This is a genomic window from Methanolapillus africanus, from assembly GCF_032714475.1.
Lineage (GTDB): Archaea > Halobacteriota > Methanosarcinia > Methanosarcinales > Methanosarcinaceae > Methanolapillus > Methanolapillus africanus.
Genome location: NZ_JAWDKD010000020.1, coordinates 1 through 57671 on the forward strand (window position 1 = coordinate 1; position 57671 = coordinate 57671).

The following is a 57671-nucleotide window of genomic DNA, read 5'->3' on the forward strand; positions in this document are numbered from 1 at the left end:
AAGGCAAAAAGCTTCACAATTTGCCGAAATTTGGATTCAGAAATTTTAGAACGGTAAATGTATTTGTTTTTCATCTGCATGATCATGATTTGAACACCATTTTATTTGGTTGTTCTTATCGTGACCCAAAAAAAAAATAAATTGAAAAAAAATAAGTTAAAATAAATTAAAAAAAAGAGATAAAAGAAAGAAAAATAATCTTAATGATTGATTTTCATTTCTTGCTTTTCTTCTCAGCCGGTTTTTGATTGGGGTCTTTCTCTTTGATTTCTTCCGCTTTTTTCTTCTCTTTCGCTTCCGCTTTCTTTTTTGCTTTCATTTCAGCGACCCATTTATCCTTCTCGTCCGCGCGCGTGTCTTCGCCGCGCATCTTGCGCTCCAAATCGCGAATTGTATCGCGCAGTTGAATCGCACGCTCAAAGTCGAGCATTTCGGCGGCCAAATTCATTTCCGCTTCGTATTCGATGATCAAATTCGGAATTTCGGCTTTGGGGATGTGTTTGACGTCGCTGATGTCGGCAACCTTCTCTCGGATTGGTTTTCGAATCGTTTGCGGAATGATGCCGTGTTCTTGGTTAAACGCCATCTGAATATTTCTGCGGCGCTCGGTCTCTTCCATGGCTTTTTTGATGGAACCGGTTTTGTTGTCGGCGTAAAGAACGACTTTGGAATTGGAATTACGGGCGGCGCGGCCGATAATTTGAATCAGGCTGCGGGCGTCGCGCAAAAATCCTTCTTTGTCGGCGTCGAGGATTCCGATAAAACCGACTTCGGGGATGTCGAGACCTTCCCGGAGAAGGTTAATGCCGACGAGAACGTCAAAGTTGCCGAGCCGCAGGTTTCGGATAATTTCTGTCCGCTCAATCGTTTTAATGTCGGAGTGCAAATACCGGGTTTTGATGCCGGCTTGCGCCAAATATTCCGTGAGCTCTTCCGCGAGCCTTTTGGTCAGCGTCGTCACCAGCGCGCGGTCGCCGTTGGCGATGACTTTTTGAATTTCTTGGATGATGTCGTCCACTTGTCCTTTGATCGGACGGACTTCCACCACCGGATCCACGAGGCCGGTCGGGCGGATCACTTGTTCGACCACTTGCGCCGATTGTTCGATTTCATAATCGCCGGGCGTCGCGGACACGAAAATGGTTTGTTTCATGTATTTTTCAAATTCCTCAAACCGAAGCGGGCGGTTGTCGTAGGCGCTCGGGAGGCGGAATCCGTAATCAATGAGGGATTTCTTTCGGGCGTGGTCGCCGTTGTACATGCCGTGAACTTGCGGCAGCGTCTGGTGACTTTCATCAATAATCATCAGGAAGTCGTCCGGGAAGTAATCGATCAAACAATACGGCTGTTCTCCCGGTTTTCGATTGTCAAAGTGCATGGAATAGTTTTCAATGCCCTTACAGCTGCCGGTTTCCCGGATCATTTCCATATCAAACAACGTTTTTTGTTTGAGGCGGTGCGCTTCGAGCATATCGAGTTCGGGAAGGCGGTCTTCTAATTCTTCCATAATCGCGTCAATGGCACGCGCTTGTTCGGATTCCGGAATCACATAGTGCCGGGCCGGATAAATGGTGAAAGCGTCCATGTCGAACTTTTTGGTGTTGTTCAGCATGTCGATTTCTGAGATTCGTTCGATTTCGTTGCCGAACAATTCGATTCGGATCACATCTTTGTAGTAACCGGGAATCACGTCGATCGTGTCGCCTTTGACGCGGAATCGTCCGGGGGCAAGATCAAGATCGTTGCGCTCAAATTGAATGTCGACGAGTTTTGAAATGATTTCATTGCGTTTTATTTTGTCGCCGACGGCCACTTCCAGTCCCATGTTTTCGAAGTTTTCCGGATTGCCGAGACCGTAAATACAGGAAACGGACGCAACGACGATGACGTCGCGGCGGGAAACGAGCGACGCGGTGGTTTCCAGGCGCATCTGTTCGATTTGCGGGTTGATTTGCGCGTCTTTTTCGATGTATTGGTCTTTGGCCGGGATGTACGATTCCGGCTGATAGTAGTCATAATAGGAAACGAAGTACTCGACGCGGTTGTTCGGGAAAAATTCTTTAAATTCGTTGTACAGCTGCGCTGCCAGTGTTTTGTTGTGCGCGATGACAAGCGCCGGCCGGTTGACGTTTTTGATGACGTTGGCGACCGTAAACGTCTTTCCGGATCCGGTCACACCCAAGAGTGTTTGGAACCGGTCGCCGTCGTTGATACCTTGAACCAATTTGGCGATGGCTTCCGGCTGCGAACCTTTGGGCGTCATGTCGCCGGCCAGGTCAAACGCCGGCGAATCGCGGCGGCGGGTTTTAATTTTGAGATCTCTTTTTGAGTCAATGGAATCCATAAATGTCTCTCGTTTCGTTTTTATTTTATTAAAAGATTTTTTATTTTATTGATTTCGGAACGTTTCATTACTTTGAACTTCTATTTGAACTTGCTTATCTCTTATCCGGTTGTGATTTTATAGGTGCGCCGGTTGTTCGGGCGGCGGCGGCGCGCGCGTTATGGCGGCCGTTTTTAAAGGCATTTGGAGAAAAACAGATTTTGATTTTTATTCTCTTCATTTATCCATAAAATCATTTTTATTTTTTGTCTGTGATGATTCAAATAAGCATAAATAGAGGAACGGCTCTTTTTGTAAACCATTTATGATTTGGAGGTAAATCATGGCAGAATATTCTCAAAAAAATCAAAATATTTCAGGTTTTTCCGTTGATTTCGGAAACAAATTCTTATCCAAAGTTTATATGTGGATGATTTTGGCGCTCATTTTAACGTCTCTTGCATCTTATGCCATCCTCAGCACGCCGTCCCTTCAGCTTTTCTTCTTGGGAAACGTGTGGCTGGTTTGGATCTTGATGATTGTTGAATTGTTTGTCGTTGTTGTTTTGAGCAGCAAAATCGAATCCATGTCCACATCGACCGCAGCGGCTGTTTTCCTTCTCTACTCCGTGCTCAGCGGAATTACGATTACGCCGATGTTGTTTTACTACTCGCACGCCACGATCTTTATGGCATTCGGCGTTTCCGCCGGCATGTTTGCCGCCATGAGCGCCGTCGGCTACTTTATTAAGAAAGACCTCAGCACCTTGGGCAGATTTTTGTTCATGGCGCTTATGGGTCTTGTGATTGCGATGCTTGTCAACATTCTCATTTCCATCTGGTGGCCGGCAACCGCCTGGGGATTCAGTTTCGCGTTGAGCTGTCTGGCAGTTCTGATTTTTGCAGGACTCACAGCTTACGACACGCAAAAGATCAAAAAGATCGGACAAGCGATTGCGCATGAACCGTCCCGCGGTTCCAACATTGCGATCATTTGCGCGCTCACGCTGTATTTGGATTTCATCAACTTGTTCGTGAACATGCTCAGAATCATGGGCCGGAACAACTAAAATTAAACATTTTGTCCGCTTCGGCGGATTTCTTTTTTTATTTTTTCTTTTTGGCGAGCGGCGTGCGCGCGCGTTATGGCGGCACTTTTTCGTTTTGTGTTTTTGAAAAGCAGATGTCGCTATTTGAAAATGTTAGAAGAATTCATTCCAACACTTAATTTTGATGTCGTGCAAACTCTCCCGATAAAACAGACGCGTTTCGCGTCTGTTTTATCGGAATTCGATGAATCGGATTGGGTACAGTGACAACGTGCGTAAGACTGAGGGAAGTGTTATGTGTATTGTTGGAACCTGCTGCTGAAAATCGGAACAGAAAAAAGTGTATTGTTAGCAACAGTAGATGCAAATTGCAACAATAAAACAGTCAACCGTAGGTGCAACTGAAATTTAAAAAATAGCCAGCTGCAGATGCAACTCAGTATTTCAAAATTGGAATGTATCTGTGATAGAATTCCGCAAAATACAGACGCAAAGCGTCTGATTTTGCGGGCTGGTTTGCTTGGGGAACAGAAACAAACAAAACAAAACTTTTAGCGACCGAAGGGAGCCGTTCGCGTAGCGAACTTACGGAAACAGCCTCCAACCACCCTTGAAAAATTCCTAGCGAAGCGACGGAATTTTTGCGTCAGAATTTGCGGGCTGGTTTGCTTGTCTCAAAATTAAAAAAGAGAACTGTTAGAAATTTCTTGAGAAATTATTATTTCGACCGATTCTGTATATATACCAAACCAATCAGCAGAACAAATCCCAATAATGAAACAGTTATTCCAAATCCGGGAATGTTTTCATTTTGGTCTTCGGAATCGGTTCCATTCGTATCAGATTCATTCGTTACGGGTCCCGATCCAATGATTGTGTTGTTTCCGTAAATGGCAATCGGAACGTTTCGAACACCTTTTTTTTCACCGGTTTTTATGACCATGTTTGTGATGTCATTTAATTCCTGATCGGTTATATCCCCATAATCATCGTAAATGAAAATTAAGACCGTATCATAATCAACGAAAAAAGCGCCGATCGGACCATTCGGATATCTGTATTTTTCAAAACTTTTATTCATTCCAACTTCATTCACAACGCCGGACAGTTTTTGGTTCCACTTGTAAGCCTCTTTTCCTCTCTCTTTTTCGGGAACAAGGCCGGACGTTTTAAGTACGCCTTCTCGGCCGGATAAATTTTCAAAATAAGACGGCTTTGTCGGCGGATAATATTTTTCCGGAATACCGATATCCGTTGTTCCGTATGGCGTCACGCCGATCACAATCGGAACATTGTTGATTCCATGTTGTTCAGCCGTTTTTGAAACTTCTCGAACGATGTCATTCAGATCTTCATCAATAATATGGGACCGTGAATCTAATCCGACAAATATGTATCCTTCCGGATGTGCTTCAATGTTATTGACCGGTCCGCAAGGATGTTTGTAAATAATGTTAGAATCATTTTTCCAAAACTCTTTGGCAATGACATTCAGTTCGGCGAACCATTCTTCAGCGTCTTCTCCGGTTTTATACGGAATTTCACCGGCAACTCTGTAGGTATCGTTTTGATTTTCAAATTCTTCCAAAATAGAAGGATCTGTGATGAAAATTGTTGTTTGATCGCCTGTACCGGAACACGGAACCAAAATCAAACAAAAAAACATGGAGATAAAAATTATTTTTAAAAATGTTTTATTCATAGAGTAACATCCCTTGAATTTTAAATGAAAATGGTAAATAATTCAAATATATTCCTAGTTTTTAGATTATATATAATCAACTCAAAAAAATGATGCATGCACTCGATTTTATAAAAATTCAGAAATATTAGGTAGGTTTTTAATACAATTGGTTTGTTTTGGTCATTACAAAATTGAAACAAAAAATAATCACAACCAAAAGAAGGAACTAAATATGACTCAAGACAAAACCAATTTAAACACCGCTTCCGATGATGACGACGCTATGTTTTCCTGTCCGAACGAAAACAAGGAAATGACATCACGGGATTGGAACCGGATCGGAAAAGATCTTTTAATGGCCGGCGCTTTTGAAGACGCCTTGGTCGCTTTGGAAGACGGCCTGGCGCTTGAACCTGAAAACTACGATTTATTGAAAAACAAAGCCGACGCGCTCAGCAATATCGGACAAAAGGCCGAATCCTTGGCGGTTTACGAATACGCTTCCACGCTTTATCCGGAAGACGCCAAAATGCTCAGCTTCACAGGCTTTGCAGCGCTTGAAAACGGTCAATTTGAAAAAGGCGCGTCTTATTTTGACCGGAGCATTCTCGAAAACTCAGAATTTGAAATGCCGTGGCTCGGAAAAGCTTTGGTGTACAGCAGCGTTTTGGACTTCGAAGAAGCGCTGAAATGTTATGACGCCGCGCTTGAAATTTCGCCGGACTTTAAAGAAGCGCTCTTCGGCAAAGCTGTGGCGGTTTCCGCTCTGGGCGACTACGACCAAGCGATTGCGATCTACAACAGCGTTTTGGAAATGGATCCGGAAGACCCGGACGTTTGGTATTATCTGGCGCTCGCCTACGACGCGCTCGGCGACGGCGCCAACGCGATTATCGGCTACGAAAAAGTTCTGGAAATGCATCCGGATTTCGATGACGCATGGAACAACAAAGGCATTTTGCACAACGCGATGGGACAATTCGAGGAAGCGCTTTACGCTTTTGACAAAGCGATTGAAATCGATGACAGTCAAGCTGACGTTTGGTTCAACAAAGGCTACACGCACACCATGCTCGGCGACTTTGACAGCGCCGGCGAGGCTTTCGCGCGCGCCATCGACATTGCGCCGGACTTTGAAAACGCCTACCTTGAGGCGGCTTTTGCGTATGTGCAATCGGGCGCCGTTTTTAAAGCGCTGGACCTTTACAACAAAGTTTTGGAGCTCAATCCAACCGCTGAAGCCTGGTTCGGTGTGGGCGTCTGCCATATGGCGGCCGGCGACCAAGAAAAAGCGGACGAGGCTTTCGAACAGGCGATTGCGATGGATCCGCGGTACAAGGAATTGATTGACGCACAAAAAAATAAACCCGCGGAAGCTTAAATTAAAATTTCAACAAAAACAAATCTTCTCTTTTTCTTTTTTTGGGCGGCGGCGCGCGCCAAAGCCCAAATTCTATTTTTCGTTTAGATTTTTCAAAATCAACGGGTAGTTTCTTGAAAATGCCAAGCGAACCGCCCCGAAAATTCGAACGCGTACCGCGTTCGAATTTCTCGGAGTCCGATAGTGGGATTGGAAATAATTGCAGATACAAACGGGACTGTAAAACACAACTGTCAACTGCAAACTAAAAACAAAAAATTAAAAACGTAAAATTAAAAAAGAAAAACCAGGTTCAGGCAAAAATGCCTGAACTTGAACTTATGAAACTCATTCTGACGAAAAGCATGCGTCCCCATTCGCCGACCCAGGCCAAAAATTCCACATAAACCGGGTAATGGTCTGAAACCGCTGCTGTTTGCGATTGATTGAGACCGTAGGCGGCGCTGTAGTTGTAAACGCCGGTGTTGCCGGTGACGTACGGTTCCAAGGATTTCGTAATCACGATTCTGTCGTACGTGTTGTTGGTTTTGGTGGTTGTGACCATTTCGTTGGTGATAAGCCACACATATTTGTCGGATTTCAGATCCGAAGCGCCGCTTTCATTGAAATAGGAGCCGTCGGCGTTAAAGTCACCCATGATGACGTAATTTTCCTGACCGACGTAAATGGTTTTGGCGTATTCGACAACGCTGTCAAGCTCGTTGATTTCGCTTTTGGCGTCGTCGGGTTTGGTGTGAATCAAAATGAAAAGCGCGTCGAAGTTGCCGATGTTGGACCGGAACGTCACCATATACGGTTCGCGTTCAAACGGGTCGGTGCCGTCGGGTTCCGGGTAAGTGATCGGTTCACTGGCGACGTATACCTTTTCTTTGTTGTAAATGTAAGCGTATTGCTCTTTGCTGGTCGAGCGGCCGAGACGGTCGCTGACGACGTAACCGTAATTGTAAGGCGTGCCGTTTTCATCCGTTCCTTCGTTGATCAAATCGACCAATTTCGGGAGCGAGTCGCCGGAAGCGTCGCGGATTTCCTGGACGCCGACGATGTCGTAGTTGCGAATCGTTTTCGCGAGAACGTCCATCACTTCGGGATTGGACGCTTTGGACGCGCCGAAAATCTGAATGTTAAAAGCGGCGACGTTGACACGTGTTGTCGGCCGTAAGTCTTCGCCGCAAATGCCGCAGATCTTTGTTTCATTTTCAAGACCTGCGGACGCATTGGATGAATTGTCGTCAACAGGTGTGTTTGTGTCGTTTGTGACGTTGGACGAATTGTTAACGTCGGTACCATTATTTGTTATGTCGATGCATCCCGAAAACATCGTCGTCAGGAGAAGAAAAATAAAAAGAAGCGGAAGCAATTTTTGAAGCTGCATGATATTGAATAGTTACATGAATATATTTAATATTATTCTATAAATGAGAGATATAGAACTGATTTTTATATAATTGGACAGCGGAAACCGCGGGGCGGAAAAATGAGTAAAAGGGGCGGCGCCGGCGAGAATTGGAGTCGGCTTTCATAAGAGCGATAAATTCGGGTACAATTTTCATTTTCGAGCAATTTTTCATCTGAAACTTTTCATATCCAAGCAAACCATCCCGATCAATCAGACGCGTTTCGCGTCTGATTGATTGGATTTCCGCACAGATTGGAAATTATTATTGCTACAGAAACTGAAAAGTGAAAATGGAAATATTGGAAACGTTCAACTGACAGACTGAGCAAAAAACCCTTCCGAAATTTCATATACGGTCACAATAATAATCGGCAGGTTTTCAACACCATATTCTTGACCGACGGCCATATAAACTGCAGCAATTTGATCTTTTTCTTCATCAGGAACGCTTTGTCCTTCGTTATAAACCGTCACATAAACGAAACCACCAATAGTGTTCATGGATGAATCATAATGAGGAAATGGAGCCATTAGATTATTTTTAGTCACGTTTTTGATGATCTCTTGAATCAATAAATTCCATTCATAAGCTTCTTTTCCTTCTAATTGAGGGACTTCGCCATACCACTTACTATTACAATCAAATTGAATATCACCAAAAGATTGGGTTTTCGGAAATGAATTAATTTTTTGTTGCTCCAATAATTGATTATCTTTTTCTTCAATTCTAATCTGCTTTTCGTGTTCATATTTTTCGTGGAAATTAGGAAAAGAGATGAGCAAAAGGAATAGAAAAATCATGAGAAGAAACACTGTTATTTGAATTAATTTTCTTTTTTCCATATTACTCACTCTTTGTTTTGCCAATTTATTTGGTTGTTCTTATCGTGACCCTAAAATAATTTCAAAATGTTTTTAATTTAATAGTATATATATTTTTTTAAAATTGAATATATAATTATATTGTAAAAAATAAATGATAGATGTCTTGTACAAAAGTAAAAAGTAATAAAAAAAGAACATGAAACCAGAGAAGTAGGAAGTTAAAAATATATTAAATTTAAATTTATTGAAAAATCAGTCGTTTTCTTCCCGCAGCTGTTTTTCAAACAATTCCATAAATTCTAACCGTTCTTTTGCAATCCGTTTTGCAGTTTCCGTATTCAGCCTATTCGGAATTTCCTGCGGTTTGTAGCTCATATACGCGTAAAACCCTTCGACCGGATCTTTTGTGTAAACCGTCTTTTTAGAACTGCCTTTATCAATTCCGGTCAAACATTTCAGCATTCGAAGCGACCCCATCGAATAAACGGATCGAAAAACACCGACGGCGCCGAGTGCATCTAACCGGTCTGCGTCTTGTAAAATTTGAGCTTCAATCGCCTCCGGTTTTTGTCCGGAACTGAATCGGTGGGACAGAATTATGCTGCTGACAGCTGAAATATCGGCATCTGAAATTGTTTCCGGATATTTTTGCTGCTCACTCTTTAGAAAATCAAAAGCCATTTCCGACCCGTAAACGGCGTGGTCGCCGCCAATCTCGTTTTCTTTGGGCGTTCCGACGTCGTGCAAAAGCGTGGCGAGCCGGATTAAAAAAAGGTTGCCGCCTTCGGTCTGTTGAAGAAAAACGGCGTTTTTTTCCACGCGAAAAACATGACCGATGTCGTGAGACGTCGTTTCATTGTCTAAAATTTGAATCATATATTGGCGGGCGTTTTCAATGATTTGAAGCTGCGCCGCCGATAGATTTGTCATGTTTTCACCGGATTTTGAAATTTGAAATTTAAAATTTGAAATATTCAGATGGTGGCTCAACTCAATTTTGTAAAGTCTGTTCTGAAAAATCGAGGTGGATGGAAATTATTCCATCATCAAGTCGGCGCCGCGCATCAACACTCTTTTGCGTATTTCAGCCCGCTTTTCCATTTCTTCGACTTCTTCCGGCGTCGGTCCTTTGGGCGTCGGGTCGATGCCTAATAGCTCGTTCTGCTTTTCGGTCAAATGCTCTTTCATTTCTTCAAGCGCGTCCGCCAAAACCATTTTGTTGTCATACTGCTCGATAACTTCCCAAAGTTCATTTTTGCTCAACAGCACCAGTTCCGGAATCATTTGAATCATGTTCGAAATCGCGCGCGTCAAATTGTCGACGATGCTCACGTGCGCCGTTTGTGCGGTTCGCGAGAGCGGATTTAAATCAACTGTAATCACAAGTTTCTCCATTTCCGTCAAAGCTTTGCAGCGGTCGCCGTCTTCCAAAGGAACAAAAACAACGTCTGCCGCAAAAATACCGTCGCGTTCCACTTTGGCGCGTTCGTGGTCCAAATTCAGCAGCGGTTCAGCGTTTTCGCCCAAAACGCAGCTTGCGTCGTATTTTTTGAGTTCGTCGACGATTTTTTTGACGCGTTCGGGCGTCCGGTGGAAAAGATTGACTTCCAATTTTGAACCGGTGAGTTCCGCCAGTTCGACCAGTTCTTTCGGAACAAGAGCGGCGGCGTTTCCGTTCACGGAAATCACCGGATTTTCTGCCAAAAGAAGAAGACAGGCGGCAGCCGTTTCCGCGTGTTCCGCACTGGCAATTGTTTTTTCGCCGATGAGATAATCGAAAGCTTCGCCGCGGCCTTGAGCGGTCAAACCTTGCTGGCTTGTCAAACCACGATTGACGCCGGAGACGATTTTTTCGCGGGCAATCAAGGATTCGTAACGAGGATGATTTTTGGGGATTTCTGTCATAAATTTACCTTTTTATTATTCTGTTATTCTGATGGGAGAAAATAGGTGTTCGCATTAATTACTGTTTTGTTTGTTTGGTTTTGTTTTTTCTGAATGTCGAGCAAACCAACCCGCAAACATTCCTATTAAAATCAAGCAAACCATCCCGCAAAATCAGACGCTTTGCGTCTGTATTTTGCGGATTCCGATCAGCAAGATGCAATTATTTGGAAATACAGATTGCACCCTCAGTTGACTATTTTATAATTTCAGTTTGCACCTACGGGTGACTGTTTTTTAGTTTCAGTTTGCACCTACGGGTGACTATTTTTTAGTTTCAGTTTGCATCTACTGTTTCCAACAATACACCTTTTTCTTGTTCCGATTTTCAGCAGCAGGTTCCAACAATACACATGACACTTTTCTCAGTTTTACGCACGTTACCACTGTATCCAATCCCACTCATCGGATTCCGATTAAACAGACGCGAAACGCGTCTGTTTAATCGGGTTGGTTTGTATGACATCAAAAATAAAATGAGTTGCCCCGTTTTAAAAAACTCAAAATGAAAACGTGTCGCCATAACGCGCGCGCCCGCTGCCCGCCAAAAAAACGGAAACCGAAAACCAAACCCCAAAACTTGCCGTCAGTTTCAGAAACGATTAAATAAGAAAGAGAAGGAGAATTATAAAAATAGAAATCAAAAATAAAAAATAAAATCAAAATCGGAGAAATAAAAATGATTGACCTTCACACACACACACTTTTCAGCGACGGCGTTCTGATTCCAAGCGAGCACGTTCGCCGCGCTATTGTTCACGGCTATTCCGCCATCGCCATGACGGATCACGCCGATTTTACCAATTTCGATTGGATCATCTCGTCCCTTGAAAAAGCCAAATATTTGGAAAAGGAATGGGACATCACCGTTTTGTCCGGTATTGAAATTACACACGTTCCGCCCGCCAAAATCGACGCGCTCGCCAAAAAGGCGAAAGACGCCGGCGCCGACATCGTTGTTGTTCACGGCGAAACGATTGTCGAACCGGTTGCGACCGGTACAAATCTTGCCTCTGTGAAATCGAAATATGTGGATATTCTGGCGCATCCTGGATTTCTGACAATCGAAGAAGCGGAACTCGCCCGCGACAATGATGTTTGCATCGAAATTACGGCCCGCAGCGGACACAACCGGACAAACGGCCACGTCTCCAAAATCGCAACGGAAGCGAAAGCAAAAATCGTTTGCAACACCGACGCCCACAATCCGGGAGACATGATCACGAAAGAAACAGCCATGAATATTCTGAAAGGCGCCGGACTTTCCGAAAAACAAGCTGAAACTGCATTTTTGAATTCGGCGGAACTGGTCAAAACGCTGAAGAAATATTGAAATTTTAAATATTTTAAAATTTCAATATTTGAATTTTCATCTTTTTAATTTCAATATTTTTAATTTTCATTTTTTTAAATTTATATTATTTTAAAAATAGTTTAGCAAGTCACAAATTATATATTCTGGTTTAATCTTTTTTTCTTTATGGAAACGAATACAGATGATTTTGTGAAAACCTATCTGACTTATGAAGGCAGATTGAACCGGCAGCCGTATATTATTCTTATTTTGGCTTATATCGCATTCATTTTTTTCATGTCGATATTGATCAACATTATTTCCATATTTTCAGGCATCCTCGCCGGATTACTCTCACTCATATTCTTAATCAGCATTCTTGTTTTCGGGATTGTTTGTCTTCTTGCCGCCATTCGCCGCCTTCATGATATGAATTTGTCCGGCTGGTGGTACATTGGTGTTGTGATCGTTTCTCTTATCCCGATCATTGGCATAATTGCCCCAATCTGCTTGATGGCCATTGATGGAACAGTTGGTCCGAACAAATTCGGAGAAGATCCGAAAGGCCGAAATCCGATAACGTATGAAAATAACAATGTCAACAGCACAACCGGCGCAGCCAACGCAACCAACAATGCAGCAGATGTAAATGCTGAAAAAGCCGCCCTTGGAAACGGCAACAGCGTTAACAATAACGATAACAACAGTATAAACAATGAAAACCGCAACGTCAGCGACAGCAACGCCGGTGACAACAGCAATACCAACAGCAGCACAAATGATAACAATAACCGTTCCAACGACAACGATGACGACACCATCGGTCAATTTTAAGAAAAGGTTAATAATGTTATGACTCTATTAAACCCGTGATTGATATGGGCGTTATGGATAAAATTCTCGGGAAAAAAAAGAAAAAGCCTCAACGGCTTGATTGGTCTTTAGAAGACGAAAGCCGCCGGCAAAAAGATTACATTGCCAGTTCCGAATACGTGATTCCGTCCGACAAAATCATGACCAGCATGATTCAAGAGATGGAATCCGGTCATTTCTTTTTTTCAACCAATGTTTTCTTCCGGGTGGATTATGTCGGCAAGGAAAACGAGTGGTACAAAAAGCGCGACTATACGTTCAGCACGCTGACCCTTCGGAAAAAACCGGAAGACGCGCACAAAAAAAGAACGCTTCTGCACCACGACGAACCCGCTGAAAATCCCGCGCCGCACATTTATATTTTGGAAGGCGACGGTATTTTCCTCAAGGAAAACAATTCCGGCTTGATCTGCGACACCGAAGAAACCGACTGCCACGTCTATGCGGAAATCACATACGAAGACCGCCTGATTCAAATCAAAGACTGCAAAGGATTCGAGCAAACCGATGACTGGTATGCGTTTATGCTGCTTTTCAAATTGATTGAATACTATTACAAACCATCGGGCGACAGCGTGACCGTCAAAAAAGAAAACGAAACGACGGAAAGCGGCAAGAAAGAGTCAAATAAAAAAGAAGCAAAAGAATGAATGTGATTCATTCTTTTTTATTTTTAATCATTCAATAATTATTCTATAAATTTAGCAATTTAATAGAATATAATTCGTTTATATTATATTAAAACAGAAAGAGAATTGGAATATTTTACTAAATGGGAAGATTCTGCTTGCTATTTTAATCCGATCTGAGAATTTACTTGCGGTGAAGTTATTGCTATTGGTGAATTATTCTGAGTAAACGACTGCAGACAGTTTAACTGGTAAAATGGATGAAGAAGTTTTCGGATTTCCGTATCCAGAGATTGATAATATTATCAGACATGGTTCTAAAAAAGATACTGGTTGTTGCAGATTTGTTGATAAGAAATTCTGTGAAACATCTCATAAAAGAGAAGATATTCCGTTTTTCAAACCAAATGTAAAACAACTATATTATAAATGAGGTATAAAATGACACAAAAACAAGTAATTTGTATAATTATTGCGTTTCTTTTATTTGTTGGAATATGTGGTAGTTGTATGTGGTACATTAATAATTATGAATACCCAGAACCAGATCATTATCCAGATCATATTAAAGAAATTACATTAGATCAACAGATTAAATATGATTATAAAACAAAAGAAAGATATGTTTTAAACGAACCTATAACATTTTTATGGGATTCTGAAAAAGATAGAATAATTGATTATATATTATGGAATAGTGAAGACGGTAGATGGCGTATCGGATATATTAACTATAAAGACACTGGATATTTGCATTATGACGATGACGGAAACGTTAAAGATGTTAATTATTATGTGACATTAGAAGACTTTACTTCTGGAGAATATGACGAACGTAAAGTTAAACATGAAATATCTGTCAACAAAATTATGAGAGAAGCAGAAGAACGAGATAAAAAAGAGATGGAAAGACAAAGATATCTTGATTCTCTTGAAAGAACAGTAAAGGTAACGACTACAGATGAAAAAGGTAATACTGTTGTAACTTATGTAACAGTACGACCAGAATAACATTTTTTAATCTTCAATTTTTTATTTTAAATTCTTCTGTTTTTGCTCTTTCATTTTTGAACCAGTTCGCTGGACCGGACCAACGGAATCAATTCAACGCCGATTTCTTTTAAGGATTCGGTCGCTCCGGATTCACGGTCAACGATGGTGATCACGCGTTGGACGTTGGCGCCGTCTTCTTTGAGCGCTTCAATCGCTTTTTTAACGGAACCGCCGCTGGTTGTGACGTCTTCCATTAAAATGATTTCTTTGGACAAGTCCAAATCGCCGACATAACGGCTTTTGGTGCCGTAACCTTTCACTTCTTTGCGGATAATCAGAAGCGGATATTCCGTTTCCAAAGAAACTGCTGTTGCGATCGGAACGCCGCCTAGCTCTACGCCGCCAATGATGATTTGATCATTTTGCGTGGTCGCGGAAATGGCGTCAACCATTTCTCCGATGCAGGCTGCAATCACTTTCAATGTTTTCGGGTCGGTGCTGGCTTTTTTAATGTCAATGTAAAAGTTGCTTTTTTGTCCGGACGACAGCGTAAATTCGCCGAATTTGACGGCGTCGCACGCAATGAGCGCGTCCACAACAATTTGGTTATCCATGATGATCAACGGGTATCACTCTCAAAAAAGGAACTGATAAAATGAAGTCTAATGAAACGGAACTTGAAAAAAACCAAATTAAGATCAAATTAAAATTAAATCAGAGAATTAAATCGTAAAACGAAGCTATTAAAGTAACCATTTAAATTAAAAAAATTAATTTTAAAAAATAAATAACAATAAAATGAGTTTTCTCATTTTATTGAAATTTATGACATCATTGAGATGACGATTTTGTGTTGTTGTTAATGATTTCTTTCAACGCGTTCACTTCGGAAACGAAGGAGACGCCGTTTGTGCTTTCGATGTAGAACTTGAATGTGTCGCCATCTTCAGAAATCTTGTACGTCACGCCGTTTGAGCTGCCGTTGACGGAACGGTCTGTAATGCTTTGTTTAACGCCAGCGGACGCGTTAATGAAAACGCTTTCCAGTTGGTAAGTTTCGTTGGAAAGAATGCTGGTGCGCTGGTAATATTGACTGTAGTTGCTGCCGTCGTTGGCGCGGAAAACAATCATGTCTTCAAAATTGGAGACGTCGTCTGTTTTGGACAAAATGTAATCAAAGTTGGTGGACACGTTGGTTCCGCCGTCGTTGACGTCCAAAGCGCGTTTGGTCAAATCAGTTGTCGGGTAGGACAACAACACCGGATTTCCGTCGACAAGATACTGCGGCGTCGGGTTGACGATCAGCATGCTGTAATTGTTGTATTTGTCATATTGCGGTCCGATGGATTTGTTGCCGTAGACAGTCACGTTTCCGTTGTTGTCGCTGACGGTGTAGTATTCCAGAATTCCGGTCGGATAAGAACCGATCAAAACTTTGGAAATCGTGGTTCCCGGGAACACCTGAGTTGAAATGTTGTCGGTCGGATAGATGTTCACGATTTGCGCGCTGACAGTTCCGGACGGCAAGTGCTTCACGCCGTCTTTCAAGTTGGTGTAAGTGAAATTGATGTCTTTTCCGGGCATTTCCGACATGGGGACCGTATAAAGAGAATTGTTGGTTTCATTGGTTGCATTCGGATTGTCGGGATTATTGTTCACCAACAGAGCAACGGACGCTACGAAAAGGGAGCCGATCATTAAAACGATAAATAAAACCGCTCCAAACTTCATTATTTTGCTTTTACCTTCATCAGCCATGTTTACACCTGAATTGACCGAAATATTTCAATCGGATTCAATTTGAATTAATGGAACAGAAAAGCACTTTCCTCCTATAAATAAATTCACAAAAACGAAAAATAATGACAAACAAAATCATCCGCAAAATGATAACAAAAAAGCAAATAAAACAACCCAAAAGCGATAAGGAAACAACAGAAAAGCGATAATGAAACGACAAATGAAATAATAACAAGAAAGGAATGAAAAAAGGAAAGAAAAAATAAAAAAAAGAAAGGAAAAGAGAAGGAAAATGAAAAACGATTATTTTCCTTCCAAAATTTTCAGCGCTTCGTCAATGCCGGCGCCTTCGACGGTGATCGCATAAACCGCATTGCACATTCGGATGGCTTCGTCCAAAGATTTTTGGTGGATGTTGCGTCCGGTCGCGTTGCCGCAAACGCCGCCCGTATGGATTTGTTTGTAAAGCTCTTTGATAAAGGCGTCCGAGGCCGCGCTGGAACCGCCGGCGCAAACGACTTTCGTCCGTCCGGCCGCTTTCACAGCTTCTTGTAAAAGAACCGCAGCGTCTGTTCCGTCTTTGGATTTCGGAGAATTCACTTTGACGAAGTCGGAATTCAGGCAAGCGCCGACGCCGGTCGCGCCGGCGATGAGGTGGCTGTCTTTTTCATCGGCGACGGCTTTGCCGCGCGGGTAAATCCAAAGAACCGTGATGAGTCCGTACTGGTGGGCTTCATAGATGAGCTGCGCCGCTTCGGTGAGCATATCGGCTTCATATTCGCTGCCCAAATAGATGGTGTAGCCGATGCCGAGAATGTCGAGCCCGCTGTTTTCTTTGAACTCGGCGATTTGTTCCATGTCGTAGAGCTGGCCGCTGTACGGGTCGTCCTGCTCGGTTTTAACCAAATGGGTTTTGGAATTCATTTTCACCAAATAGGGCAATTTCGGATAGTCCATGCCGTAGCGGGCGATGAGTCCGAGCTGGGTCGCGAAAACGCCGATCCGGGATCCGGCGGCGATTTTAAACAAGTGTTCCGGGTCGTTGTCGTCGGCCGGAATGCCTTTGCCGCAAAAATCGTCGTTTAAGTGCTCGATTTTTTGGTCGCCCGCAAAAAGCATCAAATTGCCGCTGTTTTGCGTGATTTTCAGATAATTTTGAATATAGTCGTCACGAGCGTCGCGGGGGACGTCTAAAGGAACAAGAACATCTTTTTCAGTGATCTTCATAAAAACAACCTCTCATGGATTAAAATGAAAATAAGGATTGAAAATGTAAAGGGCATGGTTATATTAAAACTGTCCGCTAATCAAATAAATAAAAAGAAAAAAGAGGAAAATACAGCGCCGCCTACAGGGCTCGAACCTGTGACATTCTGGTTAACAGCCAGACACTCTACCATCTGAGTTAAGGCGGCACATTATGAATCTATTTTGAAACGGACATTTCTCGTCCGGTTTCATTTTTGTTCGTTATTCATTTAACATGAATTTATATGAAAATTACTAACAGTTATAATTTAACACAAGTTCAAAAATCAAATCATTCGACTTGATTTTTGGAGATTGTTTTTAAAACCAAGCGCCGCCTACAGGGCTCGAACCTGTGACATTCTGGTTAACAGCCAGACACTCTACCATCTGAGTTAAGGCGGCATATGCTGAATTATCTTGAATATCGTGTTTTGCGATTTTTCAGGAAATAATTACTTGTGGTTATATTCAAGGATACTGTATATCCTATATATACTTTTTGAATGGGCCTGACAGGATTTGAACCAGTGACAACTCGGTTATGAGCCGAGCACTCTAACCGCTAAGTTACAGGCCCAGATGAAATGATGAATGTAATGAATCAAACAATAACAACAAAACTAAAAAGAATTGGAATCGGAAATAATTTTTGATACAAAACAACAATGAGAAAAATGAAAAATTGTAAAAAAGAAACGGATTTTAAAACCAAGCGCCGCCTACAGGGCTCGAACCTGTGACATTCTGGTTAACAGCCAGACACTCTACCATCTGAGTTAAGGCGGCATTTGAAATTGCCTCAAGGAAGCGAATCTCTCTATATTACAATCATATTTAAACGTTTTGAGAGGGAGGGAAGAAACCTAGAAATAGTTTTTAAACAATTCAATGCCTGTTTTAAAATATAAATCTTCAAATTGAAATATTGAAATAAAATTGAAAGAAATAAAAACACACTGAGGGATATGATGGAAGAAATTGCCGGTTTTGTAAACGGAAATAAAATGAGAAAAAACGTTCTTGAAATTTTAAACTCGAAAGGCGCGATGGATTCCAAAAGAATCGCCAAGACGCTCCGGTGCATTCCGGCGACGATGGACAAAGTCATTTCAGAAATGGAAGAAAACGGACTCATTGCGAAAACGGATGACAAATACGATTTGACGCCGGAAGGCAAAGCGGTTATGAATTTTATTCATTCCGTCTGATCCTTTTTCCTTTCTTTTTTATTCTTTTCTTTTATTTTTTCTCTTTTTTGATTTTTTGGCGAGCGGCATGCGCGCGCGTTATGGCGACACTTTTTCTTTTTGCGTTTTTGGAAAGCCGATGGGCACTTTTTTGAAGATGTCATGCAAGCCCTCCCGAAAAATCAACCGAAAAATTCCGTCGCTTCGCTCGGAATTTTTCAAGGGCGGTGAGAGACTGTTTTTGTAAGTTCGCTGCGCGAACAGCTCCCTTCGGTCGCGGAAAAATAAGTCCACAAATTAAATGATGTCAAGCAAGCCCTCCCGAAAAATCTAACGCAAAAATTCCGTCGCTTCGCTCGGAATTTTTCAAGGGCGGTTGGAGGCGTTCCTGTAAGTTCGCTTCGCGAACGGCTCCCCTCAGTCGCGGAAAAATAAGTCCACAAATTAAATGATGTCAAGCAAGCCCTCCCGAAAAATCAAACGCTTTGCGTTTGATTTTCTCGGAATCCGATGAAATGGAATTGGAAAACAGCAACGGTAGGTGCAATCAGAATCGTAAACAGCAGGTGCAGATTGGAACAAGAAGTAACTGTATTGTTGGAAACGGTCGGTGTAAACTGCAATCTAAAAACAGTAAACTGTAGGTGCAATCTGAAATTTGAAAATAGTCAACTGTAGGTGCAATCTGAAATTTAAAAATAGTTAACTGTTGGTACAATTGGAATTTAAAAACAGTCAACAGTAGGTGCAATCCGTGCTGTGAATTGGAATGTATCTGCAGATCGGATTCCGCAAAATACAGACGCCAAAGGCGTCTGATTTTGCGGGGCGGCTTGCTCGGATTTGAAGAAATATTTGCGGGTAGTTTTCTTAAATCGGATAATATTTGCGGGTCAAGTTTCTTGAAATTGAAAATAATCATTTATTTTTCAATCAGCGTCAAAGAAACCATCCATTCGTCTTGAATTTCCCGTTTTGTTCCAATGACCAAACGCTTTTTTTTTCCGATGACTTCGACCAAACCGCGTGCCCGGATCTTTTCTCCAACATGTGCTTGTCCGGCATAAGTGTGCGTGTAACTGAAAATTTCTAAAATTTCCGGATGATCAATTTCGTAGATCGCCGGACTGTCAAAAGCAAAATCCGCATTTGTGACCACTGCTTCGATTTCAATCTTTTCGGTATCGATGCCGCGTTTTGGCGCCACTGTAATTTGTTCCGGCGACCGGGCAAAAAGTAAATCGAAGTAAACATTTTTGTCCGGCATGTGAATCATGCCGCGGTTGCCTTTTCGGATTTCATGGGCGAAAAATTCCTCAAACGACAGCGGCGACTTTCGTTTCTCATAAACGGTCTGCCACATGGCGTCGTCGAGTTCCGTGATGGCCAAGTCGTTTGAGTTGAATCCTGATTTTTTCATTTGATTCAATGCTGTTCTTGCTTTTTCCCACTCGGTTCCGTAAACCAAAAAGTCGATGTCTGAATTTTCATTATCCAGTCCGGCCAAAACGGATCCGGAAATGCCCATCGCCGATACCGGAACAAAGTTTTCCATTCGGCGAATAATTTCAAGAGCCGCCGGATTTTGAATTTTTCCGGACAAAATGTCGCAAACAACGTCGTTCGGCTTTAATACGTGTTCGATTTCTTCCCTCGGAACGACAATAACATCTTTCACCCAAGCCGGATTTTGCTTTTTGATGATGTCGAAAGATTCCTCAAATCCGGCTTTTCGGTAGCGCACATTTGTCCCGCGCAGAACGCGGTCGCCCGCCGGATCCGGAACGTAACGCAAAATGGAACGGATTCCCTCTTGGGGATGAAAATAATCGGGAACGGAAAAAATGAGTCCGCTTTTGGTGATGAAAAAATCACGCAAAACCGGATCTGAAAAATTTGAAGAATTCTTTGAAACCATGATTCCGGTTAGGCGTTTAAGTTTTTAAAAGTATGGGAGCCGTCGGAAATGATTGGAAATGAAATTTCCAATCATTTCCAGACCGGCTGCCATGTAACGCCGTATTTGTCGGTCACCCAAGCGACTTTGCGCATCTCCAAAACCGGCTCCGGCCCCATCATAACACTGCCGCCGTCGGAGAATGTTTCAAATATAAGATCGAATTCGGCTTCCGTGGCGCAGTCGATGTAAAACGACGTCGCCCAGGAAAACGGCACAGCGTATTCTTGCTGCATATCCATCGCCATGAATTGTTGGCCGAAGATTTCAAAAGCGCCGTGGAGAACTTTTCCTTCGTCTCCGTGGCCGTCTTTGGGAACATGCGTGATGGAAATGATTTTTCCGGAAAAAGCGGAAACGTAAAAGTTCATGGCGTCTTCGGCATTACCTGCAAAGGTGAGGAAGGACGTGATTTTTGGATTTGAAGTCATGGAAAATTCTCCCGATACCTTTTAAAACAGATGAATTATATAAAAGTTCAGAGAGAATTCTTAAAATAATTTATTGATACAATTTACCCTCATTCACAAACAAATGGAAAAAGCAAAATGGCACGTTTAAATTCAAACTTTTATAAATTACTGGTTTTGTCATTATTAGTACTCTTCATCCTTGTTTTTATTTTGTCATACATAGATCAAGGCGCACACAGTTTATTCACGATCATCGTCGCTGCTGTTTTCTTTGTTCTGATCATCGGAACGCTGGCTGTGATTGGAATGAATCTGTTGAAGAAAAAATAATCTTTAAATTTAAAAAATCGGATTCATATTGAATCCGATTCTCTTTTTTGTCTGTTTTTGATTCGTTTTCTGATTTCATTTCTTTTTAGACAGCTGTGCATGTGTATAAATTGATCAAAGAACTTGTTTGAAACAAGTTATTGTTTTTAAAATCGGAATCGTCTGTGATATAATTGAACTTGCTATTCGGCTGACATCTTAAATGAACGGTAAAGAAATCCATCGGGTCGTAAAGGTGCCTCTCAAAATCGGAAACGAAAGATTCAACATCTTCTTTGGTGATAGAATCATCTTCAATGGAATAGGATTGAGTGATTTGATTAAGGATTTCATCTAGTTTTTGTTTTAACTTATGCCTTTCGTATTTGTTTTGGCGGTATTGTTTGAATTTTGTTTTCGGATTTATTTGATGATATTGATCAAATTCAATTTTTTCAACAACATGCAAAACCTCTTGTAAATTCAGTGTTGAAACAAATATGGAATTTCCATTTTCTTGAAGATATTCCACAAACCGTGAATAAACAATCTTCTTGTTTGTTTTTTGATTTCTTTTTTTATCGTTCAAATGAATAAACAAAAGAACGTTGGCATCAATGAAGTATACTTCATTCGGATCAACGGTTAACGATTCTGAAATCGGAATGATCATTAAATCCACCCCATTTCTTCAAAAACTTTTTCCCAAATTTGATCCCGTTCTTCCTGCTGTTTCGGCGTCAGGCTAATGTATTCAACCGCACCTTCGTAAGCCATCCTGTAAGCACCCTTTCCGATCTCTGACAGATTTGTCACAAAAATCCGCGCGTCATATTCCTCAACCGGCATTTGCTCCAAACGGCCCGTAAACACCAGGTCAAAAAAACATGTTGTGAAATGACCGAGTTCGGAAAAATCAACAGTGACCTTGTCATATTTTTCCAAAGCCTGATCAAGTTCCGCTTTTAAAATATCGGCGTCCTCTCCGCCAAAACATATTGAAATGAAATCCTTGGCTTTGATGGTGACGGATTCCATTCTTTTTTTGGCGGCAATGGTTCTAGATTTCTTTGAAATCGTTTCTTTTTGAATTTGATGCTTGTTTCCGGTTTTTACTGCCTTTGTTACCGTATTTGTCTTTGAATTTTTTGTTCTCTTTTCTTTCTTCACGGAATCCACTGATTTCATTTTTGCCATTTCATTTCCTCCATCAATTTGTGTAAAACGAAAAAATACGCTGTCGTATATAACCTTAATGAAATTTTCAAAAAGAGAAAATATAAATACAAAATCAATGAAAATCAAAAATTTAAAGTCACTCGATTCTTTTAATGTTATAATAAAATTCATTTTTATTCAAATTCAATATTATTCAATCTCATTCTATTGTTTATCGAAGTTTTTAATTATCTTTTTAAATCAGAAACACATTTCAGGAAACAAATTATTGGAAATGACATCAAAAAGGATCAAAAATGTCGGAAACTTATCAACAAATGGAGGCGCGCGCCAAACTTTGCGCGGCGGAAATTCAAAAACAAGGGCAAGTGCATCTGGTGTCGCACATCGACGCCGACGGTATCACATCCGCCGGAATTATGGGAAAATGTTTTGAACGCGCCGGAATTGCGTACACGCACGAATTTGTCAAAAAACTGGACGAACGCGTGATGGTCCGGCTGCTTTCAGAAAACCATCCGCTTTTGGTTTTTACCGACCTCGGCAGTTCGCTGATTGATTTTATGGTGGACAACAACATGAACGCCATCGTTGCCGACCACCACCACCCAAACGGCCGGGAAGAAAACGTTTCTCGGGATTCCGCCACGTTTCCGTACCACATCAACCCGCACTTGTTTGGCGCCAACGGCGGCTTTGAAATCAGCGGATCAGGTGTGTCCTACATTCTGGCCTGCGCTCTGGGCGACAATGCCGATTTGGCGGACCTGGCGATTGTGGGCGCGATTGGCGACATGCAAAACCGAAAACATGGTAAACTGGTCGGGCTCAACAAGGAAATTTTGGACCGCGGCGTCGCTGCCGGCGTTGTCAGTTACGGTCCCGATTTGGGGCTTTTCGGAAAACAAACGCGGCCGATTTACCGGATTTTACAATACTCGTCCGAACCGTATTTACCGGGACTCACCGGCGACGAAGAAGCTTGCATCCGTTTTCTTCAAAACGCAGGCGTCGGCTACAATCAGCTCGACGGCGCCAAGTTGTGGATTGAACTTGATTTCGACGAGCGCAAAAAAATCATCACCGCTCTGATCAAATATTGCAGCGACCGGGGACTTTCATCTCAGCGCGCCGGCGAAATTGTCCGGGAATGTTACACGCTTCTGTCCGAAAAAGAAGGAACGGAAATGCGCGACGCCTCCGAATTTTCAACGCTTCTCAACGCAACCGGCCGTTACGACCGGGCGGAAACCGGCGTCGCCGTTTGTATGGGTGACCGGGGAGACGCTCTCGCCGACGCCGGAAACTTATTGATTGAGCACCGCAAAAATCTCGTGAACGGTCTCAACTTTGTCCGTGAAAACGGCATCTGTCAACTTGAAAATATTCAATATTTCTATTCCGGATCCGAAATCAAAGAAACAATCGTCGGCATCATTGCCGGCATGTCGTCGTCCATCGAAGGCGTCAGCCGGAATAAACCGATGATCGGTTTGGCCGATTCCGAAGACGGCATCAAGATTTCCTCCCGGGGAACGCAGGACCTGATTCGCCGGGGCATGAATTTGTCAAAGGCGATGTCGGAAGTCACGGAAATGGTCGGCGGCACCGGCGGCGGTCACGATATTGCAGCCGGCGGAACGATTCCGCCCGAAAAAGTCGACGAATTCATCGCGCGGCTGGATATTTATATCGGAAACCAACTGAGCGGAAGAAGCAACGGCTGAGATACATCGCGCCGAAAACAGATCAAAATCTGAAATAAATAAAAAAACAAAGCGGAAAGAAGTCAAAAATAAAAAATAGAAACGAAAAAGAAATAAAAAAAGAAATGGAATTTATTTTGCCAATTGGTAGGCGTCGTAAATATTCCAGATCCAGATTAAAAGGCCGAAAATGCTCAACAGAATCGGAACAATGACGGTCCAAACCAGAATGGCGCCAACGGTCCCGGCCAATATTCCGTAAATAATAATTCCGATAAAAATCATTGCGCCACGAAGGAACTGTCCGTCATAGAATTGCCCGAGGCCGGGAATGAAAAATGAAAATATTGCTGCTAAAATTGGATTTGCCATGACGAAAACAAATCGTTTGAACTATATAGGCTTTGCCGTATCCTAAAATTATTAAAATTTAATTATATATTAAGAAATTATTTCTATCGAGAACAGATATAATTCGTCAGATCAAATTTAAATTCAACAACATAATATTGGACTAAAACCATTTATCAATTACCGGATATCAGTTCTCAAATTATAATTTCAATTACAATTCATTTACAATTCAACTCCAATTTAAATTTCAACAACAATTATCATTTTGAGGTGTCAACATAGGCTCTTTTATTCCGACCGGCTGCCTGCCGATTGATCAGTTACTCGGCGGCGGCATCGAATGCGGTATTGTCACGCAAGTGTACGGGGAGCCCGGCTCAGGCAAAACCAATCTGTGCCTTCAAGCCGCGATTGAGTGTTCCAAATCCGGCAAAAAAGTGATTTATATCGATACGGAAGGGCTTTCTTTGGACCGTTTTTCTCAAATCGCCGGCGAGCGCTCCAAAGAAGTCGCGCAAAACATTCTCATTTACGAACCCATGAGCTTTGACGAACAGTACACCGCCATTTGTGAAGTTGAAAAGATTCTCGGGGAAAACGTCGGGCTGATTGTCGTCGATTCGGCGACGTCGTTTTACCGGTTTGAACTCGACGACGACAGTTCAAGCATTCAAAGCCGGCGCGAACTGTCCAATCAAATCGGGTTTTTGCAGGGGATGGCGCGAAAATCCGGCGTCGCCGTACTGATTACGAATCAAGTGTTCAGCGACGTCAACGCGGCTTCAGATTACCGTTCCGGCGGCAACGGAAACGGCAACGCGCCGGTCCGCCCGATCGGCGGCAAGGCGCTTGAACACATTTCCAAAACGATTATTCAATTGGAACGCGCGGGCGCCGGACTCCGGACGGCGAAAATTGTCAAACACCGGTGCCGGCCCGAAGGCGAAAAATGCGAATTTACGATTACATCTGAAGGATTAAGGTAAAAAAGTGATTCTATGAAACAAGATAAAAATGCATCCGCCGGCTCGAAAATGAGCCGGACAATCGACTGGGACGATTCTGATTCTTCCATTTTAATGGTCGACCAAACGCTTCTTCCGGCCGAATACAAAATCATCAAATGCAAAACAATCGCGGACGTTTGCGAAGCGATTTTAAACTTAAGAATCCGGGGCGCGCCGGCGCTCGGCGTGTGCGGGGCGTATGCGGTTGCGCTTTCGGCGACGCTCAGCAGCGCCGGTACGGTGGAAGGTCTTCTCAAAGACATGAACGTTGCCGGAGAAACGATTAAAAAAACCCGGCCGACGGCGATTAATTTATCATGGGGTGTCGACCGTGTTTTGGCTATTGCGGAAGAAGAAGGCTATGACCCGAAATTGGTGCGCGATATCGCCCTTCACGAAGCCAAAAAGATGGCGGACGAGGATGTTGAACTGAACAAAAAGATCGGAAAGCACGGCGCCAAGCTTCTCAAAGACGGTGACGTTGTTTTGACGCACTGCAACGCCGGCAAAATGGCATGCGTCGACTGGGGAACGGCGCTTGGCGTTATCCGGTCCGCCGTTGCCGACGGCAAAAAGATTTCAGTCGTTTCCTGCGAAACCCGGCCGCTCAACCAAGGCAGCCGCATCACCTGTTGGGAGCTGATGGAAGACAAAATTCCGGTTCACTTGATTACCGATTCCGCCGCCGGCTTTTTCATGGCCAACGGCTCGATTACGAAAGTGATTGTCGGCGCCGACCGGATTACCCAGGGCGCTGTTTTTAACAAAATCGGAACCTATTCCCTGTCCGTCCTCGCCAAAGAACACAACATTCCGTTTTATGTGGCAGCACCGGTTTCCACGTTTGACGCCGCCGGTTTTGACGAAGCCGTTCCGATTGAAATGCGCTCCGAAGACGAAATCCGCTACATCGGTAAAGCCAAAGAATTAAATGCGCCGCTTGGTGTTTCCATTAAAAATCCGGCGTTTGACATGACGCCGATGGAAAACGTATCGGCGTTGATTACCGAAAAAGGCGTATTCTGCCCGCCGATTTTGATTGAAGAAATCATTATTGATTAAAACACTCAAATTGACAAAAAACAGATTTAATAAAATAATAGATTTAATAAAAAAACGAAATTAATAAAATGTAAAATTAATAAAAAACAAAAGTGACGGAGTGCGTTGAAAATGTCTGAAATGAAGAAAATCCTTTACATCGACATGGACAACGTTCTTGTCGATCTCGAATCAGCGATTGAGCAGCTGGATGAGGAAACCCGGCAAAAAAGAAAAGGGAATCCGGCTGCCGGAATTTCGTCGACCTATGATGAAATTCCTGGAATTTTCATGCTCCCAAGGCCAATGTCCGGTGCCGTTGACAGTTTTAACGTCCTTTGCGATCATTTCGACGTCTACATTCTGTCCACAGCGCCTTGGGAAAACGAAACCGCCTGGTCGGACAAACTTCTTTGGGTTAAAAAGTGGCTCGGTGACGGCGCCTATAAACGATTGATTCTGTCGCATCACAAAAACCTGAACAAAGGCGATTTCTTGGTGGACGACCGGAGCAAAAACGGCGCCGCCGAATTTGAAGGCGAATGGATTCAGTATGGGTCGGAAAAGTTTCCGGATTGGGAAACCGTCCTCAAATATTTACTGGACCGGAAATAATCAAAAATCAGGGAAAATAAAATCGGTAGGATTTAAATCGGTGGAATTTGAATATTTGGTTCGAAAAATGGATTCGTTGAACAAGGTTTATATTGAATTTGCAGGAAATTTGATCCCAATTGTCTAAACGTTTATATAAGAACAGACTGTATGGAGTAACTCTATTGCAATTTTCATTTTAAATTATATCAGGAAAGGTCATTATGGCAAAAGGTAAAGGAAACGGTCTTCAGTCCTCCGCAGGACTCATGAGATACTACGACGCGGACAAAAAATCAATCACCATCAAACCGCAATATGTTTTAATTGCAGGTATTGTCATTGCGCTCGTTATTTTGGCAATTTCTTACTTCTACGGCACCTGGCCGCTTAAATAACCGGATAATTTATTATCCGTTCTCTTCTTTTTTTATTTTTGTTCCGTTGTTCTATTTTGTTTTCATTTTTTCTTAGCGATCAGCATGCGCGCAAAAATTCCTACGCTTTGCTTCGGAATTTTTCAATGGCGGTTGGAGTTTGTTTCTATTGAGTTCGCTGCGCGAATGGCTCCCTTTGGTCGCTAAGGTTTGTTTCATTTTATTAACATTTCAAGCAAACCATCCCGCAAAATCAGACGCTTTGCGTCTGTATTTTGCGGATTCCCATCAGTAAGATACATTCCAATTTATAGTACGGATTGCACCTGCAGATTGCTATTTTAAAATTTCAGTTTGCACCTGCAGGTGACTGTTTTTAGATTTCAGTTTGCACCTGCAGGTGACTGTTTTTAGATTTCAGTTTGCACCTGCCGTTTCCAACAATACAGTTGTTACTTGATACCGCTATGCACCCGCTGTTTCTAACAATACAGTTGTTACTTGGTACCGTTATGCACCTACTGTTTCCAACAATATACTTGTTGCTTGATACCGTTTTGCATCTACTGTTTCTAACAATACACCTATTGCTTGGTACCGTTTTGCACCTGCCATTTCTAACAATACACCTATTACTTGGTACCGTTACGTATCAACCGTTTCTAACAATACAGTTGTTCACTTGTTCCAATCTGTACCTGCAGTATCTATTCCAATCCCAATTGCGTGCGGTATCCGCTTAAACAGGCGCGATACGCGCCTGTTTAAGCGGGATGGTTTGCTTGGGATTATGAAAAAAGAAGATTTCAAATTAAAAAATAAAACGAAAAACAGATCCGTACCCAAAAAAACAATATAAAATCCACCCATGGTTTTTGAAATCCAAAAGAGAATGTGTCGCAATAACGCGCGCGCCGGCAGCGCAAAAAGAAAAAAGACGAAAATAAAATCGAAGCGGCGGTTAGCCGTTCGCTTCCTTTTTGTCTTTTGCGCGCTTCGCGAGTCCAATCGCACACGCTTTTGATTTTTCGATCACTTCGTTTTCATTCATGGAAAGCACCAAATAATCTTCCATCAAAATTTTTCCGTCCACGATCATCGTTTTGACGTCGCTGCCGGCCGCCGAATACACAAGGTGGGAATACGCGTCAAAAATCGGCGTCGCGTTGGCTTTTTTGGTGTCGACGACAATGAGGTCGGCTTTGTTGCCGGCTTTAAGGGCGCCTGTTTTTTTGTCAATGACTTTCGCGCCGTTTCGGGTCGCCATTTCCACAACCGCCTTGGCCGGGAGCGCTTCCGGGTCCGTTGTCACCAATTTTTGAAGCAGAGCTGCCGTTTTCATTTCCTCAAACATGTTGAGATTGTTGTTCGAGGCGCAGCCATCCGTCCCAAGCGCCACGTTGACGCCCGCGTCCAGCATTTTCTGAATCGGCGCGGCGCCGGATGATAATTTCATGTTGCTGATCGGGTTGTGGGAAACCGTGACGCCTTTTTCAGCGAAAAGCTTGATGTCGCCGTCCGACATCCAAACACAGTGGGCGGCCAAAACGTCGACGCCGGCCGTCAAGTCGTCGCCTTTTGTGTTCCAGAAATTGACGGAATCCAAATGGTGAACCGAACAGACGCCGTAATTCTTTTTCATCGTATTGAGTTCGTCTTCCGTTTCCAGAACGTGAATATGAACACCGACGCCGTCGCGTTCGGCGGCTTTTTTGGCTCTGGCGATAAATTCTTTGGAGCATGTGTTCGGTGCGTGCGGACCGTACATCGTTGTAATCCGCCCATTGGCTTTTCCTTGCCATTCTTTGACCAACCGCTCGCCTTTGATGAGTTCGCTGTTGCCGCGTTCTTCATCGAAAAGTTCGATCATGCCGTACGAAAGACAGCCCCGGATGCCGGCTTTTTCAACCGCTTTCGCCGTTTCGTCCATAAAAAAATACATGTCGCAAAACGCCGTCGTTCCGGAACGGATCATTTCAAGGCAGCCGAGCATGGATCCCCAATAAACGTCCTCGGCGGTCAGTTCCGCTTCCGCCGGCCAAATCTCTTTTTGAAGCCAATCCGACAGCACCATATCGTCCGCGTAGCCGCGCAGAAGCGTCATACCGAGGTGCGTGTGCGTGTTGGACAAGCCGGGCATCACAATGTTTCCCTCAGCGTCAATCGTTTTGTCAAAAAAGCCGGACGGATTTCCGTCGCTGACCTTTGTGATCAAATCGTTTTCAATGACAACATATCCGTTTTGAATTTCCGTACGGTTGTCGTCCATCGTTAAAATATGTGCATTTTTGATGAGAATACGAGACATAAAGCCATCTCCTGACAAATAATCGAAATATAGATCTCTAAAATATAGATGCTTGTTATGAATCCTATATTTTAATAATATTTCGAACGATAAAAATGAATAAAAAATAAAATGAATGAAAAATAAAAAATAAATGAAAATAAAATGAATGAAAATAAAATGAATGAAAATAAAATGAATGAAAATAAAATGAATGAGATGAAAATGAATGAGATGAAAATGAATAATACATTCATATTAAAAATAATTCAAATGTCAAAAATGAGATAAAAAAAGGCAATTTGACATTGCCTTTTTTTCGAAACGATCAAACTCAAATTAAAGTCTGTCCATTTCCATAATTTGGATGCCGGCGACGCCCGGGGTGCTTTCATAAGCGGCCTCGACGCCTTCCGTTCCGCCCTCGCCGTCTTCGACGATAACGGTCACGATCAATGCCTTCAAACCGAAAGCAATCGGTTGTTCAACGATTTCTCCGTTGACCTTGGCTCCGGCCGGGGTGACTTCTCTTAATTTTTGTTTCAATGCGTTCAGGTCTGTTTCGACATTTTCCGGCATAACTTTAATGGTTGCTGCGACACCGCTCATATATTTCACCTTCTTTGGTTTTATAATTTTAATTTTCGGATGGATCGGTTACGGGCCGACGAATCCGCATTGGCATTCGTACAAGTTGCCGAGAACACGGCAGGCTTGGCATCTTCCGATTGCTTCGCCGCATTTCGGGCAGGGGAACCGGACGCTTCCTTCTTCGACAAGACTGATTTGACAGGTGTTACAGTTATCGGTTTTTTTCATAGGTATTCCTCAATCTTTATTTTATGATAAAAGTAAAAACAAACATCAATTGTTTGATTAATATCCGTAGGATAGGACAAAATGAAATGTAGTCTGCTTACAGCAAACCTACATTTAACTTTTATGCATGAAATGACGGATTTATGAAGTCTTGAAGTGTCTTCAAAAGAATATAAATGTTTTTATCAAACATCGTCCGCAATTTCGGACTTTTTAGACTTTATATCCGACCTCATATCCATGATCTCAAATTTTGTTTTCGGCAAACCCTTCCACAATCACGTTAATTTGAACCGGCGGCCGTTTTGGGTCCGAAATCAGTTCTTTGATTTTGGTTTTGAACGCAACATCCGCCTCTGCAATCTTATTCTCTTTCATGTATTTGAGAATATCATTTTTGGAATAGGTTTCAGCGTAATAAATCGCGTCCTGCTTGACGGAAAATGTTTTTTCGCCTTCGGTCGTATTAAATATGAAACTTTTTTCTTTGTATCCGGATTCGTCTTCCTTCGCCTGAACTTCAATTTGAATTTCCATCCGTTTCGCCAGCTTTCCGGCCAAACACCCAACAGCGTTTCCGACGGCAAAATGGTCCGGCGCGATGATTTCGGCGTCAATACATTCGGACAGTTCCTTTATGAAACAGCGCACGGGCGCGCCGATGAGCACGACCGGAATGTCGATTTTAAACCGCAGGAATTTTTTGCCGGCATCGTTGGTGTCCGTCTTTTCATATTGATTTTTCTGCGCTTCTTTGTCCAAAAAGGCGTCCAATTCGTCTCTGGAAAACGTGTCATCCATAAAGTAAACAAGTTCCCGCGCCATGGTTCGTGCGAATTTCTTTTTGAGATTTTGACACAAATCCTCTTTGGTGGTGTTGAGCAGGTCCGCCATGATTTTGGCGCCGGTTGCGGCAGCTTCCGTATTCCACTCAATGTAGTCGCCCGTCACGTGAAGAATGTCGGTCGGCGTGAGCCCGATCACTTGAACCAGCCGCTTGTTGACAAGATTTTCAATCATGTCAAACGGTATGTAGTCCGACTCCCATGCCAAGTCGCCCAAAAAGCGGGGGTGGTCTCCGATTTTGTCATATGTTTTCATTTCTTCGGCGGACAAATTCGACGGCGAATATCCGCTTTTCATAATCATCGTCGTCGGCTGGACAAATTCGTTGAGCAACTGATTGTGGGAAACCCAGTGGGTTTTAATGGTGTCCAGAATTTCCGGAAACATTTCAGCGGCCCGGCAGAGCGGAATGACGCGCCTTGGTCCGATTTTAATGTTCCGGAATCGGGCGTCTTGAACGGATTCGGCGCCGAACCAAATGTGGCTGTCGCCGCCCATGGCGGTCGTTTCCATTTGAATGGCCCGGACTTTTGTCCGCCAGCCGCCGACGGTTGCGCCCAAATCCGAAATTTTCGGAATCTGATCAATAATCATCGACACATCTGTACTGGTTCCGCCGACGTCGATTGCAATACACGTATCTTTGCCGGACAAGAACGCAGCACCAAGAACGCTGGCCGCCGGTCCTGAGAAGATGGTTTCCACCGGTTTTTCCATGACTTCGGAAAACATGGCGACGGCGCCGTTACATTTCAGCATCGTGGTTTTAACGTCCATGCCGCGGTTTTTTGTCTCCAAAAGAATTGCATCCAAAAACTTCTTTGCAATCGGAAGCAATGACGCATTCAGGTACGCGGTGATGCCGCGCTCATACGCCCCGAGTGCCTGGGCGAGTTCGTGTCCGCAGACGACCGGGTAGCCGGTCAGCTCAGTGATTCTCTTTTTCACGCGCAGTTCATGGTCCGGATTTAAAATGCTGTAAAAAGCGGAAACGGCAAAGGCTGATACGCAGTCTTTCATCTTGAGGACGTACTCCTCAATGGCGACCATGTCCAATTCTTCGTTTTCCTTGCCGAGGTAATTGTGTCCGCCGGTCACGACCACGCAGTTATCCTTCAAATGTTCCGGCACTTTTTGCGTGCCGACGAGAATGAGTGCGACAGGCGCCCCGTTTTTCTCAAGAATGGTGTTGGTGGCAAACGTCGTCGACACCGACAGCAGTTTGACTTGTTTCAGATTTGCCGGATTGAGTTTGTCAAGAACGGCCGAAATGCCGCCGAGCGGATCCGGGTAGGTTGTCAGCGCTTTGTCAGATTCGAGAATGCTCCGGCTGTCCAAATCGACGATGGCGGCGTCCGTGTATGTGCCGCCGGCATCGATTCCTAAACTTAAACTTGTTTCCAATTTGAGTCCCCCAATAAAAAAAGAAAATAAGGTTTGTTGATTCTGATTATTTTAAAAAACGAAATGAATCTTCACGATAAGTTGTTCTTTTAATGCATGGAATACTAATAAAGTAAACCGATTAAAAAATAATAATAGTCTTTGTTTTTTTCGGGCGGCTGAATTCTAATCGAATTCTGAAATGCCGATCAATACCAATTTTATTTAATTTTTATTTAATTTTATCTAATTTTTATTTAATTTTTATTTAATTTGCTTGATTTTGATTTAATTTCGGATCAATTTCCGTAAAATCTTATTGAATTTTATATGCTCGGATTGAATCTTTTTAATTTGAATCTTATTTGAATATTAATTGAATATTAATTGAATAATAAAAAAGGTTGAAAAATAAAAAGAATTTATAAACATTGACACTGTTGTCTTTGGCATGAAAGCATGTATTATGTGCGGCGGGACCGGAACGCGTCTTCGCCCGTTAACTTTCCGGCGTCCGAAGCCGTCTATTCCGATTTTGAACAAACCGTCCGTTCTTCATTTGATTGAGCATTTGGCCAACGAAGGCTTTAACGACATCATTTTGACGCTCGGCTACATGGGCGACGAAATCGAAAAAGAGTTGGGCGACGGCAGCGTTTACGGCGTTCACATTGATTACGTTTATGAAAAAACAAAGCTCGGCACCGCCGGCAGCGTCAAGAACGCGCAGGAATTGATCGGCGACGAGCCTTTTATCGTTCTGGGCGGCGACCACGTGATGACGCTCAACCTGCGGGAAATGTACCGCTTCCACCAGCAAAACGACGCCCTCGTCACGATCGGCCTCCTGTCGATTGACGACCCGCGCGAATTCGGTATTGCGGACATGGCGATTGACAACCGGATTCTGCGTTTCTTTGAAAAACCCAAGCCGGGAGAAATTTTCAGCAACCTCGCCAGCACCGGTATTTATGTGTGCAGCCCGGAAATTTTCAATGAAATTCCTAAAGATCAGAAATACGATTTTGCCAAGGATTTGTTCCCCAAAATGCTGGCCAATGACGATCGGATCAATGGCGTTTTGGTTCGCGGCAAATGGACGGACGTCGGCAGCGCCGTCGCCTACCGCGCCGCTCAAAAATGGATGCTTGACGACATGTCGGAAACAATTCTTGAAGGCGAATTTGAGTCCAGCGGCAAAATTCTCGGTCCGATTCGCGTCGGAACGGACGTTTCCATCGGCAAAAACTCATCCGTCGTCGGCCCCGTCATCATCGGCGAAAACACCAAAATCGGCGAACGCGTCCTTGTCGGTCCGTATTCCGTGATCGGTTCCAACTGCACCATCGGAAACGACGTGAAAATCCTCGCCTCCTACGTTTTTGACGGCACGAGAATCGGCGACAGAACAACACTTTCAGGTGCGATTGTCGATATTGACGCCAAAATCGGTGCCGATTGCAGCATCGAAAACGGAACCATTATCGGCCCGGACGCTAAAGTCGAAGGCGGCACCACCATCCACTCCGGCGTCAAATTGTGGCCGGAAGTGGTGATTCCGAAAAATACGCACGTGACGGAAGATGTTTTGAATGAAAAATATGATTCTCAAGTGAATGGGTCTTAAAAAAAATTCCTCGCTTTGCTCGGAATTTTTCAAGGGCGGTGGGAGTCTGAATCTATTAAGTTCGCTTCGCGAACGGCTCCCTTCGGTCGCTATTTTCTTTTTTTGTTTTTTGGCGGGCAGCTGCGCGCGCGTTATCGCGACACATTTTCTTTTTGCTTTTTTAAAACACGACCACTATTTTTATAGATGTCAAGCAAACCATCCCGATTAAATCAGACGCAATTGCGTCTGATTTAATCGGAATCCGATGATTAAGATTGGATACAGTGGCAGTGGGTATAATTGGAACAAGATTCATCTGTATTGTTGGAACAGGCAGGTGCAATCTGAACTAAAAATAGAAAACGGAAGGTGCAACCAGAACAGTCACCCGTAGGTGCAATCTGAATTAAAAAATAGAAAACTGTAGATGCAACTCAGTATTTACAAATCAGAACGTATCTTGCCAATGGAAATCCGCAAAATACAGACGCAAAGCGTCTGATTTTGCGGGCCGGTTTGCTCGAATCAGTATAAGAGTTACAATTCAGTTTGCTTGAATCGGAAAAAAATTCATTGTCTTACGCAAACTTTAAGAATAATCCGACACTTAGGTTTGATTCACTTTGTTTTGTTCATTCTGCGGAGGTAGCCGAGTGGCCAAAGGCGATAGGTTCAGGGCCTATTCGTGTAGACGTTCGTGGGTTCAAATCCCATCCTCCGCATTGTTTTTCTTTTTGATATTTATTGCTTTAATCCATTATTTTTAATTTCATTTATTAAACGGCGGTTTTTGATGAAACAAAAAGTCAGGAACGAACTGCGTCTCAAAAGAGAAAAAATGAGCCGACCAGATGTTTTGGCGAAAAGCAAGCCCATCACGGTCGCTCTGCTGAATTCCGATTTATTTCAAAAAGCGGAGATTGTCTTTGCTTACGCGGACGTCAAAAATGAAGTTCATACGATGCCGTTTCTTCAGGATTGCTTTGAGCGAAACAAGCCGGTGGCGCTTCCAAAAACAGTCGGCAATGAACTGATTTTTTACAAAATTTCCGATTTGGACAGCCTTAAAAAAGGCAATTTCGGCATTTTAGAACCCGATACGTCGGATCCCGAACTTGTTCCGGTTTTGCCGGACAAAAAAACTTTGTTCGTCGTTCCGGGAATCGGTTTTGACCGCCTCGGCAACAGGCTGGGGTACGGCGTCGGTTATTTCGACAAATATTTGTCCAAAAACGGATACATGCATGCGGTCGGAATCTGTTTTGAAGATCAGCTGGTAGATAAAATCCCGACGGAAGATACGGATATTCGGATGGATTCCGTTTTGACGGAAAAAGAATGGATTTTTTTGAAAAAATAATCTTACAATTTATTATTTCTTTTTGTTTATTTTTTAGATTTTAATTTTTTTTAGTTGTTTTTAGTTTTTTAGTTTTTTAGTTTGTTTTTCTGATCATGTATATACATATGATATTATTATGTATATTCCATTTAATTTCAAAAAATATATAGAATATTTTAAAAATACGGATATATTCTCTTAATTTGTTATTGTTTTATAAATTGTGTATATTCTAACGAAATATAATTTCTATTTATTTTTCTCTTTTTTCTTTATTTTTATCTGATTTTCCGCATTTTTCATGAATTTTCCGAGTCAGGGCAGAACCGGTAAATTCTCTCTCTTTTTTTGAACGATTCAATATTTCATAGATGAGTCGTATATTCTTATTTTTTCAAGTATTTTACTGACAAAATTTGCTCCGAATAGGAGGGTGATAGTTCCTCCTTTTCAGAATCTGTCGGACTATTTCTATTGGAGAAAATTGAATGATTCTTAGAACAAAATATAATTATATTATTCTATTTATTTATTCCAAAAATGATATTTAGACCCGCCTGATTGTCACTCATTTGTCCAAAATATATATATACTATCATTTGTTTATATACATCCTACATATGGTAAATGATTAGCAAATCTTATTTCATCTAAAAATTGATAAAATAGGACGCTTGAATTTGCTTGACTCAACGCGTGACACTTTTTCGGAAAAATGTTGAAATTCCCGAAAATCCGGTCATACAAAAAACGCCACACCTTAACATTTACGCCACACTATCAAATGTTATCATTGACTGCTGTCATGGCACACGTGTCGATTTAGCATTTAAAAACGATCTTTGAAATTCATTACTTTTCACACAGACATTTCAACCAGATTCAAAGAGGTTAAACATGCAGTCTATCGTTCAACAAGCTTTAAAATACGCAGAGCAAGAAAAAGAATCCATGGTCAGCTCCGACGGCGACGACTTTGAAGAATTCGGCCAACCCCGGATTGTCATCGTTGGCTGCGGCGGCGCCGGCAACAACACTATCAAGCGTCTTTACAACATGGGCGTCGAGAACGCCGAAACCATTTGTATCAACACTGACAAACAAGACCTTGACAGAACCCGCGCCGACAAGAAAATCTTGATCGGAAAGACCCTCACCCGCGGCCTTGGTGCCGGCGGATATCCGGAAATCGGCCGCAAAGCCGCCGAACTTGCCCGCGGAACTCTTGAATCTGTTTTAAAAGACGCTGACCTCGTTTTCGTCACAGCCGGTATGGGCGGCGGAACAGGTACCGGTGTCGCACCGGTCGTCGCCGAAGTCGCGAAAGAACAAGGCGCCATCGTCATCGGAATGGTTTCCAGTCCCTTTAAAGTGGAAGGATCCCGCTCCCAAAAAGCCCAAGAAGGTATCGAAGCTTTGAGAAAAGCCGCCGACACCGTCGTTATCTTGGACAACCAAAGACTCCTCGCGCACGTTCCGAACTTGCCGATCGACCAAGCCTTGTCCGTGATGGACCAACTCATCGCTGAAACCGTGAAAGGAATCACCGAAACCATCACCGAATACTCCTTGATTAACCTCGACTATGCCGACATCCGCGCCACCATGGGCTGCGGCGGTATTGCCGTGATGCTCGTCGGCGAATCCAAGAGCCAGAGCAAGAGCCAAGAAGTCGTCAAAGCCGCCCTCAACCACCCGCTTCTCGACGTGGACTACCGCGGCGCAACCGGATGTTTAATCCACATCACCGGCGGCCCGGACCTCAGTTTACAAGAAGCCATGGACATCGGCGAACAATTGACGTACGAAATTTCCGGCGAAGCAAAAGTCACCATCGGCGCCCGCATTAAAGACGAATATGAAGGACGCGTCCGTGTGATGGCCATCATGACCGGCGTTCAGCAAAAAGTCGGCGGCAAATCCGCAGAAAGCGTCACCGCCAACACATCTTACAGCGCCAGAAGAGAAGCCAACGCTTCCGCTTCAACATCCAGAAACAACATCATCGACTTCATTTAATCTGTCGTGTTGTCATACGGTTTACTTCCAAATCAAGAGAAGCTGTCAAAGCTTCTCTTTTTTTTGAAATCATTTCACATTTTCAATTTTTGGTATCTGTCTTTGCTTTTTGTTTTGTTTGTTTTTGCGGCCATGCGCGCGCGTTATCGCATTCATTTTTTATGACTCGTCAAAAACAGCTCCCACATTTTTTCTTTGAATCAGTTTTTATATTCGTTTTTTCATTTAACTCAATACAAAATAAAAAGAGGCAATTTTATGAAAATACTCATCGTCACCGGTCAATTGGCTTTTGAAAATGTTCAAAAAGCGGCGTCCGGATTTGACGCGGATATTTTAAAAATAGAGACGCCGGTCGCGTCTTTAATCACGCCTCAAAAACTCATTGACGGCTTTTTTTCCTCTCCTTTTGCCGGTCAAAAATATGACGCTGTTCTCATTTCCGGCTTCTCAAAATTCGATTTTAAGCGGGCTGAAGCGGAATTGAAATGCCCGGTTTTTTTGGGTCCCAAACATGCGGCCGACTTTAAATCTGTCTTAAAAAATGCTGATGCGCCGGGTTTTTTATTTTCAAAAGAAATTCCGGCTTGCGAATTTATCGACGCGCAAAAGAAAGCGGAAGCCCGAGAAATCTTGGCGGTTTATGAACAAAAATCGGCGCCGGCGTTTCAAATCGGAAATTTGAAGATCGGCGGCACCTCTCAAATGAAAGTTCTCGGCGAAATCGCGAATGTTGAAGACCTTTCTTTGAACGAACTCGAAAAAACAATTCAAATCTACATCTCAAACGGCGCTGACATCGTCGATCTCGGCTTTTCGCTGAATGCAAGCAGCGACGTTGTTCAAAAAACCGTTGCTTTTGCCAAATCTGTTTCCACAGTTCCGGTCAGCATTGATTCAGGCGTTTTTTCCCAGGTCGTGGCCGGAATTTCCGCCGGTGCTGACATGGTTCTCAGTTTAAATTCGGAAATGATCCGCCAATTGAAATCAGTTCCGGAAGGAAAGGCAGATTTTGAAATATCCGAATCCGGCCAAAATATGCCTTCTTCATTTGAATCCCTTTCCGAATTGATTCGAAAAACCGCCTATGTGGTGATTCCGGATTCTGTTTTTGAAAAAACAGCGTTCGATTTTAAATCCGAATTTCCAGGGGAAACAAAGGGGTACGTTTCGAAAATGAATGCTTTGAAAATTCAAAGTCTTGAGCAAAACATTCTGGAATCCAAAGCCATCGGACTTGAAAAGCTCATTGCCGATCCGATTCTGTCTCCGCCGGGGCATGATTTCTTGGATTCGGTTTTTTGTTATTCGGAATTTCACCGCCGAAATCCGGATGTCCCAATTCTTTTCGGTGCCGGCAACGTCACCGAATTAATTGACGCCGACTCGCCCGGCGTGAACGCGCTGTTATCGTTGATGGCTTTTGAGTGCGGCGCCGCCATCTTGTTTACGCCGGAAGCCAGCGCCAAAACCAAAGGCTCCGTTTCGGAACTAAAATCCGCCGCCGAGATGGTTTGCGTTTCCGAAATCCGCCGGTCCGCCCCCAAAGATTTAGGCGTCGATTTGCTTTACCTGAAGGAAAAAAGACGACGGCCGGATATGAATTTGGAATTCGTTACCGAGCATCCCGATTTAACGGGGTCCGGATTTGCGAGATCAAAATTGAACGCGTCGAGTTTTGTTTTGACCGGTAACCTGCATCCGGAATTTGTTTCCGGAACGAAATGGGGTTGGAAGAACGACCCGGCGGGCAATTTTTTGATCGGTCTGGTGGATGTTTCCGAATTGTCGGCCTTTATGCATCAATATGCGGGAGCAGATCCGGAATCTAATGTTCAAATTGAAAAACTCAGCAGCGTCAGACCGACCGATAAAGTTATTGTCGCCGTTCACCCGCAAAAAATCATTGTCGGCAACGATTCGGCGTTTATGATGGAGAAAATCATTGCAGAAAAATTAATTACCGAGCTCAGCCATGCCGCATATTTGGGGCGCGAACTTCAAAAAGCGGAAATTGCGATGAACCTCGGCCGGAGTTACGCGCAGGACGACGTTTGGTGACTAAAATGTTCAGGCCTGCATTTGAACATTGTGAAATTCAAAGTCAGAGGGGATTTTCTAAATGACAAATGAAAAAATTAAAGCTTTTTTCGATAGATATGCGCATTTTTTTGAACAATCGCTTGATGGAAAAATAGATACAAACGAAATATCTTCCCTGTATGCACAGGAGTTTATCGCCGCTTCCCCTCTTGGCGTCATGGCCGGTAAAAATGACATTCAATTTGAACAAACCTTGGCGCAAGGTTATGAACAATATCGCAAAATCGGAACAAAAGGAATGACTGTTCGTGGGGTAAGTGTTTCACCTATAGACAAATTGCATTGTGTGGCGCATGTCGCTTGGACGGCCACATATTCCACGGCCGACAATCCAAACATAGCGATTGACTTTGAAGTACATTATCTCATGCAAGAACTTGACGGCAAGCCACAGATATTTGGCTGGATTGCCGGGGACGAACAAAAAATGTTAAAGGAATATGGCATTATTTAAGTATAAGAATGGATGACGCCAGCTTTAATATAAATTTCAGTGGTCATCTTGGGGAAAGTCTATTAATATTTTGTCGGATGTTTTAATTTAAATCCATTCGTTTACTCTTATAATCGTTCATCGGTGATTTTCATGAAACTCAATCAAGAAGACAAAATTCAAATCTTTGCCGTTTTAGCGGAGAAGTATTTCAACGAAAACGGTTGGAAATACTACAAAGTGGCGGACAATGTTGAAAAAATTCAAAAAATTTGCGACGACATCAACCGCCAGCATGCCGCTTATCCGAGCATCACCCGCGACTGGTATGTTCAAAACGGCGGCGCCAAAGGCATCCACCTCTGCGACAGCTGGGACGAACTCAAAACCGTGAGCGACTTTTTGAAAATCGGCGCCGTTTGGTTTGATTTCTTTGTCGACACCGGTGAAATCAAAGCATTTTGCATTTTAAGCGCCACCAAAGAACTCGCCCCCGAACGCATCGACATCATTTTAAAGGCGCAAGCAGCCGGCATTCGGACATTGGTTTTCCTGGCGGACGTGCCGAACGAAATCGACGCCAATATCCTTCAAATTAAGAAAAGCGAGTGCTGAGGCACTTTCTTTTTAAATTTCTGTTCTATTCTTGGATCTTTCGTTTTCTATTATTTTTTGTTTTTTTCATCATTTTCTTTTATTTTTCTCATTTTCATCTGATTTCAGATCTTTTGGATGAATGTCTTCCAACTCATTTTTTATTTTTATATTTATCTGTTATAAATATTTTCTGAATCAACTAAATATAGACCCTTTTACCTTATTTATACCCTTATGAGTCAAAATTCTTCTTTCAATTCTCCCCGTTCGCCGGAAAACGTGCCGGCACCGGCTTCTTCGCCAAAAGCCATTACGGGTATCGTTTCATTTATGACGGCGGCGAAAGACAGCGGCGTTCGCTACGTCTTTGGCGTCCCGGGATACCCGATCACGAATTTAATGAACGCGATTTTTGACGATCCTGATTTTTCGGACAAATCAGGTTGGTTCGCCAACGAAAAAATCGCCTTTGAATGGGCGCTCGGCGCCTCTTTTACCGGTCACCGCTCTCTTGTGATTGTGAAACACGTCGGTTTGAATATCTTGCTGGATCCGCTCATGACGGCAATGACGCACACGATTGGCGCCGGCCTTGTGATTGTCGTCGGCGACGACCCGGGCGTGATTGCGTCTCAAAATTGTCAGGATTCTCGGTATTTCGGCAATCTGACGGGAACGGCGGTTTATGACTGCGGCAACCCGAAAGACATTTACGATCAAATTTGCCGCGGTTTCGTGCTGTCGGAACAAATCCGTGCGCCTGTGATTGTCCGGGTGACGGCCGACGCGCTCAACCAAACCATGATGGAAACATTGGCTTACAAGCACAAAGGTGATTGTGCCTGCCACATCGATTCGTCCGGATCTGTTTCAAATTCCATGTTGTCGCCGCTTTACGACAAATCCGTCTGGGAATTGAAGATGAAGGGAAAGCACCAGCGGTTCCATCTGCTCAACGACCCGATTCTTCAAGAAGAGACCAGCCGTTCTTGTATAAGCGATTCTGAACTTTACAATGCCGGCAAGCGCAGCAAAGCGTTCAAACCGGGATATGAAAACAAATTTTTAGCGGTCCGTTCCGTCTCGATACGTCAATCAAAGGCGCCGGCGTCGGAACAAATCGGTGTTATTGCATCCGGGTGGTGTTTCTCATCGGCGTTTATGGCTTTTGAGCTTCACAAAAACATTGTGTTAATGAAAGTTGAAATGGTTTCTCCGCTTCCGGTTCAAAAGATCAAGAATTTCCTGTCGGAATTTTCACGCGTTCTGGTCATTGAGGAGCCGGAGCCGGTGATCGAAGATCAAATCCGCATTTTCGGAAATGTTTACGGCAAACGGACCGGTCACCTGCCGTTCGGAAAAATCGAACAGGAAGACATGCTTTTTGCGGTCGGCAACATCCAACACGACACGGTCACCAAAGAAATCGTTTTACCGCGCCGTCCGCTTGAAGGCGAAATCGGTAAAAAGGAGTTCTGCAAGGAAAGCATTTATCCCGGCTTCTTTGAGATGCTGTCTGACATCCGGGACAAAACCAACATCCCGGTCACCGGAGATATCGGCTGTTCGATGTACGGCGCCGTTCCGCCGTATGCCGTCATTGACGCCGCCGTCTCGCTGGGATCATCCATCGGCATCGGCTCCGGCATTACTGCAGCCGTTCATCAAAAATCGATCGTTGTCACCGGCGATTTTGCGCTCGCTCACTCCGGCATTTTGAGCCTGTCCGAATCTTTGAACCGCCAGATGTCGCTTCTGATTTTCATCATGAAAAACAACGTTGCTGCCATGACGGGCGGTCAGTGTTCTCCGGACGCCGCCGGCTGCGTTCATTTGTTGATGGGTAAAGTGGAAACGTCATCGATTAACACTTTCTTCTGGAACGACGGCAAAGATCCCGAGTTCTTTGAAAAAGTCAAGAAAACAACCTTGGAAGAACTCAATAGAGAAGGTTTGTCGGTTATTTTCATTGAGATGGCGGATTAATTTCCGCTTTCTTTTTCTTTTCATATTCTCTTTTCTTTTTTTATGGCGGGCGGCGCCGCGTGCGTTATGGCGACACATTCTCTTTTGGATTTCAAAGACCGTGGGTGGTTTTTGTATTGTTTTTGGGTACGGATCTGTTTTTTGTTTATTTTTTAATTTGAAATCTTCTTTTTTCATAATCCCAAGCAAACCATCCCGCTTAAACAGACGCCAAAGGCGTCTGTTTAAGCGGATACCGCGTACAATTGGAATTGGGATAGATAATTGCAGGTGCAGATTGGAACAAGTGAACAACTGTATTGTTAGAAAAACAGCAAATGCATAACGGTACCAAGTAACAGGTGTATTGTTAGAAATGGCAGGTGCATAACGGTACCAAGTAACAGGTGTATTGTTAGAAATGACAGGTGCATAACGGTACCAAGTAACAGGTGTATTGTTAGAAATGACAGGTGCATAACGGTACCAAGTAACAACTGTATTGTTAGAAACAGTAGATGCATAACGGTACAAGTAACAACTGTATTGTTAGAAACGGCAGGTGCAAAACGGTACCAAGTAACAAGTGTATTGTTGGAAACGGCAGGTGCAAACTGCAATCTAAAAACAGTCAACTGTAGGTGCAACTCAGTTTTGCAAATTGGAATGTATCTTACTAATGGGAATCCGCAAAATACAGACGCAAAGCGTCTGATTTTGCGGGCTGGTTTGCTTGAATCTGAATGAATAGTTTGCGGGCTGGTTTGCTTGAATCTGAATGAATAGTTTGCGGGTTGGTTTGCTTGAATTTGAAAAAATAGATTGCGGGTTGGTTTGCTTGAATCTGAAAGAATAGTTTGCGGGATATTTTGTTTGATATTCTGAAAAAATCAAACATTAAAAATAGAATTTTGTAAAAATTGAATTATGTGCCGGTTAATCGACTAAAAGAAGTCCCCACCATTTGATTTGATCGCTGACCGGAAATTCCAAATTCACACCGACGTTTTGAAGCGTGCCGACAACGTCGACGCCGACGGCTTCCATAGACGGCCGTGCTTTGTACGGTGTTTTGCATTCTTGCCCGGTTTTCACGCATTTGTCGCAATAATGACAGCTGCCGCCCGTAAATCCGGCGGCGAAGCGGTAGCCTTTTTGAAGGCTTAAGCTTTCTAATTTGAGGAGAATTTCCGACAAATCCGTCGACTTCTTCCGGATTTCGCGGGACACGTCTTCCGATTCAATTAAGGACGGCGGCCTTGGCGGGTTGTTGTATTGCGTGGACAATAAAATCGCAAAGCGGTAAGATTTCAAATATTTCCTGAATTCGTCCGGCGTCGGCACGTTTGGCGGACAAACCAAATCGCCGTAGTGGCGGCAGAGCGGAACAAAACATTTGAGGCGGACGCGGTCGTCAACAACGATATCTTCAGCGTCAATGAACAAAGCGTCGGAAGCACCGGCTTCCTTGGACGCGATGAGAAAAAGACCAATGTTTTCTTTATCGATTTCCGTGATTTGACTCAAAATAAAACCTCAATGATCAATACATTTCGAGTTCATTCAATTTGAGCTTTTTGATAGAATTAAAGCTCATCATTCGAATTATAATTATTAAAAGATGAAAGAAGGATGACAATTTTCATTGACTTCATCCATTCAACCATTTCATCCGTTTTGTGTTCGTTTTATGTTCATTTTTCATTTATTTTTCATGGGCCGTTACCGTTTATTTTGTTTTGGCTTTCCTTTTGTTCGTTTTGTCAGCATCCCACTTGTTGATGATTTTCAAGATATCGCGGGAATAAAGTCCGAGACGGACATAATCATCTTCCTCAAGGTCCGTGTGGTGCATAATCGCGTTGCGGATCGGGTCGAGTTCCTTCAGGCGCTGGATAATCCAGCCGCGGTCGGGGAAATAATCCTCAAAAGCTTCCCAGGCAAACGGGTTGTTGATGATCCGCCGGTAATCGCTGAAACTGGCGTAATTGATAAGCGGCTCGTTGATGTTTCTTTTTTGAACGGCAGTCGTCCGGTCGGTCATAATCCGGCGCTCGTTCCAGCGATCCGCCAAAAAGCTCATGTCGGTGCCTTTCCACCACTCTTTTCCAAAGCGGGCTTCGACGCGGTCGGAAACAAAAAGCCTCAGTTTTTCTTCCAGGTCTTTTAAAATCAAGTAGCTGCTTTCCGATTGTCCGGAAGACGCCGGGCTGCTGCTTTTTTCCTTTTTGGATTTTGTTTCGCCCATATACAAATTTTTCAAATCGTACTTGACAACCAAATCGACCGAGTTGCCGGATTCTGGTTTGACGTCCAGAATTTCAACGTCGTAAAGCTGGTCAATCCGGGTTTTCATGGCCGAGCAAACCGTCGGCACGCCGGATTTGAGCCCCATTTCCGAATGAATGTCGCCGGCCCGAATGGAAATTTTGTTCTGCCCCTTCATTTTGGACGGCTTGAAATAGTTTTGATAAATGTAAAAACGAACGTTATCGGCTTTGGACATGTTTCCCGATAACTGAACCGGTTTTTTGGCAGCCGTTGAGGAAGCGGATGCCGCCGGTTTTGTTGCAGCTGTTTTGTTCACAGCGGCCGGTTTTGCGGGCGCTGCGGCCGGCTTGGACAAGGCCGTTGCCGCCGGTTTGGGTGACGCGGGTTTTGAAGAAACGGCCGGTTTGGATGCGCTTTTGACAACCGTATTCACAGCCGGCTTTGAAACGGATTTAGAAACAGTCTTCGTTGCCGTTTTGGATGAAGACGGAGAAGACCCGGCCGGAGATTTTGCAGCCGGTTTGACGGCGGTTTTGGTTGACGGTTTGGCAACGGTTTTTGAAGCGGGTTTTGCCGAAGACTTCACGGTGGTTTTTGGTACCGTTTTTGTTACTGTTTTTGCTGCCGGTTTTGTTGCCGGTTTTGTTGCCGGTTTTGTTGCGGTTTTTGAAACCGGTTTTGATGGAACTTTTTTTTCAGTTTTCGTTTCCGGTTTAGCCGCCGGTTTGGCGGCTTGTTTTTCTTTACCGCCGAATGAAGAAAGAGAATCTTTTAAAAAAGCGCGGACTGTTTTTTTCTCGACCATAATTATTCTCCAAATTTAAAAATCATCATCAAAAGATCATATTTATAAAATAATAAAATTAAAGTGTGCGTCGACTTGATGAATAGAATGAATGACATATAAAAATATCATGAAATTATTATGAAATGGATAAACACATATATAAAAGATTCAGGAAACCCGAAAAATAAAACAAAAACGGAATGAAGATGAATAAAAAAAGAGATGAAAAGAGATGAAGAAATGAAAAAATGAATGGAAGAAGTTATTCCATGAACTTCTTCTTGTGTTTTTGATACAGCTCGTGAACCATACCGTCGGATAAACCGATAATCGGCGCGTGCATCGTTTGAATGTTGCACGTTTTCATAATGCTCAAATAAATCCGGCAAGCCGGGAGAATCACGTCGGCACGGTCCGGTTTCAGACCTAATTCAGTAATCCGCTCTTCATACGTGTGCTGCCCAATGGTTTGGCAAAGTTCTTTGAGTTCGTCATAACGAAGCGGATCGTTATTGATTTTTTTGGCCAGCAGGTAAAGACTGCTGATGTTGCCGCCACTGCCGATTCCGGTCACATTTTCCATCGGAATGTTTTTGCTGAGCCATTTGTCCATTTCTTCCCATGTTTCTTTGAGAACCAAACCCTCTTTGAGCCGGATGGCGCCGACATCGAACGATTTGGATTTGCGGACGCCGCCGCCGACGAACGTAATTTCGGTGCTGCCGCCGCCGACGTCGATATAAAGATAATTTTTGGCCGGATCGAAGTTCTTTTCGATATGGTTGGCGTAAATCAATTTCGCTTCCCGTTTGCCGTCGATCACTTTTAAATCAATGCCGGATTCCTTTTTGATTTTCCGGACAATGTCGTCGCCGTTTTTCGCCTCTCGAAGCGCCGACGTTGCGCAAGCCATCGTGTCCATCACGTTAAAACCGCTGATGATTTCCTTAAAGCCGCACATGGTTTTGACAAGCGTTTTCACTTTTTCATCCGAAATCTTGCCGCGGACAAAGGCGTCGTCGCCCAAACGGATCGGAACGCGAAGAAGCGTCAGCCGCTCAAAAAGAACATTGTCTTCCACCACTTCAACATTGGTCAGAAGCAGGCGAACCGCGTTGGAACCGATATCAATTGTCGCAAATAACATTCTCAGCCTCACATTTTTGAAAACAATGATTATAAAACTAAAAATCAAAAACTAAAAATTAAAAAATAAATAATAAAATGAAATCAATACCTTATCAATTTCCCGCAAGTTTAAAACTTTTGCGTTAATATTTCATTTATATTTTACATATAATATTTAGGAACAGACGTCTTTTTGGTTCAAATTTATATGGTTGATTGCCATTTACCTGCCATGAAAGATTTTGTCATTATCGGAAACAAAGCCGTCACCGGCGGAAAAATCTCGCTCAACGATTTACCCGGCTCGGCCGGCCGTATGGATGTTTTGTGCCGCTGCGTCACAGCGTCCCTTTTCATTTCATTCGGAATGCGGCGCGACGTCAACGTATATCTCATTCTCAAAGGCGAACCCGGTCCCGAAAAAATTGTCCGTTTCTGCGGCGCCACCATGAAATCTCTCAATCCGGACGAACGCAGTTCCGGATCCATGATCCAAAAAGCGCTCCTAGTTGACGCCAAAGAAACAGAAACGCAATCCACGCCCGGCGTTTTTGTCCGGACGGGAAACCTGTCCGGTTTGCTTGAAGAATTCAAAAACAAATGCAGAAAGCTGGTTTATTTGAAAGAGGACGGCAAAGACATTTTGGACGCTGATTTTAAAGCGATTGAAGATCCGGTTTTCATTTTGGGCGACAATCAAGGCGTTTTTGAAGAAGACGAAGCTCTGATCAGAGATGCGGGCGCCGTCAGCGTTTCGGTCGGACCGATTTCGCTTTTATCCAGCCAATGCATTACGATTATTTTGAACCAAATGGACAGAAACGAAATGCAAAATCTTCCCGCGGAAGAGTAAGCTGAAAAATAAAAAAGCACCCCGCTTTTGACGGCAACATGAAAACGTGTCGCTATAACGCGCGCGCCGCCGCCCGCCGATAAAAAATAAATTCATTTACGAAAATATATATAAATGTTGAATGACTTTTTATTTTGCTCAAGTCAAATCATTGAGAATTAAAAATCATTTTTTAAAACAAAATCATAATCGAATAAACTGAGGATTCAAAATGACACCGGACGAAGAAATTATTCTCAACCACATGAAACACATCGGAAAGCCTGTTAAACCGGGAGAATTGGCGGAAATCAGCGGCAAAGACAGCAAAGAAGTCAGCAAAATCATCGACTCGCTGAAAAAACAAGGATTGGTCTGCTCTCCGAAAAGATGCTACTACGCACCGGAAGAGTAAATCCGCGAATAAAAATAAAGTAAATAAAAATAAAATGCTGATCGAAAACTTTCGAATCAGCAAACTCTTTTTTTCTTTTTGAAATCTCTTTTATTCCCGTTCAAGATGTTTTCGGATCGGTAAATGTAGCCGGCTGCGGAATCTCAATCTTTTTGATTAATGCCCAATCATCCTGATTCAACACGTGAATTTCCTTTTCCGAAAACGTGTACAGGTAATTGTTGATGTAAATCGACCGAATCACCGTTGCGTTTTCATGAACATCATCTTTGACAAGCGCGATGTTGCCGTCTTTGATTTCCATCACATAAGCGTGTTCGCCGGTCGGAAGAACCAGCAAGCTGCGGTCCGGATCCCACATAAAGGCGTGGTGGTCGGATAATGCGGCGGATTTTCCTACATTGAAGACAACGCTTCCGGATTCTTGCGGGTTTAGAACATATGTCACGTCAAAAAGCGTGAGTTTCATCTTACCGTCATTCGTATATCCAAGACCGATCACTGACGTTTCATTGACCGGATAAAGATAAGTGGAAAATCCCGGCAGTTCTAATACGCCAAGAACAGAGGGCTTTCTCGGGTTTTTTAAATCGATGACAAAGAATGGATCTTTTTCCGCATAAGTTACCATATACAGGCGGTCGCCGTCATAGTTGGTGCTCTTGATCGATTCGCCCCACGCCAAATCGGGTGTATATCCGATAACATTCATTCTTTTATTCAAAACATAAACCACGTTGACCTTATTAGCCAGCCGCAAATAAGTTCCCAGGGTCGTCGCCACACGGAAATTGCCGTCATGTTCATCCATAAAGAATTGATTGCCGGCGGCGCCCGGAACGACTCCGGTCGTGACGCTGAAATCTTTTAAATTAATTCTGGAGATGGATGTGGATTCCGTCGTCTTAATCAGATTCACGATATGAGCTGAAAAGCCTGCCTCATAATTTCTAAATATTTGTTCTGCGTCAGATTCGCTGATCGATTCAAGATAAGTATCGAAAATCTGGTTCGCTTTTTCACGGCTCTCTTCAGTCGATCCGTCGCCTAATGCATTTTTGTAATCATTCATCACTTCTTTGGGATAATATTTCGATCCATTTTCCAAAAAGAAACGGTCACGAGCTGTCCAATAATTCGGGATGAAATAATTGGTCAAGTATAAGTTATCGGCCGATGCATACAAAAGTGTTGAATTTGAACCAACAAAAGCAATGGTGTCATCAAAATTCCCATTCGAAATATCAACCGCGGATACAAAGTAAACCACACGCGCCGATGCCGTCATAACAGAAGGCTCAACGGGATAATAGCATTGGCGGTAATCTATTTTTTGTCCCATATAAGTCGGCGGTGTCCATGGTTTTGTTGGATAATCAGTGTTGCCGGCGCCGACCGGGGAAACAGCTGTGTCGGATACAGTTGCATTGGAAACAGCTGCATTGGAAACAGCTGCATTGGAACCATTTGAATTCTCAGAGCTGTTTGACTCACCGACCGGAATCATCGGTCCGCCCGGATTAACGGTTTCGTTGACATAATCATCATTCGACCCGTTCATATTTTGTTTCGTAACGACCAAATACAATTTCCCGTTAACCATTCGGGATTCTGAAAACATCCCGTCCAAATTCCGGCTCCAAATCAGAACCGGATTTTTCGGGTCGGAAACATTGTAAGCGCCCAGATTTTTATCCGTTATTGCAATCAGTGTATCGTTGACCAAATACAAGTCGCCGCCTCTGTCAATTTCGGAAAGGACTGTCATGGATTCAGGCGGCATGGCGTCAATTGTAAACGTTTTGAGGTATTGTTCATATTGGTAATACCGGAAGGTCGGCTCTTCCACAAAAGTGATGTTCTTCTGATAAAGCGAGAGCGGTGTATAGTAAATGATATTTCCGTCCGTTTTAATCAAATCGGCTTCATCCACATTTTCAACCTGAACGTTTGTTTCGGAGAAACGGGTGGCATTTAACGGTTCCGTGGCAGCCGGATTCGGCAGCGGTTTTTCATTGACGGATCCATCGCTGCTGTCTAAAATGAGGGATATCATCGATGTATTGTATGAATAAGGTGTGCGGTCATACCAAACCGGTGTTCGAACCAAAGACGAAGAAGAAACAGGACGCACATTATTAAAAATGTAACTATTTTTAAAGTAGTCGTTCATTTGAGATTCGGATTCAAACGTCGTCATGCCGACTTTTTCAACCATCCGGTTGTCAATTTCAGCCGGCTGGGACACATAGAGGCAAATTAAAATGGAACAGATAATAATCAAAAACAATCCCAATGACTCAAGGTCAATATTTTTTGGAATAAAATCCCGGATCGGTTTCATAATCATTCCCCATCTATTATAATTAATTATGTATAAGAAAATACAATCCTGATAATATAAGAAGAAATTGTATTTCGACCGATCAATAAATCAATAAATATAAAATGTAAATATTTTGAAAAACTGACAATTAAAATCAAAGGTAAAACGTTAAAAATCATTCCGAAAAAATCGGCATCCGTTTTTTATGACTCGACCGAAACGTGTCGCGATAACGCGCGCGAGGCACCCGCTCAAAAAAGAAAAAATAAATGAAATCATAAAAAAGAAAAATAAAAAATGCGGCTGTAAACAAAATTGTTCACAGCCGCCTATTTGGGTTTTGTTTGGGGTTTTCTTATATTGTTTTGTATTTTTTGTTTTTCGGTTGGGCTGTTTTTATGCTTTTCAGCGGAGAAGAGCCGGCCGACGGAATCGGCCGGTTCAAAGGGGATGTTTCACCGATTTGTATTTTTAATTTTTTAAATTAATTTTTTAAATTAATAATACGGCATCGGGTACGGTCTGTACATATCTTCCGGGTATTGCGGCTGCGGGATGGAGATCTTTTTCACCAATTCCCAGGTATCCTGGTTCAAGATGTGGACTTCCTGGTCCGAGAAGGTGTACAGGTAGTTGTTGATGTAAATGGAGCGGACAACCGTTGCGTTTTTGTGAACGTCGTCTTTGACCATGGTGATGTCGCCTTCCTTGATTTGCATGACGTAGGCGTGTTCATAAGTCGGCAGCACGAGCAGGTTTCTGTCGGCGTCCCACATGAAGGCGTGGTGGTCGTACAAGGCGGAGGAACTGCTGTAGTTGCTGAAAACGTAACTGTCGAGTTCTGTCGGGCTGCTCACGTTGGTGACGTCAAAGAGCGTCAGTTTCATCTTCCAGTCGTCGGAGTAACCGAGACCGACCACGAGATTTTCACCGACCGGGTGCAGATAGGTGGAATATCCCGGGAGTTTGAGCTCGCCGAGAACGGCCGGGTTTTCAGGGTCGCTCAAGTCGATGACGAAGAACGGATCAATTTGTTTGTAGGTCACCAGGTAGAGGCGGTCGCCGACATACCGGGCGCTGTAAACTTGTTCGCCTTCGGCGAGACCGGTGACTTGCCCGACGGTTTTCATGTCTTTGTCCAAAACATAAACGCCGTTGGTTTGTTCGTCGCGGGTCATCCAGTTGCCGCCGACGGTTGTGGCCACACGGAGGTAGCCGTCGTATTCGTCAATAGAGAACTGGTCGTTGATGTTGCCCGGAACGGTGCCGGTCGTCACGTCGAATGTGTCCAAATTGATTCTGGTGATGGTGGTGGTTTCCTTGTCTTTGACGATTTCCATCAGGTACGCGGAGTAAGCCTTGCGGTAGTCGTTGTAATAGTTTTCTTGTTCTTCGGACGTCAGCGTCTTGGTGTAGTTGTAGACTGCTTCCATTACAGCGTTGTATTTAATGGATTCACTCAGGTATTCGGTTCCCATCACGCGGTTGATTTGGTTCATCGTTTCCGGCGGGTAGTATTCGGAGCCGTGTTCTTGGATGAACTGAAGTTCAATGGCGGTGGTGTCCGGGTAGAAGTAATTGGTCAAATACAAGTTGTCGCCGGAGGCGTAAAGGATCGAGTTGTAGGATCCAACCATGGCAATCGTTTTGTCAAAGTTTCCGTTGCCGATGTCAACTTCGGAGACGAAATAGGTGGAGTCCATGGACGGGCGGATGATTCCCGGGCCGACCGGATAGTAGCAGCTGGCGTAGTCGAGTTTGGCGTCCATGTAAACGATCGGGCCTTCGCTGCCGACGTCGTATTTTTGAACGACCATGTAGAGTTTTCCGTCAATCATTCTGGAGTCTTTGTAGAATCCGTCCAGATTTTCGCTCCACAGCTTGACCGGGTTTGCCGGGTCGGAAATGTTGTAGGCGGTGGTGGTGTTGTAAGTAATGACGATGAGCGTGTCATTGATCAAATAGAGGTTTTCACCGCTGCCTGCAATGTTTGAGATAATGGCGGCCGTTTCCGGCGGAAGCGCGTCAATGGTGAATGTGGTTTGGAACGTTTCGTAGTTGTAGTAGCTTCCGTAGGTGCTGTTGACCAAGGTCAAGTTGGTCGGGTAGTGAAGCTGCGGGGTGTAATAAATGAAGTTGCCGTCGGTTTTGACGAGATCGGCTTCATCGACGCCCATCACTTGAACGTTGGTTCCGGAAACGCGGTCGACGGAACTGACGTCCGAGTCATAATACATGCCGCTGGATTTGGAATCCATCGAAACGGCAGCTTCCGGTGCAGGCATCGGTGCCGGCGTTGTGTTTTGGGCGCCGCCTACCGGGGTCGCGCCGCCGGCGTCCATCACGGCCGCGGTGTTCATTGACGTGTACCGGCCGCCGTAATAAGAGTCGCCGGAATATTTTCCGGAAAAGAACTCTTGCATTTGTTTTTCGGAGGTGAACGGAACCATGCCGACCTCCCCGACCATGCCTTTTTGACTGTCGCTTGACAGGCATCCGCTGATGCCGAGCGAGCAGATCAAAACAAGGCCTAAGACGGCCAATGTTGATATTTTCATGTGCTTCATAAAAAGAACCTCTCTTTTTTTAATTTCCATTTTGTTCTCCACAACGGAATTCGGCTGTTATAATATACAGCGTCCGCCGGAGGATATGATAGGAAGAAGGTCACCGTCTTATATATACGTTTATTTGACTTCAAACGCAGTTGAAGCTATCTAAAGATGGAAATACAGTGAAAATCGAAACAGAAGATTGTTTTTTGGATTTTGAAGCGGGCAGCGGGCGCGCGCGTTATGGCGATGGTTTTTCGTTTGGATTTTTAAAAACTGAGCGGACGATTTTTTGAAGATGCCACACAAATCCTCCCGTAAATTCTGACGCAAAAATTCCGTCGCTTCGCTAGGAATTTTTCAGGGCGGTGGGAGTCTGCTTCTAAAATTCGCTACGCGAACGGCTCCCTCCGGTCGCTAAAAATATGATTTTGCTTGTTCCAACTTCCCGTGCAAACCATCCCGTAAAATCAGATGCGAAACATCTGTATTTTGCGGATACCGCTGACAAGTACAGTTTTAGTTGTCAACAGTAGAACAGATCGGATTAGGAAAAACCTGTATTGTTGGGAACAGTAGGTGTAATTGGAATTTAAAAATAGTAATCTGTAGGTGCAAATTGGAATTTAAAAATAGTAATCTGTAGGTGCGAACTGAAATTTAAAAATAGTGAACTGCAGGTGCAAACTGAAATTTAAAAATAGTGAACTGCAGGTACAATCTGAATTTTCAAATCAATGTATCTTACGGATCGGAATCCGATTAAATCAGATGTGAATCGCATCTGATTTAATCGGGTTGGTTTGCTTGAATCTGAAAAAATAGTTTGCGGGTTGGTTCGCTTGGTATTGATAAATGAGGACTGGTTTTTGAAAAGTTTTCAAAATCGGGTTATTTCTTGTTTTTCCATTTGCCTTTGTCCGATTTTTGTTTTCCTTTCATGACTTTTTTGCATTTGGACTTCATTTTTGACGCCGGAGGAACGCGGACATCCTTTTTTCCGTTCTCTTTTTTGTTGTTTCCGTTGCCATTCGCTTTGTCACCGTTGCCGTTTGTCTTGCCACTGTTTTTGCCGTTACCGTCCCCATTATTTCCGGCTCCGTTTCCGTTACCTTCTTCAGCTCCGTTTTCGGGTTCAACAGTTTCGACTTCAGGAGATGTTTCTTCTTTTTTGAATCCAACGTCGCCGCAAACACAAATATTCCCGGCGTCAGATTCATTTAAAACAGGCGCCGGCCGAAGCAGAACTTTGGACGTCTTGCTTTCCCAGACGAAATCATTTTTCTTCTTATCTTTTCTGTAAAAGAAGAACTCTGCGGCATCGGAATCGGCAATGCAGACCGCAGCCTTAATGTCCGGACCGCTGTACGGCAGCGCCGAATAAAGCGAGACCAGCGTTTTGTCAAACCAAAACTTAACGCCGGTTTCCAAAGTAATATGACCCCGGATAATGAGTTGGAGACCGTTTTTCTTCAAAAAGGTTTTCGCGACGTCGGGGCCAAAACGTTTGACCCGGCTTCCGCGCGGCGACGGCGTCCATCCTTTGGCGTCGAACGGGTCGTTCCACAAATAGCCGAACGAATCTGATTTTGAAATGCCGCTGATCGAATCGTTTTCAGTCAAACCGCCATGCACGCAGAATATTTTTCCAAAAAGAACGGCTGCAATCGGCATGTTTTCAAAAGCAGCATTCGCCGAAAGAAACAAATCCGGTTCATTAGAAACCGACGACCGGAATTCCCCGTACGTGCTGACGTCCGTCGTTTCATGATTTCCGCGCAGCAGCGCGACGTTGGGGTTGGAGAGTTTCAGTTCAAACAACCGGTTTAAAACGCCGACGGAATCGGGACCTTTGTCGATGTAATCGCCCAAAAAGACATATGAGTCGACGCCCTTTTCCTTCCCGAATTTGAGAATAAAATCCAAAATATCGGCGTTTCCGTGAATATCGGTGACAATCAGCGTTTTTTTGGCGTTGAGAGAAAGGACGGCGCCCTCCTGCTCCAAAACCGGCGTGACAGCTGCCAGATTTGCCCGCAATTGATCTTTTTCTTTGTCGCTTGCCAAAGGAAACACCTGCTTCGTTTTTGAAATGAAAAAGGAAATAAGGACGTATGAAAATTAAAACAGTCAATTAAAATGATATACCCTTTAAAACCCGTTATTTTATTTAAGATTTCAGACGAAAATGTAAACCTGAATGATTGTTTTGGGGTTAATTATTGGGTAATGTGTGTTTTTTAAAAAAATAAGGAGAAAGAATTGGGTTCTTTCTCTTTTGGATTTTTATTTATACATGGCTGGAATGTCTTCGTCTGCATAACCTGCGTTTGTATAGATGTACATTCCGAATTCTTTGCGGAGTTTCTCGAGTGTTACATCGTTGACACTTGCCGGACAAACCTGCCATTTGCGTTCATCACGTTCCATATCAATTGTGAGAACTTTTACATGAACGTAAATTCGAACATTCTTAGTGTAATCACTAATGGCTGAATCTAATTTTTTTATGTTGCCGGCATATTGCACATTATTGTAACGAATTTGGACAGAAACAGGATAAAATCCTAAAACATAGTATGTTTTAGTTGATGTTGGATTTGCATAAGAACGATTATCCATGTTTGTAATGAAAAGATTAAACCTTTCTTGTTCCGAACGGGATGAAGAACTGTAATAGTTACCATACGCTTCCGAAACATTCATTTTTACATAATTTTTAGAACTATTGGAAGTATTGATAAACACAACAGAATCACCGATATTTACAGCATCCAAATCTGCAAACATGTCTTCTTGTGAGAAATTTCCTTGACTTCTTTTCCCGATAGTTTTTGAATCTGCAATCGGATACTGTTGATGCAAATCGCCGACCCATCCTGCGATATCATCTTGCTCATATGTTGTATATGCTGTTGCTGTTAATGATATACTCGAATAATATTCCGTCTTCTCCGGTGCTTTTGTCGATACAATTGCATTTAATGGTGCAGCAAGGTGAATGAAATCGATCACACCATCTTTTGTGTAAGTATCCGTAACAACAACTTCAGAACCGCTAAATACTGATACTGATCGAAGTGTTGATGCGTTATTGTCCATCCAAGAAGTGAAACTTGTGTTTGGTGTTTCAAGCAGTAACGTCCAAGTCGCATCATTATATTTTATGTGTCGGATATATCCAAGTGTATGCATGGCAATTGTGGTTTTATTATTCTTATTTCCATCAAATTTGTTCGCCTCGGCTTCAATCTCAGCAATCACATTCGCCATCTTATCCGGTGAAAACACCCAAACGCTGTTCACTTTACAGTAATCCAAAGATGCTGTTTGCGGCGTTGTCGTAAAGGCATTTCCATAGTAATTGTTGTTCAGAGGTGAATATATCAAAGTCAAATCTTTGAAAGTTCCGCCCTCGGTCGGACCGAACAAACTCTGACATTTGACAATACTGTCGGCTGAATCAGTTAAAGAAACAAGTCCGGTAATGTTTTTACCGTTTCCGTCAAAGACGCCGGCAAACATTTTATCAGCAGCACCAACCGGAACCCAAGAATTTGCAACTTCTGAAAAATTGGTAATATTTTCCTGCATTTGGTAATAAAGCGCATTGTTGCCTTCTTCCAGATCTTCGCTGATTCTGGATATGTCCAAATGTGAATAAATCAATAACGGAGAACTCTCAGTTCCAAGATTTATGGATTGAACCTGATAAGTTTCAACAGTCACAAGTCCGGCATTGTTCACAACATAGAAGCTGTAAACGCCGTTTCTGTAAAAGACCGGCAAGGTTGCCGGCAAAGATTCAGCTTCACTGCCGCTGTCCTCAAAGTCGTCTTGCGTATAACTTCCTTTGACCCAAAGGGAAGCAGACGTGTTGATGCCGCTTTCGGAGTCAGAAGGCGTTACCGTTAAAGTTTCAGAATATTCGGCAACGGTTGAATTTGAAAACGCAATTGTCGGATTCGTGGTATCAATAAGGGTTACTTCAACAACATAAACAACTCTGTTTCCGGTGCTGTCTTCCGCATAAATCGTATATTTTCCGGATTCAGTCACGTCAAACGAATATTCGTCGGCGCTGCTGGTTGGAACTGCTTCCGATGCATTATCGAAATCAAAGGTGTTTTTGTCAAATTCACCTTTCACAGACAGAACTGTGTAAAGTTCGTCGTCGTCGGTCGCATTAAACGTCACAGTCTTTTCCGTTGCCCATTCATTTTCATCCGAAATTTGAACGTTAGTGATTTCCGGAGGGACCACGTCAATCGCAGAGACTCGGATTCTTTGGATTTTTTCATTGCCGATATTGTCCCTGACATAAACGGTGTACACATTTTCGGAACCGATGTCAAATGAATAGGTTGCGCTGGAACCTGTCAAAACAGTTCCGATGCTGTCAAAGTCTTCCAAATTCATCTTTTCGGGCAGATATTTGACAACATTGACGCC

General features: G+C 43.4%; 46 protein-coding genes, 5 tRNA genes and 3 pseudogenes (1 of these 54 running past the window's edge). 23 read left to right on the top strand and 31 right to left on the bottom strand.

Translation table 11 applies throughout. The features are described from left to right. Both MsAg5_RS06875 and uvrB read right to left on the bottom strand, forming a co-directional pair. Positions 1–80: pseudogene (locus MsAg5_RS06875) on the bottom strand (IS1595 family transposase); the annotation flags it as partial. Positions 81–364: 284 nt separating this feature from the next. Further along, positions 365–2344: pseudogene (uvrB, locus tag MsAg5_RS06880) on the bottom strand (excinuclease ABC subunit UvrB); the annotation flags it as partial. A 322-nt stretch (positions 2345–2666) separates the two neighbouring features. On the opposite strand from uvrB, the gene MsAg5_RS06885 reads away from it, so the two are divergent. After that, positions 2667–3392 carry a Bax inhibitor-1/YccA family protein gene (locus tag MsAg5_RS06885; protein ID WP_338099894.1) on the top strand — a complete coding sequence of 242 codons (726 nt, stop codon included), beginning with the start codon at positions 2667–2669 and terminating at the stop codon, positions 3390–3392. 697 nt (positions 3393–4089) lie between these two features. On the opposite strand, the gene MsAg5_RS06890 is transcribed toward MsAg5_RS06885, so the two are convergent. Further along, a complete protein-coding gene (locus MsAg5_RS06890) occupies positions 4090–5019 on the bottom strand; it encodes a hypothetical protein (protein WP_338099895.1) in 930 nt (309 codons plus the stop codon). Positions 5020–5287: 268 nt separating this feature from the next. Here MsAg5_RS06890 and MsAg5_RS06895 point away from each other — a divergent pair, with 268 nt between their 5' ends. Then, a complete protein-coding gene (locus MsAg5_RS06895; protein ID WP_338099896.1) occupies positions 5288–6436 on the top strand; it encodes a tetratricopeptide repeat protein in 1149 nt (382 codons plus the stop codon). A 292-nt stretch (positions 6437–6728) separates the two neighbouring features. Here MsAg5_RS06895 and MsAg5_RS06900 read toward each other — a convergent pair whose 3' ends face one another. From MsAg5_RS06900 to MsAg5_RS06915, 4 genes and pseudogenes are all read right to left on the bottom strand, one after another. Continuing rightward, positions 6729–7808 (bottom strand): endonuclease/exonuclease/phosphatase family protein, encoded by a 1080-nt coding sequence (locus tag MsAg5_RS06900; RefSeq protein ID WP_338099897.1) that lies wholly within the window; start codon positions 7806–7808, stop codon positions 6729–6731. Between the two features lie 333 nt (positions 7809–8141). Continuing rightward, entirely contained in the window at positions 8142–8675 is a 534-nt protein-coding gene (locus tag MsAg5_RS06905) for a hypothetical protein (protein WP_338099898.1), read from the bottom strand. A 234-nt stretch (positions 8676–8909) separates the two neighbouring features. Continuing rightward, positions 8910–9587, bottom strand: a complete 678-nt coding sequence (locus MsAg5_RS06910) for an HD domain-containing protein (protein ID WP_338099899.1) — start codon at positions 9585–9587, stop codon at positions 8910–8912. A gap of 225 nt (positions 9588–9812) precedes the next feature. After that, positions 9813–10562 (bottom strand): annotated as a pseudogene (locus MsAg5_RS06915) (4-phosphopantoate--beta-alanine ligase); the annotation flags it as partial. 718 nt (positions 10563–11280) lie between these two features. Between MsAg5_RS06915 and MsAg5_RS06920 the strand changes: the two are divergent. From MsAg5_RS06920 to MsAg5_RS06940, 5 genes are all read left to right on the top strand, one after another. After that, positions 11281–11934, top strand: a complete 654-nt coding sequence (locus MsAg5_RS06920; protein ID WP_338099900.1) for a histidinol phosphate phosphatase domain-containing protein — start codon at positions 11281–11283, stop codon at positions 11932–11934. A gap of 147 nt (positions 11935–12081) precedes the next feature. Further along, positions 12082–12729 carry a DUF805 domain-containing protein gene (locus MsAg5_RS06925; protein WP_338099901.1) on the top strand — a complete coding sequence of 216 codons (648 nt, stop codon included), beginning with the start codon at positions 12082–12084 and terminating at the stop codon, positions 12727–12729. 44 nt (positions 12730–12773) lie between these two features. Continuing rightward, the gene (locus MsAg5_RS06930) at positions 12774–13418 is read left to right on the top strand and encodes a hypothetical protein (protein ID WP_338099903.1); all 645 of its coding nucleotides are present in this window, start codon (positions 12774–12776) and stop codon (positions 13416–13418) included. A 235-nt stretch (positions 13419–13653) separates the two neighbouring features. Further along, a complete protein-coding gene (locus tag MsAg5_RS06935) occupies positions 13654–13830 on the top strand; it encodes a hypothetical protein (protein WP_338099904.1) in 177 nt (58 codons plus the stop codon). An 8-nt stretch (positions 13831–13838) separates the two neighbouring features. Then, a complete protein-coding gene (locus MsAg5_RS06940; protein WP_338099905.1) occupies positions 13839–14408 on the top strand; it encodes a hypothetical protein in 570 nt (189 codons plus the stop codon). A 50-nt stretch (positions 14409–14458) separates the two neighbouring features. On the opposite strand, the gene pyrE is transcribed toward MsAg5_RS06940, so the two are convergent. From pyrE to MsAg5_RS06975, 7 genes are all read right to left on the bottom strand, one after another. Then, on the bottom strand, positions 14459–15004 hold the full coding sequence (gene pyrE / locus MsAg5_RS06945; protein WP_338099906.1) for an orotate phosphoribosyltransferase: 546 nt from the start codon (positions 15002–15004) through the stop codon (positions 14459–14461). A 217-nt stretch (positions 15005–15221) separates the two neighbouring features. Then, positions 15222–16148, bottom strand: coding sequence for a hypothetical protein (locus tag MsAg5_RS06950; RefSeq protein ID WP_338099907.1), 927 nt, complete (start codon positions 16146–16148; stop codon positions 15222–15224). A 285-nt stretch (positions 16149–16433) separates the two neighbouring features. After that, positions 16434–17357, bottom strand: a complete 924-nt coding sequence (locus tag MsAg5_RS06955) for a beta/alpha barrel domain-containing protein (protein WP_338099908.1) — start codon at positions 17355–17357, stop codon at positions 16434–16436. 115 nt (positions 17358–17472) lie between these two features. Further along, positions 17473–17545, bottom strand: a tRNA-Asn gene (locus MsAg5_RS06960). A 165-nt stretch (positions 17546–17710) separates the two neighbouring features. Then, a tRNA-Asn gene (locus MsAg5_RS06965) sits at positions 17711–17783 on the bottom strand. Positions 17784–17885: 102 nt separating this feature from the next. Further along, a tRNA-Ile gene (locus tag MsAg5_RS06970) sits at positions 17886–17958 on the bottom strand. Positions 17959–18094: 136 nt separating this feature from the next. Beyond that, a tRNA-Asn gene (locus tag MsAg5_RS06975) sits at positions 18095–18167 on the bottom strand. 179 nt (positions 18168–18346) lie between these two features. Between MsAg5_RS06975 and MsAg5_RS06980 the strand changes: the two genes are divergently transcribed. Beyond that, a complete protein-coding gene (locus MsAg5_RS06980; protein WP_338099909.1) occupies positions 18347–18589 on the top strand; it encodes a MarR family transcriptional regulator in 243 nt (80 codons plus the stop codon). Positions 18590–19044: 455 nt separating this feature from the next. Here the strand turns inward: MsAg5_RS06980 and MsAg5_RS06985 are convergent, their stop codons facing one another. From MsAg5_RS06985 to MsAg5_RS07005, 5 genes are all read right to left on the bottom strand, one after another. After that, a complete protein-coding gene (locus MsAg5_RS06985) occupies positions 19045–19191 on the bottom strand; it encodes a hypothetical protein (protein WP_338099910.1) in 147 nt (48 codons plus the stop codon). Between the two features lie 299 nt (positions 19192–19490). Continuing rightward, positions 19491–20486: a nucleotidyltransferase domain-containing protein gene (locus MsAg5_RS06990; protein ID WP_338099911.1), complete on the bottom strand. Its 996-nt coding sequence runs from the start codon at positions 20484–20486 to the stop codon at positions 19491–19493. A gap of 71 nt (positions 20487–20557) precedes the next feature. Then, the gene (locus MsAg5_RS06995) at positions 20558–20956 is read right to left on the bottom strand and encodes a VOC family protein (protein WP_338099912.1); all 399 of its coding nucleotides are present in this window, start codon (positions 20954–20956) and stop codon (positions 20558–20560) included. A 397-nt stretch (positions 20957–21353) separates the two neighbouring features. Continuing rightward, the gene (locus MsAg5_RS07000) at positions 21354–21920 is read right to left on the bottom strand and encodes a hypothetical protein (protein WP_338099913.1); all 567 of its coding nucleotides are present in this window, start codon (positions 21918–21920) and stop codon (positions 21354–21356) included. Next, positions 21920–22444, bottom strand: coding sequence for an STAS-like domain-containing protein (locus MsAg5_RS07005; RefSeq protein ID WP_338099914.1), 525 nt, complete (start codon positions 22442–22444; stop codon positions 21920–21922). Before MsAg5_RS07005 ends, MsAg5_RS07000 begins: the two co-directional genes overlap by 1 nt. A 278-nt stretch (positions 22445–22722) precedes the next feature. Here MsAg5_RS07005 and MsAg5_RS07010 point away from each other — a divergent pair, with 278 nt between their 5' ends. Further along, entirely contained in the window at positions 22723–24153 is a 1431-nt protein-coding gene (locus MsAg5_RS07010) for a RecJ family nuclease (protein ID WP_338099915.1), read from the top strand. A gap of 111 nt (positions 24154–24264) precedes the next feature. Here MsAg5_RS07010 and MsAg5_RS07015 read toward each other — a convergent pair whose 3' ends face one another. Continuing rightward, positions 24265–24504, bottom strand: a complete 240-nt coding sequence (locus MsAg5_RS07015; protein ID WP_338099916.1) for a hypothetical protein — start codon at positions 24502–24504, stop codon at positions 24265–24267. Positions 24505–24776: 272 nt separating this feature from the next. Between MsAg5_RS07015 and radB the strand changes: the two genes are divergently transcribed. From radB to MsAg5_RS07035, 4 genes are all read left to right on the top strand, one after another. After that, complete coding sequence (gene radB, locus MsAg5_RS07020; protein WP_338099994.1) at positions 24777–25472, top strand: DNA repair and recombination protein RadB; 696 nt, start codon at positions 24777–24779, stop codon at positions 25470–25472. Positions 25473–25484: 12 nt separating this feature from the next. Then, on the top strand, positions 25485–26555 hold the full coding sequence (locus MsAg5_RS07025) for an S-methyl-5-thioribose-1-phosphate isomerase (protein WP_338099917.1): 1071 nt from the start codon (positions 25485–25487) through the stop codon (positions 26553–26555). Positions 26556–26666: 111 nt separating this feature from the next. Then, on the top strand, positions 26667–27149 hold the full coding sequence (locus MsAg5_RS07030; protein WP_338099918.1) for a 5' nucleotidase, NT5C type: 483 nt from the start codon (positions 26667–26669) through the stop codon (positions 27147–27149). 203 nt (positions 27150–27352) lie between these two features. Continuing rightward, the gene (locus MsAg5_RS07035; RefSeq protein WP_338099919.1) at positions 27353–27526 is read left to right on the top strand and encodes a preprotein translocase subunit Sec61beta; all 174 of its coding nucleotides are present in this window, start codon (positions 27353–27355) and stop codon (positions 27524–27526) included. 940 nt (positions 27527–28466) lie between these two features. On the opposite strand, the gene MsAg5_RS07040 is transcribed toward MsAg5_RS07035, so the two are convergent. The 4 genes from MsAg5_RS07040 to MsAg5_RS07055 form a co-directional block, all read right to left on the bottom strand. Further along, positions 28467–29813 carry an amidohydrolase family protein gene (locus MsAg5_RS07040; protein ID WP_338099920.1) on the bottom strand — a complete coding sequence of 449 codons (1347 nt, stop codon included), beginning with the start codon at positions 29811–29813 and terminating at the stop codon, positions 28467–28469. 318 nt (positions 29814–30131) lie between these two features. Continuing rightward, complete coding sequence (locus MsAg5_RS07045; RefSeq protein WP_338099921.1) at positions 30132–30401, bottom strand: elongation factor 1-beta; 270 nt, start codon at positions 30399–30401, stop codon at positions 30132–30134. A 48-nt stretch (positions 30402–30449) separates the two neighbouring features. Continuing rightward, a complete protein-coding gene (locus MsAg5_RS07050) occupies positions 30450–30611 on the bottom strand; it encodes a zinc finger domain-containing protein (protein ID WP_338099922.1) in 162 nt (53 codons plus the stop codon). Positions 30612–30857: 246 nt separating this feature from the next. Then, positions 30858–32861, bottom strand: a complete 2004-nt coding sequence (locus MsAg5_RS07055) for a hydantoinase/oxoprolinase N-terminal domain-containing protein (protein WP_338099923.1) — start codon at positions 32859–32861, stop codon at positions 30858–30860. A gap of 430 nt (positions 32862–33291) precedes the next feature. Here MsAg5_RS07055 and MsAg5_RS07060 point away from each other — a divergent pair, with 430 nt between their 5' ends. From MsAg5_RS07060 to MsAg5_RS07095, 8 genes are all read left to right on the top strand, one after another. Next, a complete protein-coding gene (locus MsAg5_RS07060) occupies positions 33292–34467 on the top strand; it encodes a sugar phosphate nucleotidyltransferase (RefSeq protein WP_338099924.1) in 1176 nt (391 codons plus the stop codon). 621 nt (positions 34468–35088) lie between these two features. Beyond that, positions 35089–35171, top strand: a tRNA-Leu gene (locus MsAg5_RS07065). A 71-nt stretch (positions 35172–35242) separates the two neighbouring features. Next, positions 35243–35809, top strand: coding sequence for a 5-formyltetrahydrofolate cyclo-ligase (locus tag MsAg5_RS07070; RefSeq protein ID WP_338099925.1), 567 nt, complete (start codon positions 35243–35245; stop codon positions 35807–35809). 879 nt (positions 35810–36688) lie between these two features. Beyond that, positions 36689–37810, top strand: coding sequence for a cell division protein FtsZ (ftsZ, locus tag MsAg5_RS07075; RefSeq protein WP_338099926.1), 1122 nt, complete (start codon positions 36689–36691; stop codon positions 37808–37810). 258 nt (positions 37811–38068) lie between these two features. Further along, positions 38069–39871: a dihydropteroate synthase-like protein gene (locus MsAg5_RS07080; RefSeq protein WP_338099927.1), complete on the top strand. Its 1803-nt coding sequence runs from the start codon at positions 38069–38071 to the stop codon at positions 39869–39871. 61 nt (positions 39872–39932) lie between these two features. Continuing rightward, complete coding sequence (locus MsAg5_RS07085) at positions 39933–40367, top strand: hypothetical protein (protein ID WP_338099928.1); 435 nt, start codon at positions 39933–39935, stop codon at positions 40365–40367. A 132-nt stretch (positions 40368–40499) separates the two neighbouring features. Beyond that, positions 40500–40961 carry a hypothetical protein gene (locus tag MsAg5_RS07090; RefSeq protein WP_338099929.1) on the top strand — a complete coding sequence of 154 codons (462 nt, stop codon included), beginning with the start codon at positions 40500–40502 and terminating at the stop codon, positions 40959–40961. Between the two features lie 216 nt (positions 40962–41177). Further along, positions 41178–42929 (top strand): thiamine pyrophosphate-dependent enzyme, encoded by a 1752-nt coding sequence (locus MsAg5_RS07095; protein ID WP_338099930.1) that lies wholly within the window; start codon positions 41178–41180, stop codon positions 42927–42929. A 915-nt stretch (positions 42930–43844) separates the two neighbouring features. Here MsAg5_RS07095 and MsAg5_RS07100 read toward each other — a convergent pair. From MsAg5_RS07100 to MsAg5_RS07110, 3 genes are all read right to left on the bottom strand, one after another. Beyond that, positions 43845–44435, bottom strand: a complete 591-nt coding sequence (locus MsAg5_RS07100) for a DUF2284 domain-containing protein (protein WP_338099931.1) — start codon at positions 44433–44435, stop codon at positions 43845–43847. Positions 44436–44637: 202 nt separating this feature from the next. Continuing rightward, on the bottom strand, positions 44638–45984 hold the full coding sequence (locus tag MsAg5_RS07105; protein ID WP_338099932.1) for a Swt1 family HEPN domain-containing protein: 1347 nt from the start codon (positions 45982–45984) through the stop codon (positions 44638–44640). A 244-nt stretch (positions 45985–46228) separates the two neighbouring features. Further along, the gene (locus MsAg5_RS07110; protein WP_338099933.1) at positions 46229–47113 is read right to left on the bottom strand and encodes a Ppx/GppA phosphatase family protein; all 885 of its coding nucleotides are present in this window, start codon (positions 47111–47113) and stop codon (positions 46229–46231) included. A gap of 213 nt (positions 47114–47326) precedes the next feature. Here MsAg5_RS07110 and trmY point away from each other — a divergent pair, with 213 nt between their 5' ends. Then, positions 47327–47947, top strand: a complete 621-nt coding sequence (gene trmY / locus MsAg5_RS07115) for a tRNA (pseudouridine(54)-N(1))-methyltransferase TrmY (RefSeq protein ID WP_338099934.1) — start codon at positions 47327–47329, stop codon at positions 47945–47947. A 211-nt stretch (positions 47948–48158) separates the two neighbouring features. Then, positions 48159–48341 (top strand): MarR family transcriptional regulator, encoded by a 183-nt coding sequence (locus MsAg5_RS07120; RefSeq protein ID WP_338099935.1) that lies wholly within the window; start codon positions 48159–48161, stop codon positions 48339–48341. A 100-nt stretch (positions 48342–48441) separates the two neighbouring features. On the opposite strand, the gene MsAg5_RS07125 is transcribed toward MsAg5_RS07120, so the two are convergent. The 4 genes from MsAg5_RS07125 to MsAg5_RS07140 all read right to left on the bottom strand — a co-directional run. Then, the gene (locus MsAg5_RS07125) at positions 48442–50625 is read right to left on the bottom strand and encodes a beta-propeller domain-containing protein (RefSeq protein ID WP_338099936.1); all 2184 of its coding nucleotides are present in this window, start codon (positions 50623–50625) and stop codon (positions 48442–48444) included. 539 nt (positions 50626–51164) lie between these two features. Continuing rightward, a complete protein-coding gene (locus MsAg5_RS07130) occupies positions 51165–53264 on the bottom strand; it encodes a beta-propeller domain-containing protein (protein WP_338099937.1) in 2100 nt (699 codons plus the stop codon). Between the two features lie 846 nt (positions 53265–54110). Continuing rightward, on the bottom strand, positions 54111–55286 hold the full coding sequence (locus MsAg5_RS07135) for a metallophosphoesterase family protein (protein ID WP_338099938.1): 1176 nt from the start codon (positions 55284–55286) through the stop codon (positions 54111–54113). Between the two features lie 219 nt (positions 55287–55505). Next, on the bottom strand, positions 55506–57671 hold the 3' portion of the coding sequence (locus MsAg5_RS07140; RefSeq protein ID WP_338099939.1) for a TolB-like translocation protein. Its footprint extends 1788 nt past the window's final position; only the last 2166 of its 3954 coding nucleotides appear in the window; its start codon lies beyond the right edge, outside the window; it ends in the stop codon at positions 55506–55508.

Coding starts and splice junctions, on each gene's coding strand:
- MsAg5_RS07070 (WP_338099925.1), top strand. CDS start 35,243: ATGAAACAAAAAGTCAGGAACGAACTGCGTCTCAAAAGAGAAAAAATG.
- pyrE (WP_338099906.1), bottom strand. CDS start 15,004: ATGGATAACCAAATTGTTGTGGACGCGCTCATTGCGTGCGACGCCGTC.
- ftsZ (WP_338099926.1), top strand. CDS start 36,689: ATGCAGTCTATCGTTCAACAAGCTTTAAAATACGCAGAGCAAGAAAAA.
- MsAg5_RS06900 (WP_338099897.1), bottom strand. CDS start 7,808: ATGCAGCTTCAAAAATTGCTTCCGCTTCTTTTTATTTTTCTTCTCCTG.
- MsAg5_RS06955 (WP_338099908.1), bottom strand. CDS start 17,357: ATGAAGATCACTGAAAAAGATGTTCTTGTTCCTTTAGACGTCCCCCGC.
- MsAg5_RS07010 (WP_338099915.1), top strand. CDS start 22,723: ATGTCGGAAACTTATCAACAAATGGAGGCGCGCGCCAAACTTTGCGCG.
- MsAg5_RS07105 (WP_338099932.1), bottom strand. CDS start 45,984: ATGGTCGAGAAAAAAACAGTCCGCGCTTTTTTAAAAGATTCTCTTTCT.
- MsAg5_RS07015 (WP_338099916.1), bottom strand. CDS start 24,504: ATGGCAAATCCAATTTTAGCAGCAATATTTTCATTTTTCATTCCCGGC.
- MsAg5_RS06935 (WP_338099904.1), top strand. CDS start 13,654: ATGGATGAAGAAGTTTTCGGATTTCCGTATCCAGAGATTGATAATATT.
- MsAg5_RS07120 (WP_338099935.1), top strand. CDS start 48,159: ATGACACCGGACGAAGAAATTATTCTCAACCACATGAAACACATCGGA.
- MsAg5_RS06950 (WP_338099907.1), bottom strand. CDS start 16,148: ATGGCTGATGAAGGTAAAAGCAAAATAATGAAGTTTGGAGCGGTTTTA.
- MsAg5_RS07130 (WP_338099937.1), bottom strand. CDS start 53,264: ATGGAAATTAAAAAAAGAGAGGTTCTTTTTATGAAGCACATGAAAATA.
- MsAg5_RS07005 (WP_338099914.1), bottom strand. CDS start 22,444: ATGGCAAAAATGAAATCAGTGGATTCCGTGAAGAAAGAAAAGAGAACA.
- MsAg5_RS07050 (WP_338099922.1), bottom strand. CDS start 30,611: ATGAAAAAAACCGATAACTGTAACACCTGTCAAATCAGTCTTGTCGAA.
- MsAg5_RS06920 (WP_338099900.1), top strand. CDS start 11,281: ATGATTGACCTTCACACACACACACTTTTCAGCGACGGCGTTCTGATT.
- MsAg5_RS07080 (WP_338099927.1), top strand. CDS start 38,069: ATGAAAATACTCATCGTCACCGGTCAATTGGCTTTTGAAAATGTTCAA.
- MsAg5_RS07095 (WP_338099930.1), top strand. CDS start 41,178: ATGAGTCAAAATTCTTCTTTCAATTCTCCCCGTTCGCCGGAAAACGTG.
- MsAg5_RS07110 (WP_338099933.1), bottom strand. CDS start 47,113: ATGTTATTTGCGACAATTGATATCGGTTCCAACGCGGTTCGCCTGCTT.
- MsAg5_RS07000 (WP_338099913.1), bottom strand. CDS start 21,920: ATGATCATTCCGATTTCAGAATCGTTAACCGTTGATCCGAATGAAGTA.
- MsAg5_RS07045 (WP_338099921.1), bottom strand. CDS start 30,401: ATGAGCGGTGTCGCAGCAACCATTAAAGTTATGCCGGAAAATGTCGAA.
- MsAg5_RS07060 (WP_338099924.1), top strand. CDS start 33,292: ATGAAAGCATGTATTATGTGCGGCGGGACCGGAACGCGTCTTCGCCCG.
- MsAg5_RS06930 (WP_338099903.1), top strand. CDS start 12,774: ATGGGCGTTATGGATAAAATTCTCGGGAAAAAAAAGAAAAAGCCTCAA.
- MsAg5_RS07030 (WP_338099918.1), top strand. CDS start 26,667: ATGTCTGAAATGAAGAAAATCCTTTACATCGACATGGACAACGTTCTT.
- MsAg5_RS07090 (WP_338099929.1), top strand. CDS start 40,500: ATGAAACTCAATCAAGAAGACAAAATTCAAATCTTTGCCGTTTTAGCG.
- MsAg5_RS06940 (WP_338099905.1), top strand. CDS start 13,839: ATGACACAAAAACAAGTAATTTGTATAATTATTGCGTTTCTTTTATTT.
- MsAg5_RS06925 (WP_338099901.1), top strand. CDS start 12,082: ATGGAAACGAATACAGATGATTTTGTGAAAACCTATCTGACTTATGAA.
- MsAg5_RS07025 (WP_338099917.1), top strand. CDS start 25,485: ATGAAACAAGATAAAAATGCATCCGCCGGCTCGAAAATGAGCCGGACA.
- MsAg5_RS07085 (WP_338099928.1), top strand. CDS start 39,933: ATGACAAATGAAAAAATTAAAGCTTTTTTCGATAGATATGCGCATTTT.
- MsAg5_RS06895 (WP_338099896.1), top strand. CDS start 5,288: ATGACTCAAGACAAAACCAATTTAAACACCGCTTCCGATGATGACGAC.
- MsAg5_RS07035 (WP_338099919.1), top strand. CDS start 27,353: ATGGCAAAAGGTAAAGGAAACGGTCTTCAGTCCTCCGCAGGACTCATG.
- MsAg5_RS07040 (WP_338099920.1), bottom strand. CDS start 29,813: ATGTCTCGTATTCTCATCAAAAATGCACATATTTTAACGATGGACGAC.
- MsAg5_RS06990 (WP_338099911.1), bottom strand. CDS start 20,486: ATGGTTTCAAAGAATTCTTCAAATTTTTCAGATCCGGTTTTGCGTGAT.
- MsAg5_RS06980 (WP_338099909.1), top strand. CDS start 18,347: ATGATGGAAGAAATTGCCGGTTTTGTAAACGGAAATAAAATGAGAAAA.
- MsAg5_RS06905 (WP_338099898.1), bottom strand. CDS start 8,675: ATGGAAAAAAGAAAATTAATTCAAATAACAGTGTTTCTTCTCATGATT.
- trmY (WP_338099934.1), top strand. CDS start 47,327: ATGAAAGATTTTGTCATTATCGGAAACAAAGCCGTCACCGGCGGAAAA.
- MsAg5_RS06910 (WP_338099899.1), bottom strand. CDS start 9,587: ATGACAAATCTATCGGCGGCGCAGCTTCAAATCATTGAAAACGCCCGC.
- MsAg5_RS06995 (WP_338099912.1), bottom strand. CDS start 20,956: ATGACTTCAAATCCAAAAATCACGTCCTTCCTCACCTTTGCAGGTAAT.
- MsAg5_RS06885 (WP_338099894.1), top strand. CDS start 2,667: ATGGCAGAATATTCTCAAAAAAATCAAAATATTTCAGGTTTTTCCGTT.